At 72.9% G+C, this 54,296-nt stretch carries 31 protein-coding genes and 7 pseudogenes; 12 read left to right on the forward strand and 26 right to left on the reverse strand.

Features of this window, described 5'->3' with window-relative positions; translation table 11 throughout:
* Both B100_RS34555 and B100_RS0131855 read right to left on the reverse strand, forming a co-directional pair.
* Window positions 1–317: alcohol dehydrogenase catalytic domain-containing protein (locus B100_RS34555; RefSeq protein ID WP_037723915.1), on the reverse strand; the 317-nt coding region annotated here is incomplete at its 3' end.
* A gap of 1,047 nt (window positions 318–1,364) precedes the next feature.
* Window positions 1,365–1,958, reverse strand: coding sequence for a TetR/AcrR family transcriptional regulator (locus B100_RS0131855; RefSeq protein ID WP_024888409.1), 594 nt, complete (start codon window positions 1,956–1,958; stop codon window positions 1,365–1,367).
* Window positions 1,959–2,059: 101 nt separating this feature from the next.
* On the opposite strand from B100_RS0131855, the gene B100_RS0131860 reads away from it, so the two are divergent.
* Window positions 2,060–2,974 (forward strand): NmrA/HSCARG family protein, encoded by a 915-nt coding sequence (locus B100_RS0131860; protein WP_024888410.1) that lies wholly within the window; start codon window positions 2,060–2,062, stop codon window positions 2,972–2,974.
* 458 nt (window positions 2,975–3,432) lie between these two features.
* Here B100_RS0131860 and B100_RS34560 read toward each other — a convergent pair whose 3' ends face one another.
* From B100_RS34560 to B100_RS0131895, 6 genes are all read right to left on the reverse strand, one after another.
* Complete coding sequence (locus B100_RS34560) at window positions 3,433–3,942, reverse strand: hypothetical protein (protein WP_051490109.1); 510 nt, start codon at window positions 3,940–3,942, stop codon at window positions 3,433–3,435.
* 936 nt (window positions 3,943–4,878) lie between these two features.
* Window positions 4,879–7,179: a lantibiotic dehydratase gene (locus B100_RS0131875; RefSeq protein ID WP_024888411.1), complete on the reverse strand. Its 2,301-nt coding sequence runs from the start codon at window positions 7,177–7,179 to the stop codon at window positions 4,879–4,881.
* Window positions 7,180–7,367: 188 nt separating this feature from the next.
* Window positions 7,368–7,625 (reverse strand): acyl carrier protein, encoded by a 258-nt coding sequence (locus B100_RS0131880; protein WP_024888412.1) that lies wholly within the window; start codon window positions 7,623–7,625, stop codon window positions 7,368–7,370.
* Entirely contained in the window at window positions 7,622–8,722 is a 1,101-nt protein-coding gene (locus tag B100_RS0131885; RefSeq protein WP_024888413.1) for a pyridoxal-phosphate dependent enzyme, read from the reverse strand. The genes B100_RS0131880 and B100_RS0131885 overlap by 4 nt, the downstream gene beginning before the upstream one ends.
* Window positions 8,719–10,251, reverse strand: a complete 1,533-nt coding sequence (locus tag B100_RS0131890) for an amino acid adenylation domain-containing protein (RefSeq protein WP_486585751.1) — start codon at window positions 10,249–10,251, stop codon at window positions 8,719–8,721. Before B100_RS0131890 ends, B100_RS0131885 begins: the two co-directional genes overlap by 4 nt.
* On the reverse strand, window positions 10,248–12,569 hold the full coding sequence (locus B100_RS0131895; protein ID WP_024888415.1) for a lantibiotic dehydratase: 2,322 nt from the start codon (window positions 12,567–12,569) through the stop codon (window positions 10,248–10,250). The genes B100_RS0131890 and B100_RS0131895 overlap by 4 nt, the downstream gene beginning before the upstream one ends.
* Window positions 12,570–12,826: 257 nt before the next feature.
* On the opposite strand from B100_RS0131895, the gene B100_RS34570 reads away from it, so the two are divergent.
* The 3 genes from B100_RS34570 (at window position 12,827) to B100_RS0131910 (ending at window position 14,870) form a co-directional block, all read left to right on the forward strand.
* Entirely contained in the window at window positions 12,827–13,078 is a 252-nt protein-coding gene (locus B100_RS34570; protein WP_024888416.1) for an MbtH family protein, read from the forward strand.
* Window positions 13,079–13,262: 184 nt separating this feature from the next.
* Window positions 13,263–13,958, forward strand: a complete 696-nt coding sequence (locus tag B100_RS0131905; protein WP_158686767.1) for a 4'-phosphopantetheinyl transferase family protein — start codon at window positions 13,263–13,265, stop codon at window positions 13,956–13,958.
* 177 nt (window positions 13,959–14,135) lie between these two features.
* Window positions 14,136–14,870, forward strand: a complete 735-nt coding sequence (locus B100_RS0131910; RefSeq protein WP_024888418.1) for a Type 1 glutamine amidotransferase-like domain-containing protein — start codon at window positions 14,136–14,138, stop codon at window positions 14,868–14,870.
* Between the two features lie 157 nt (window positions 14,871–15,027).
* On the opposite strand, the gene B100_RS37880 is transcribed toward B100_RS0131910, so the two are convergent.
* Together B100_RS37880 and B100_RS0131920 are read right to left on the reverse strand one after the other, a co-directional pair.
* Window positions 15,028–15,672 (reverse strand): LuxR family transcriptional regulator, encoded by a 645-nt coding sequence (locus B100_RS37880; RefSeq protein ID WP_051490110.1) that lies wholly within the window; start codon window positions 15,670–15,672, stop codon window positions 15,028–15,030.
* Window positions 15,669–16,283, reverse strand: a complete 615-nt coding sequence (locus B100_RS0131920; RefSeq protein WP_024888420.1) for a response regulator transcription factor — start codon at window positions 16,281–16,283, stop codon at window positions 15,669–15,671. Before B100_RS0131920 ends, B100_RS37880 begins: the two co-directional genes overlap by 4 nt.
* A 439-nt stretch (window positions 16,284–16,722) precedes the next feature.
* On the opposite strand from B100_RS0131920, the gene B100_RS34575 reads away from it, so the two are divergent.
* The 3 genes from B100_RS34575 to B100_RS0131935 all read left to right on the forward strand — a co-directional run bounded on the left by B100_RS34575 (window position 16,723) and on the right by B100_RS0131935 (window position 23,313).
* Window positions 16,723–19,854 (forward strand): type 2 lanthipeptide synthetase LanM family protein, encoded by a 3,132-nt coding sequence (locus tag B100_RS34575; RefSeq protein ID WP_486585752.1) that lies wholly within the window; start codon window positions 16,723–16,725, stop codon window positions 19,852–19,854.
* 150 nt (window positions 19,855–20,004) lie between these two features.
* Window positions 20,005–20,220, forward strand: a complete 216-nt coding sequence (locus tag B100_RS0131930; RefSeq protein ID WP_024888421.1) for a hypothetical protein — start codon at window positions 20,005–20,007, stop codon at window positions 20,218–20,220.
* 177 nt (window positions 20,221–20,397) lie between these two features.
* The gene (locus B100_RS0131935) at window positions 20,398–23,313 is read left to right on the forward strand and encodes a helix-turn-helix transcriptional regulator (protein ID WP_024888422.1); all 2,916 of its coding nucleotides are present in this window, start codon (window positions 20,398–20,400) and stop codon (window positions 23,311–23,313) included.
* Window positions 23,314–23,330: 17 nt separating this feature from the next.
* On the opposite strand, the gene B100_RS0131940 is transcribed toward B100_RS0131935, so the two are convergent.
* The 4 genes from B100_RS0131940 to B100_RS0131955 all read right to left on the reverse strand — a co-directional run bounded on the left by B100_RS0131940 (window position 23,331) and on the right by B100_RS0131955 (window position 39,629).
* Entirely contained in the window at window positions 23,331–24,578 is a 1,248-nt protein-coding gene (locus tag B100_RS0131940; protein WP_024888423.1) for an MFS transporter, read from the reverse strand.
* A gap of 35 nt (window positions 24,579–24,613) precedes the next feature.
* On the reverse strand, window positions 24,614–25,843 hold the full coding sequence (locus B100_RS0131945; protein ID WP_024888424.1) for a cytochrome P450: 1,230 nt from the start codon (window positions 25,841–25,843) through the stop codon (window positions 24,614–24,616).
* Window positions 25,840–33,201, reverse strand: a complete 7,362-nt coding sequence (locus tag B100_RS0131950) for a non-ribosomal peptide synthetase (protein ID WP_024888425.1) — start codon at window positions 33,199–33,201, stop codon at window positions 25,840–25,842. The genes B100_RS0131945 and B100_RS0131950 overlap by 4 nt, the downstream gene beginning before the upstream one ends.
* A gap of 134 nt (window positions 33,202–33,335) precedes the next feature.
* Complete coding sequence (locus tag B100_RS0131955; RefSeq protein ID WP_024888426.1) at window positions 33,336–39,629, reverse strand: non-ribosomal peptide synthetase; 6,294 nt, start codon at window positions 39,627–39,629, stop codon at window positions 33,336–33,338.
* Between the two features lie 535 nt (window positions 39,630–40,164).
* Here B100_RS0131955 and B100_RS37885 point away from each other — a divergent pair.
* Window positions 40,165–40,248: pseudogene (locus tag B100_RS37885) on the forward strand (IS5/IS1182 family transposase); the annotation flags it as partial.
* Window positions 40,249–40,276: 28 nt separating this feature from the next.
* On the opposite strand, the gene B100_RS0131960 reads toward B100_RS37885, so the two are convergent.
* The 5 genes and pseudogenes from B100_RS0131960 to B100_RS0131990 all read right to left on the reverse strand — a co-directional run bounded on the left by B100_RS0131960 (window position 40,277) and on the right by B100_RS0131990 (window position 43,723).
* Window positions 40,277–41,529, reverse strand: a protein-coding gene (locus B100_RS0131960; RefSeq protein WP_231157348.1) for an IS3 family transposase whose coding sequence is annotated in 2 segments (ribosomal slippage) — window positions 40,277–41,247 and window positions 41,247–41,529 — 1,254 coding nt in all. Because the reading frame shifts where the segments join, the coding sequence is not laid out codon by codon here.
* A gap of 50 nt (window positions 41,530–41,579) precedes the next feature.
* A pseudogene (locus B100_RS0131970) lies at window positions 41,580–42,124 on the reverse strand (IS5 family transposase); the annotation flags it as partial.
* A gap of 67 nt (window positions 42,125–42,191) precedes the next feature.
* The gene (locus B100_RS0131975; RefSeq protein ID WP_024888430.1) at window positions 42,192–42,611 is read right to left on the reverse strand and encodes a hypothetical protein; all 420 of its coding nucleotides are present in this window, start codon (window positions 42,609–42,611) and stop codon (window positions 42,192–42,194) included.
* 2 nt (window positions 42,612–42,613) lie between these two features.
* Window positions 42,614–43,187: pseudogene (locus tag B100_RS34580) on the reverse strand (DUF6192 family protein); the annotation flags it as partial.
* 80 nt (window positions 43,188–43,267) lie between these two features.
* Window positions 43,268–43,723, reverse strand: coding sequence for a MarR family winged helix-turn-helix transcriptional regulator (locus B100_RS0131990; RefSeq protein WP_024888433.1), 456 nt, complete (start codon window positions 43,721–43,723; stop codon window positions 43,268–43,270).
* A 107-nt stretch (window positions 43,724–43,830) separates the two neighbouring features.
* Between B100_RS0131990 and B100_RS0131995 the strand changes: the two genes are divergently transcribed.
* Window positions 43,831–44,610 (forward strand): glucose 1-dehydrogenase, encoded by a 780-nt coding sequence (locus tag B100_RS0131995; protein ID WP_024888434.1) that lies wholly within the window; start codon window positions 43,831–43,833, stop codon window positions 44,608–44,610.
* A gap of 47 nt (window positions 44,611–44,657) precedes the next feature.
* On the forward strand, window positions 44,658–45,407 hold the full coding sequence (locus B100_RS0132000) for a glucose 1-dehydrogenase (RefSeq protein ID WP_024888435.1): 750 nt from the start codon (window positions 44,658–44,660) through the stop codon (window positions 45,405–45,407).
* Between the two features lie 102 nt (window positions 45,408–45,509).
* Here the strand turns inward: B100_RS0132000 and B100_RS34585 are convergent.
* Window positions 45,510–46,573, reverse strand: a pseudogene (locus tag B100_RS34585) (IS630 family transposase); the annotation flags it as partial.
* A gap of 100 nt (window positions 46,574–46,673) precedes the next feature.
* Window positions 46,674–46,796 carry a hypothetical protein gene (locus B100_RS37890; protein ID WP_486585753.1) on the reverse strand — a complete coding sequence of 41 codons (123 nt, stop codon included), beginning with the start codon at window positions 46,794–46,796 and terminating at the stop codon, window positions 46,674–46,676.
* 853 nt (window positions 46,797–47,649) lie between these two features.
* Between B100_RS37890 and B100_RS0132015 the strand changes: the two genes are divergently transcribed.
* Window positions 47,650–48,558, forward strand: a complete 909-nt coding sequence (locus B100_RS0132015; RefSeq protein ID WP_024888437.1) for a MerR family transcriptional regulator — start codon at window positions 47,650–47,652, stop codon at window positions 48,556–48,558.
* Window positions 48,559–49,331: 773 nt separating this feature from the next.
* Window positions 49,332–49,880: a tellurite resistance TerB family protein gene (locus B100_RS0132020; protein WP_024888438.1), complete on the forward strand. Its 549-nt coding sequence runs from the start codon at window positions 49,332–49,334 to the stop codon at window positions 49,878–49,880.
* A gap of 48 nt (window positions 49,881–49,928) precedes the next feature.
* On the opposite strand, the pseudogene B100_RS34590 reads toward B100_RS0132020, so the two are convergent.
* The 5 genes and pseudogenes from B100_RS34590 to tap form a co-directional block, all read right to left on the reverse strand.
* A pseudogene (locus B100_RS34590) lies at window positions 49,929–50,315 on the reverse strand (transposase); the annotation flags it as partial.
* Window positions 50,309–50,528 (reverse strand): annotated as a pseudogene (locus B100_RS37895) (IS256 family transposase); the annotation flags it as partial. The pseudogenes B100_RS37895 and B100_RS34590, both read right to left, overlap by 7 nt.
* Window positions 50,529–50,675: 147 nt before the next feature.
* Window positions 50,676–50,972: pseudogene (locus B100_RS36125) on the reverse strand (transposase family protein); the annotation flags it as partial.
* 127 nt (window positions 50,973–51,099) lie between these two features.
* Window positions 51,100–51,657, reverse strand: coding sequence for a telomere-protecting terminal protein Tpg (gene tpg / locus B100_RS0132035; RefSeq protein ID WP_024888439.1), 558 nt, complete (start codon window positions 51,655–51,657; stop codon window positions 51,100–51,102).
* A 12-nt stretch (window positions 51,658–51,669) separates the two neighbouring features.
* Window positions 51,670–53,910, reverse strand: coding sequence for a telomere-associated protein Tap (gene tap / locus B100_RS0132040; RefSeq protein ID WP_024888440.1), 2,241 nt, complete (start codon window positions 53,908–53,910; stop codon window positions 51,670–51,672).
* Between the last annotated feature and the right edge of the window lie 386 nt (window positions 53,911–54,296).

Consider the following 54,296-nt stretch of genomic DNA (forward strand, 5'->3'; position numbering starts at 1 on the left):
TCGCCCCTGCGGCAGGGGACGCAGTGCCAGCAGCTGCCGCCGAACCAGCCGACGGTGACCCGCTCCCCCACCTGCCAGCCCATGTCCTCGGCGCCGTCGCCGAGTTCGTCGATGCGTCCGGCGACCTCGTGCCCGGGGACGAGCGGGAACGGCGTACCGGGCATGCCGGCGGAGACGAAGAGGGCGTCGCTGTGGCAGACCCCGCAGGCCTCCACGGCGATGCGCACGTGGCGGAAGCCCGGTCGGGGCAGCTCGCGTTCGACGATCTCGAAGGATCCGTTCGCGGTGGGTACCTGCGCGACTCGGTAAGTGTTCACGGTGTGACTCCAGGGCCGGCAGCGACTGCCCCCGATGCCGTAGACGATGACTGAGGGTGCGGGCTGCACACGGGGAGTTCGGCTGCGCACCGAACGCCTTCGACCGAGGCCCTGGGCGGCGGCCGGATGCGGGGCGGGCCGGCGTCGCCCGGCGTCACCTCCTCCCGTGTCGCACACAAGAGCGTGACCATCCCACCACCGCTGTGCGACAGCGGCAACACGGAACGGACTGTCGGACGCGTGCCCGCGCGCGGCCCGTGGCCCTCGTGGGCCGCCAAGACCGGACCTTGGTGCGCCATAGAGGTCCCAATAGAAGTGGTTGATCAAGCAACCATCGACCCGTCTGCTCGCTGGCCGGGGGGTAAGGAAGCATCAGTCGCGGCCGTGAATCGTGTTGGACGAACTGGGGATCGCTCAGGCCCTGTGCGGCATCCTGCTTCGTGCTGCACCCCGGGGCCGTCGGAGTACCTGCCCCAGGAACCGGGCTTCAGCTCAGGGATGACCCGCTGACGGCACCTCCAGAGGCTACGACCACGACACGTACCGGCGACACCTGGCAGCCGAAGGGACGCGGCTCGGCGTGCCTGATGGCATCACTCGTCGTCCATCGACCGAAGATGTTCAGTGAAGGCCTCGTCATCTGCGGCACCGAGGGTGCGGATGTAGGTGCACACCAGCACTGTCCGTACCCCACCCGGCGAAGACCACGGGCCCTCACGCACGGCGGACACGACCTCGGCACCTGCCTTGTCTGCGGGCACGAGAGGTGGCGCAGGAGCGGCCACAGCCCGTCCAGGGCATCGTCCGTGAACGGCTCGACGGCGGCGATGGCGGTCATCACCGCGTCAGTGAGGACCCGGGCCTGGTAGTCGCGGTGGCTGCGCCGGTGCTGCCCGGGCAGGCTGAAGGGGCTGAAGGAGACGGCGCGGGCCCGTTCCAGCAGGTCCCGCTCCGCGCGCAGCCGGACCGGTCGGCCGGGATGCGGCGCGCCGCATCCTGCTCGGCCACGTTCTCACTGGTCATCGATGCATCCTCCGTGATCGGGAGTTACACCGAACGATTTGCAGTCCCCTCAGCGATGCCGCGCTCAGGGCTGAGCCCTTCCACAGCTAGGCGGAAGAGGCGGTCGGCCTGGGTCTCGGGGTCCTTGTGGTGCTCGGTGGCCAGGGCGATGCCGACGGCGAGGGTCAGCAGGTCGTGGAAGGTGACGTGCGGTGCAACCGCCTTCTCGCGAATGGCCCGCTGGAGCAGGGGGGTTCCGGCCGCTGCGATTGTGTCGCCACAGGAGTGCGGGGAGGGTTCCTCGACGGGGGGCTCGTAGCTGAGGGTGTTGGCGAATCCGCGGGCTGAGACGGCGTAGTGGACGAGGGCGTGGAGCCACTCCAGGAGGGCGGTGCGGCCGTCCTCGGTCGTACTCAGCCGGTGGGCGCGCTCGCACAGGTCCTTGATGCGCTCCTGGAAGACGGCTTCGAGCAGGGCGCGGCGGGTGGGGAAGTGACGGCGCACGGTCGCCGAACCGACGCCCGCGGTGCGGGCGATCTGCTCCTGGGATGCCTCGGCGCCGTGCGCGGCGACCTCGGTTTTGGCGACGGCGAGGATGCACTGGTAGTTGCGTCGGGCGTCCGAGCGCTGACCGGTCATGATCTCCTCATTGCTAAACGACGGGCCCCGCCATATCTTAGCGGCAGACAAAACGGCGGGCCCCGCCGTTTCCTTTCCCCGGTCCATGAGGAGCAGCAACCATGCCCGTCAACAGCGGTACGGTCCTGGTCACCGGAGCTACCGGCCGGCAAGGCGGGGCCACGGCCCGCGCACTCCTGGCCGCCGAGGTGCCCGTACGTGCACTCGTACGCGATCCGCGGTCGAAGTCCGCCCAAGCGATCGAGGCACTGGGCGCCGAGCTGGTGCGGGCGGATCTCTCCGACCCGGCCTCCCTCGGCCCAGCGGTCGAGGGAGTACGCGCGGTGTTCTCGGTGCAGATGCCGCCCATGACCGAGACCGGCGTGGACTTCGCGGGCGAGCTCGCCCAGGCCACCAACCTGGTGGGCGCGGCGAAGGCTGAAGGAGTACGGCAGTTCGTGCAGTCCTCGACCAGCGGAGTCGGTGAGCACACCCGGGTCGTCGGCTGGGCCGAGGGCCGCTGGGCGGCGATGGCGGACTACTTCCACACCAAGCAGGCGATCATGGAGGCGGTGCGGGGTGCGGGCTTTGCCCGCTGGATGGTGATCAAGCCCGCCTTCTTCATGGAGAACCTGCCCCTGCTGGCACCCGAGGGGCCGCGCGGCGGACTGCTGACGGTACTGAAGCCGGATACCGAACTGGCCCTGGTAGCCGTGCGGGACATCGGAACGGCTGTGGCGCACGCCCTTCGAAACCCCGACCGGTTCCATCAGGTGGAACTGGAACTGGCCGGTGACCTGCGCACGATGGAGCAGATCGCGCAGACCTTGTCCGCCGCCTGGGGCGAGCCCGTGACCGCGCCCTCCATGAGCCTGGCAGAGGCCCTCGATGCGGGTATGCCGGCGTGGGGAGCCGGACACGAGTGGAACAACGCGGTTCTCCAGCCCGCCCGGCCCGAGTTCGCCCAGGAGTTGGGCATCCCGGTCACCACCTTCGCCGAGTGGGCGGAAGAGCAGCTGACGCCCGTGTCCGGCTAGCTAGGGCGTACCCGGCGCTGTGACGCTCGGCATCGCCCGCCGGGGCGGACTGGGGCGAGGAGTTGGAGTAGCCCTGCCCCGTCATCCCCGCCGCGGTGGTTGCAGGATTCGCCGCACCCGCTGGCCAGCCTGCCGCATGCGTGCAGTGATCTGCGGGCTGACGAGCGCGTCTCCGGACCGGGCCACCCGCACCGCCTCGACCAGGGGCGTACGAAATGCTCCGGGAGAACCGAGCAGCGGAGCACGGGGGAAGCCGCGCCGACCGACGCGGCAACGCCGACCAGGGCTCCGCCGTCGGCCTCCACAGGCTGCGCGAGCAGGGTGACCAGCCGGGCGAGCCGGAGGGGGCCGAGACCAGTATGGGCCGGTGATCAGGTAGTCGGTGGTGATTCGGCTGCCCGGCCCTTGGCTGCCGGTCTCGGATGGGCTGGACACCTGGGTGTGGCCCGTCGCCGCGCTCACCCTTCCGCGCGGCTCACTCGCCCTGAGCCCGGTGCAGGCGGCGGGCGTTGGCGCGGCGGGACGGGATGGCCGGGTCGGCGACCGTGCCGGCGGTCCGGGTCCGCGCCGCGGTGGCCCGGACGGGGGCGAGTCGCGCTGCGACCCGGGGCCAGGGCACTGTCTCCGGGGCGGGCGGCGATGTGGAGGTGCGAGACCTGCACGGGGTCCAGATCACCGCCCCAGACGACCATGCCTTCGCAGTCCGCGAGGATGTCTCGCACGATCGCCTCCTGGTGCGGCCAGAGCCTCTCGCTCCCGGCGAGCGGGTAGGCCGTGGGGCGCAGGGCGATCGCCGTGCCGGAGAGGTGGTTGGACTCGAAGTCGGCGCCGACCGTGCGCCGGGTGGTGTGGCCGGTGACACCGCCGCCCTCGCCGGTGTCGAGCGCGGCGATCCCGTAGTGCAGCGCCGGCAGCGTGCAGCAGCACCGCCCCGGCGTCGCCCCGCCGCAGCCCGAGCGAGGCGTCAAACCCCCCATCCGGCCGGCCGGCCGACGTGACAGTGCCCGCAGAGCGCACCTGACCGCTATGGTGACTGACCATGTCACCGATGGCCCGCATCTTGCAGATAGCCCTGATGCTCTCCGGCTTTGCCCTACTCGCCTATGCCGCCCTGTGGGACATGGACGACGCCACAGGGTGGCAGTGCCGAGCTACTGAACTGGGACAGGAGCCGGTGCAGATCTGCGGCACCGAGGACGGCCTGCACACTCCGATCCTCCTCGGTATGGGTGGGATCGCTCTGGAGATCGCGGGCGTTTCCGTCGTGGTGGGGGCCCGCAGGGGACGCTCGGTCGAGGCTTCGCCGTCAGCCGTCCCGGCCTCGTTCGCACCAACTCCCCTTGGTGCGGCGCCCGTCGGCTCAGCGCCCTTCGGATCAGGGCAAACACCCCCTGCCCCCGCTGCTCCCCCCAACCCGTGGCCTGCCCAGGCGCCTCGACAGGCTGGGCCCGGACAGCACTGACGGAAGCCGCTACGCCGGAGGCCTGCTCGACGACCGGCGGCGGACGCCTACCCCGGCGCCCGTCCGGCGCGTCGAAGGCGGCCCGCACCTCCGGAGTGGATCGTGGAACTCGGCATCGGTGAAGGGCGCCTGCCCCTGCAGCTTCACCGGCCGCCCCGCGACCAACTTCGGCCCCGGCTCCGGCAACAACGGCTCGATCAGCGACCATAGTTCGTCCGACACGATCCACGGATGAGAGTTCCTCTTCCCCACGAACCTGCGTTCCTGCGGCCAGGGGTACGTCGAGGTTCGGTCGCCGAACAGGGAGTTCCCGGTGCTGATCCTGGCCTTCCAGCGAGCCTGGCACGACGTCGTCGGTCTCCTCACCGAATGCCTGACCCCAGCGGAATGACACCGTCGCCCACCACGCTTCCGAACCGCAAGCCAGGGCCGCCCCTCCGCCTCACTCCCCCTCCGCCTCACTCCCCCGCGTGTCGAACGCGACGAACCTCAGCTCCGAGGTGTAGCGGTGGCCCTCGTCGTCCGTGAGCCAGGTCTGTTCCGGGGTCGGGAGCATTTCCGTGAACGTCGCCGTGGCCGACGGGTCCTTGCGGGCGAGTCGGCGCAGGGCCTTGGCCAGGATGGTGACGTAGACCGGGCTGTCGAAGTCGACGTAGAACGGACGGGACTCCGTCGGGGAGACGACGAACACGAAGCGGGGCAGGCCGAGGCGGGTGCGCCAGTGGCGGGCCCGTACGAAGCGCCGGGCCTCGTCCTTGTCGTCGGCGAACGCGGCCTTAGCGGCGGGCAGTTGCCAGGCCTCGCGGGCGATGACCAGGCGGTCGACCGTGACCCGGGGTGTGTGGGCGGCCGGCCGCAGCGGCTGGAAGAGGTCCATCGACAGCGTGGTCAGGACGTGGGAGAAGACGTCGATCACGGGGAAGACCGCGCCGTCGGGCAGCCGGACCACGAGGGCGCCGTCCCGTTCCTCGACCAGCGCGTCGGCGCTGCGGACGGCGCGGGGGCGAGCCGGGTCGGCCGTGAAGTCGGTGAGGGCGACCTGGTAGTCCTCCGGGCGTACCAGCGTGTGCCGGACGCGGGCGGAGAGCCGGGCCCGGTGCTCCTTGGGGATGAGCGGCATCAGTCGGGGGCCGGGGTGGTCCTGGTCGGTCAGGGCGAACAGCTCGTCGACGTCCGGGTGTTGATGGGTGAAGAGCGAGGCGCCCAAGGTGTTGGCGGCCAGGTGGAGTTCGCCGAGGACCAGGGTGAGGTCACCGCGCGCGGCGGCCTCGGGGCCGTCGGCGGCCATCATGACGTCCGGGCTGAGACAGCGGGCCGCCGTCCAGCCCCCGCCGCCCTCGAACTCCCGCCGCACGGACTCTTCGATGTCGACGGCCCGCCGCGTGACCCTGCGCGTGTCTTCCGGGACCGCGAGGATCCGCTGCCAGCGCTCGGCGAACTCTCGCTGCAACTCGCTCGCCGCCGTACGGGCGGTGCCGTGCAGCACGGGCAGGCACGCGAACCAGAAGGAGGCCAGGTCGACCGGGTCGCCGCCGGCGGCGAGGCGGTGGTGCACCGTGCGGATCTCGGTCTCCACGACGGCGGCCAGCCGGGCGGTGAGCCAGCTCGCGCTGTCCATCAGCAGGCGCAGCGGGGACAGTGCCTCCACGACGGCCGGGCCGAGGCGCGCCGTGGCCGAGCGCCGGGTGTCGCTGTAGACGAGGGCGCGGCAGGGGGCGGTGGAGGCCGACTTCTCGCGGGTCGCGGCCGTGTCGGTGAGTGCGGTGAAGTCGCGTTCGAGGTCTTGGAGTGCGGTGAGGAGTGTGGTCTCGTCGGTGGCCGCCGCCACCTTCGCCCTGCCCCGCTCCAGGAGGTCGAGGGCGTCCAGGCCGCGTCGCCTGAGGTCCGGGTCGCCGACGGTCGACAGCCAGTCGCGCAGGGCGCGTTCGGGGTGGGTGCCGGCCGGGACCTCCAGTCGCCAGGTCACCCAGCGGCGGGCCACCAGGTCGTGCAGCGTCCGGGCCACGTCGGTGCCGGGGAGGTCGGCGGCGATGTCGCGGGCCGGACGCACGCCGTCGCAGCGGGCGAGGACTGCTGCCTCGGAGTCGGACACCGTGGTCGGACGGCGGCCGGGCACGCGTGCCTCGTTCCCGTTCAGCACGACGAACGGGACCGGTCTCGGGGCGATCCACTCGCGCAGCGCCGGGTCCGCGTCCAGCGTCCTGGCCACCGCGTCGATGCCCCAGCTCGCCCAGTAGACGGTGGAGTCGGCGATCAGTCCGGTACCCGGGTCGATGTGTGCGCCGGACGCCTCGGGGTCCCAGCGGCCCCAGCCGACGGGGCCGAAGAAGCCGATGGTGTCGTTCTTCACGCAGAGCCGCTGCCAGTAGTGCGCGACGAGCTCCTCGCGCTGGCGGGGCATGCTGCTGCGCTTGTCGGTGTCGGGGTTCCAGCGCAGGAACGGCGCGATGCCGGAGTCGAGCAGCGGGCGGTTCTGCCAGGCCAGGGCCTCGCGGAACGCCGGGGTGCGGGCGATGTTCTGGAGGACGTGCGCGGTCTGCACGGCGGCGGTGCCCAGTTCGGCTGCGAAGGCTTCCCAGTCGGGGCCGGACAACGGGGTGTCGGGGGTGAACTTGTCGGCGGCCTCGGCGAGTCCGGGCGGGGCGAGGCGGAGCACGCCGTCGGCCGGGAAGCCGGGCCCGCGCAGCGCGAACTGGTTCCACAGGCGCCATCTGCCGAGGTACGGCACGAGGTCTTCGGACATGACGGCACTCCTTTGACGCGTTACGGGACGAGGGAGGTGTGGTCGTGTAAGGGGCGTGTGTGGTGGGTCCTGAGGTGTCGGTCGGTGCCTGTGTCCGGCAGGGTTGGCGGGCGGCCCAGGTGCCTGCGCCTGTCGGGCGACGTCAGGGCGGCGCAGGCACCGCGGGGCCCGCCGCGCCGGCCCTCCTCTCAGTCGCGGCCGAAGTCCGCGTCGATTACCTCGGCGATGTCGCGCGGGGTGGGGTAGGCGAAGACCAGGGAGACCGGGATGTCGTCGCAGCCCAGGGTCTCCTGGAGGCGACCGGTGACCTGAAAGGCCGCCAGGGAGTCGCCGCCGGCCTCGTAGAAGTCGGTGTCCGCGGTGAGGCCGGGATAGCCGAGGACGTCGCGGAAGATGTCGACGAGCAGGTCGAGGGTGCTGACGGCGGTGGCGGAGTTCTGGGTCATGGCGTGTCCTTCCGGAGGGTGGTGGTTGCGGTGAGGGTGTGGAGTCGGGCGGTGGTGTTGCCGCCGGAGACGACGGCCACGGCGGTTTCGCGGCGCCGGGCGGCCCGCAGGGCTCCGGCGAGGGCGACGGCGCCGCTGGGTTCGGCTTCGACGCCGTGGCGGTGCAGCAGAGCCGCCGCGGCGAGGATCTCGGCCTCGCCGACGGCGACGAGGTCGTCGACCCGGTCGCGGATGATCGGGTAGGTGAAGTGGCCGGGCCGCTGCCCGCGCAGGCCGTCGGCGACGGTCCGGGTCGGCGGCAGCTGGAGCGGGTGTCCGGCGGCCAGGGAGCGGGCGTAGCGCGGGGTGAGCGCGGGTTCGACGCCGACGACGCGGACGGGGTGTCCGGCGGCGGCGAGGCAGACGCCGGCCAGGAGGCCGCCGCCGCCGACGGGGACGTAGACCGTGTCGGTGTCGGGGGCGTCGGTGAGGACTTCGGCGCCGACCGTGCCCTGGCCGGCGATCACCAGGGGGTGGTCGGAGGAGGGGACGAGGGCGGCGCCGGTCGTCTCGGCGATCGTCCGGGCACGTTCCTCGCGTTCGGCCACTCCCCCGCCGGCCTGGACGACCCGTGCGCCCAGGGCGCGGATGGCGGCGGCCTTGGCGGGGGCCGCGCCGGCGGCCAGGACGACGGTCAGGTCCAGGCCGAGGGTGCGGGCGATGCGGGCGAGGGCGATGCCGTGGTTGCCGGAGGAACCGGTGACGAGGCGGTCGGCGGCGAGGGCGAGGACGGCGTTGGCGGCGCCGCGTGCTTTGAAGGAGCCGCCGGTCTGGAGGTGTTCGGCCTTCAGGAGCAGGCCTGGACCGCAGACGGTGGTCGTCGGGCCGGGCAGCAGGGGCGTGCGCACGGTGTACGGGGCGATGCGGGCGGCGGCGACGGCGAGGTCGGCGGGCCCGTGGACGTCGAGCGCGGGCTGCGGGACGGCGGCCGGCGTGGCCGGACGGACCGTGGTCGTCGGGCGGACTGTGGCGGCCGGGCGGCCCGTCGTGGTCGGGCGGCCCGTCGTGGTCGGGCGGCCCGTCGTGGTCGGGCGGCCCGTCGTGGTCGGTGCGCTCATGCGGTGCTCCCTGCGACCAGGCGTCCGCGGTCCGCCTTGCCCCCACGGGTGGTGGGCAGGGCCGTGTGGCGCAGGAAGCGGCGCGGCATCAGGTGCGGGGGCAGGGTGCGGGCCAGGTGGCGGCGCAGGGCGGCGTCCGGCGTCGTGTGGTCGCCGGTGACGTGGGCGGCCAGGTACACGCGGCCCCGGTCGTCGGTGTGCGGGGTGACGACGGCTCCGCTCACGGCGGGGTGGGTGAGCAGCGCGCCCTCCACCTCGGCGGGGTCCACGCGGTAGCCGCGGATCTTGATCTGGCGGTCGCCGCGGCCTTCGTAGCACAGCCCCTGCGGGGTCCACCGGCCCAGGTCGCCGGTGCGGTACATACGGGAGCCGGGCGGACCGTAGGGGTCGGGGAGGAACGCGGCCGCCGTGCGGGCCGGGAGCCCTCCGTACCCGCGGGCCAGGCCCGTGCCGCCGATGTAGACCTCGCCCACGGTTCCGTCGGGGACGGGGGTCAGGTCGGGGCCGAGGACGCGGACGGTGGCGCCGGTCCGGGGCAGGCCGACCACGTCGTGGGCCGGGTCGGGGTCCGCCGGGACGTCGTGGCGGGTGGTCGTCATGGTGCATTCGGTCGGCCCGTACTGGTTGACCAGCCGGCCCGGGACGAGGGACCGGCCGCCCGCGGTGAGGAAAGGCCGCAGGGACTCGCCGCTGGACGCGACGAGGGTGACGCCGGCCAGCGGGTCGGGCAGGTCGCGCTGTCCGGCGAGGTGGGTGAGGAAGGAAGGGGTGACGCTGAGCAGGGCGGTGACGCCGTGCTCGCGCACCGTGCGGGCGAAATCGGCGGGGCGGAGCAGCCGCGCGCGCTCCACGAGGACGAGGCGGGCCCCGGCCAGCAGGGGTGCGAAGGTGTCACGGATCGAGGCGTCGTAGCCGAGCGGGGCGGTCTGCAGGGCGACGGTGTCCTGGCCGAGCCCGAAGGCGCGGGCGGTGTCGCGGAGGTAGGTGTCGAGGGCCTGGTGCTCGACGAACACGGGACTCGGCTCGCCGGTGCTGCCGGAGGTGTGGCTGACGTAGGCGAGGGCGTGGGGGTCGACGGCCGGGGACGCGGAGGTGTCGGCGACCGTCGGGTGCCACGCGTCGGCGGCCGTCACGTCCGGGGCATCGGGGCCCGGCGCATCCAGCTCCATCACGGGCGTGCCGAGGTCGAGGGTGGCTGCGTGGGCCGTCGTGGTCAGCAGGAGGCGGGCGCCGGCGCTGCGGACGAAGGAGGCCAGCCGGTCCCGGGGCTGGGTGACGTCCAGCGTGAGGAAGGCGGCGCCGCAGCGCAGGACGGCCGTCATGGCCGCGACGGCGTCCGGGCCGTGTTCCACGGCGACGGCGCAGACGGTCTCCGGGCGTACCCCGTGGGCGCGCAGCAGCCGGGTCACCTCCCGCGTCCGCCGGTCGAGCTGCCCGTGGGTGACGGGCCCGTCCGGGGTGTCCAGGGCGATCCGGTCCGGGTGCCGTGCGGCGTGTTCGGCGAGGTCGTCGGCGAGGGTGCGCATCATTGGTCCCCCTCGGCGGTGACAGTCTGGTCGACGGCGACGAAGCGGAGTTCGGAGGTGTAGCGCCGGCCGTCGGTGTCGGTGAGCCAGGCCTGTTCGGGGGTGGGGAGCATCTCGCTGACCTTCAGCCGGGCGTCCGGGTCGGTACGGGCGAGGCGGCGGGCGGCCTTGGCGAGGATGGTGGTGTAGACGGGGCTGTCGAAGTCGACGTAGAACGGGCGGGGTTCGGTCGGGGAGACGACGAAGACGAAGCGCGGCAGGTCGTGGCGGCGCTGCCAGTGGCGGGCGCGGACGAAGCGCGCGGCCTCGGACTTCTCGTCGGCGAAGTCGAGTTCCGCGACAGGCAGTTGCCAGGTCTCGCGGGCCAGGATCATGCGGTCGACGCTGATGCGGGGGGTGTGGTCGCCCTCGGGGCGCAGGGTGAAGCGGTCCATCACGCGCTGGGTGAGGGTGTTGGCGTAGGCGTCGAGGAGGTCGTAGCGGGTGCCGTCGGGGAGCAGGACGGTCAGCCTGCCGTCGACGTCCTCCACCGGGACGTCGGCGCCGAGCGCGGTGCGGGGGCGGTGCGGGTCTCCGGTCTGGTCGACCAGCGCCACGTAGTGGTCCTGGTCGCGGTCGAGGGAGGGGCGGCTGCGGGTGGACCACTTCAGCGGCAGTTCCTTGGCGAGCATGGGCAGCAGCCGGGGGCCGGGGAAGTCGCGGCTGGTCTCGGCGATCAGCTCGTCGCGGTCGGGGTGCTGGTGGACGAAGAGGGAGGCGCCCATGGTGTTGAGGGCGCTGTGCATCTCGCCCAGGACCAGTTCCACGTCCCCGCGGGCCAGCGCCGCCTCGTCCTCGGCGACGACGAGGACGTCGGGGCTGAAGTAGCGGGCGAGCGACCAGCCGTCGCCGGGCTCCTCGAACTCCTCACGGACGCGGGCGGCGAGTTCGGCGGTGGTCAGCCGGACGCGGCGGGCGCCGGGCGGGATATCGAGCAACCGGGCCCATTTGGCGCGCAGTTCGCCCTGGACGGCGTCGATGAGGGCGCCGGCCTCGGGGTGCGGGGAGGGCAGGGTGTGCAGCCACAGGGCGGCGAGGTCGACGGGGCCGTCGGCGGCGAGCCGGTCGTACACGGCGCGCAGCCGGGCACGGATGCCGTCGGCGAAGCGGTTGGTCATCCAGCGGGCGGCGGTCAGGCACAGCTGGAGGGGTTCCAGGTGGGCGAGCAGGCCGGGCCCGGCGGTGGCGGTGGCGGCGCGGCGGGTGTCGGAGTAGACGAGTCCGCGGCAGGGGGCGGTCCGGGCGCCCTTGGCGCGCTGGGCCTCGGCGTCGGTGAGGGTGGCGAAGTCGGCTTCCAGGGCGCCGATGGCGCAGGTCAGCGCCTCGGCGTCGTCGCCCGCGCCGGCGACGGCGTCGCGCCCGCGCTCCAGGACGGCGAGCTTGGCGAGGGCGCGGTCGCGGGCCTCCTCGTCGGGGACCCGTTCCACGATGGCGCGCAGGGCGCGGTCGGGGTGGGTGGCCGCGGGCACCTCCAGACGCCAGTGGACCCAGCGCCGGCGGACCAAGTCCCGGACCACGGCTTCGGTTTCGTCCTCGGTGAGGTCGCGGGCGGCGGCGATCTCCGGCACCGGGCGGGTTCCGTCGCAGAGCTCCAGGACGGCCGCCTCGCGGTCCGTCATCTGCTGCGCGGGCCGTCCGGGCACGCGCACGGTGGTGCCGTCGGTGCGGACGAGGGAGACGCGGCGCGGCGGGATCCAGCGCATCAGCGCGGGGTCCTCGGCGAGCACCTTGGCCAGGGCGTCGATCGCCCAGCCGGAGAAGTACACGGCGCTCGCGGCGAGGAAGGTGTCTCCGGCGCGGGTGGCGACGGCGTCGGTCGCGGCAAGGTCCCAGCGGCCCCAGCCGACGGGGCCGAAGAAGCCGATGGTGTCGTTCTTCACGCAGAACCGCTGCCAGTAGTGCGCGACGAGCTCCTCGCGCTGGCGGGGCATGCTGCTGCGCTTGTCGGTGTCGGGGTCCCAGCGCAGGAACGGCGCGATGCCGGTGCGCAGCACGGCCGGGTTCTGCCAGGCCAGGGCCGCCTGGAAGCGGGGCCGGGCGGCGACCTCCTGGAGGTGGCGGGCGGTGTCCACGGCGGCGGCGGCCAGCTCCTCGGTGAATCCGTCCCACTCGGGGCCGGTGAGCGGGGCGCCGGGTGTGAACTTGTCGGCCGCCTCGGCCAGTCCGGGAGGGGCGAGGCGCAGCACGCCGTCGGCCGGGAAGCCCGGACCGCGCAGCGCGAACTGTTCCCACAGCCGCCAGCCTCCGCCCGGCAGCAGGACAGGTGCGTGCTCGTCCGACATCGCGTGCTCCTTCCGGAAAGGGGGTGCGGGGAGGCGACCGGCCCCGGGGCGGACGGTGGTCCGCCCCGGGTTCGCCGGGTTCTCCGGCCGGACAGCACGGTCCCGCGCGGCGGGGGCGGGCCGACAGAGAAGATCCGGCAGCAACAGGTGCCGCGGGGTCGGCGTGTTCGTCCCTGACCTCGGTGTGCGGGCCCGGTGCACGCTGTCGGCGTCGGCCGTGACCTGCGGCCGGCCCCATCACCCGCGGGAGGTTCACCGTGACGCAACCCGACTTCGCGAACGGCGCGGACGCCGAGGAGGCCCGCCCGGACACCGACGAGGAGTACCTCGTGGTGCGCAACGACGAGGAGCAGTACTCGATCTGGCGGGCGGACCGTGAGCTGCCCGCGGGCTGGTACCCGGAGGGGGTGCGCGGCGGCCGGCAGGCGTGCCTGGACCACATCGGCGTGATCTGGACGGACATGCGTCCGCTGAGCCTGCGCCGGCGGCTGGCCGGGGCAGATGCCTGAGGGGCTCCCGGGCAGGCTCCCGGGACCCTCGGCCCACGACCCGCCACCAGGGGCCCTGACTCCCGGCGCCGCGACGCCAGGAGTCCAGCCGGCACGAGTCCCGGCGCCGGGCGCCGCGCCACCGGGAGCGCCGCTGTCCGGGTCCGGCGCGCCGCCGGTGCTGCCGCAGCGGCTGTGTCCGGCGGTGCTGGACCTGTCGGGACTGCGGGACGGACGCGCCGCGCGGGGCCCGCGGGCCCTGCGGGCCCCGGTGGAGCTGTATCTGGCCCGGGTCGCGGAGCAGGACGCGCAGACCCTGCGGTACGCCCGCGAGGTCCTCGACGCGGAGGAGCGGGCCCGTGCCCGCGCCTTCCGGTACGGCCGGGACCGCGACGCCTACGTGGTCGCCCACGCGGCGCTGCGGAACGTGCTGAGCGTCGTGACGGGGGTGCGGGCCGACGCGCTGGCGCTGACCCGTGAGCCCTGCGCGGGCTGCGGCGGGCCGCACGGGCGGCCGGTGCTGTCCGCGTCGGGGGTGCACTTCTCCCTGTCGCACAGCGGCGGTCTGGTGCTGGTGGCGCTCGCGCCGGCGCCGGTCGGGGTCGACGTGGAGGAGCTGGCCACCGTCAAGGTCATGCTCAGCGCGCAGTCGGCGCTGCACCGGGCGGAGGCGGACGAGCTGGCGCGACTGCCCGCCTACGGCAGGCCGGCGGCGTTCACCCGCGCCTGGGTGCGCAAAGAGGCCTACCTCAAGGGTCTGGGCACGGGCCTGGTGCGCAACCCCGCGCTCGACTACCTGGGCACGGGTCCGGCGCCCGCGGACCCGGCGCCGGGCTGGGCGGTGCGCGACGTCCTGGTGCCCTCCGGCTATGCGGCCGCGGTGGGACTGCGCACGTGCTGACCGCGCACGGCAGCGCGGCGGGGGAACGGGCAACTCCGTTCCCCCGCCGCGCTGTTGGCGTTTCGTCGGAGCCGTGCGCAAACGCCCGGGCGCTGCGCCCCGAGAGGTCCGGCCCGCGCGCCGCCTTCACGAACAACGCACGCCTTCCACCGTGGCGACCAGGATACGATCACGCCCGTGACAGCGCCCGAACCCACCATCGTCGCCACCTCAGGCGGCTTCCGCCCCGGCCGACGTACGCGGGTGCTCTTCGACGCCCTGGTGCACCACGCGGTCGACCTCTCCGGCGTGCACGGCCGACGGCCGCGTGTCCTCCACGTGGGGACGGCGGCGGGCGACGCCGAGATGGTCGCGGCACGGGTCTCCGAGGCGGCCCGGGTGGCGGGCTACGACCTCACTCCGCTCCAGCTGTTTCCCATGCCCAACGTCGAGGACGTCGAGGCCACGGTGCTCGACCACGACGTGGTGTGGGTGGGGGGCGGTTCGGTGGCCAACCTGCTCGCGGTGTGGCGGGTCCACGGCCTGGACGCGATCATGCGGCGCGCCTGGCGGTCCGGGGTGGTGCTCGCCGGGGTGAGCGCCGGCTCCATCTGCTGGTACCAGGGCGGGACCACCGACTCCTTCGGCCCCGACCTGCGCGCCGTCACCGACGGACTCGCGCTGCTCCCCTACGGCAACGGCGTGCACTACGACTCCGACGAGGGCCGCCGCCCGCTGCTCCACCGGCTGGTCGCCGACGGCACGTTCACCGAGGCCCACTGCACCGACGACGGGGTGGGCCTGGTCTACCGCGGCACCCGACTCGTCGAGGCCGTGGCGGAGTTGCCGCGCAAGGCGGCGTATGTGGTGCGGCGGGAGGACGGCCGGGCCGTGGAGGAGCGGATCGAGCCGCGTCTGCTTCCGTCGGCGTGACCCCGGCCCCGTACCGGCCACCGCCGCTCGCACGACCGCGCGGGGCGACGGGTGACCGGCCCCCGGCGCCCCCGCACCGGGTCCGCGCGGTCCCGTGCCCCGCGTCGTGAGCGCCCCCGTCCCCCGACGGGGTTCGGAGACCGGGATCGGACCGGGATCAGACCAGGCCCTGGCGTACCGCGTGGGCGACCGCGTGGGCGCGGTTGCGGGCCTGGAGCCGGGTCATCAGCTCGTAGATGACGTTCTTGACGGTGTGTTCGGAACAGCCGAGGAGCAGCGCGATGTCCGCGTTGCCGTGGCCCTCGGCCATGAGCCGCAGGACGGACGTCTGCCGTGCGGTCAGGGCCGACGGTCTCCGGCGGGTCGGACCGTCCGCACGGCCCCTGGTGCTCAGCGCTCCGGACAACTCCGGGTAGGGGATGCTCGGATGGGGGTACGCGGCCCGGTGGACGGCCCTGAGCAGGCTCTCCTCGTCCAGTTCGGCCGCGCCGATGACGACCGCTCCGGCGCGCAGGATCCGCCGCCGGTCTTCGGGGGCGACGCTGTCGCAGACGAACAGGACGGGCCCGTGCGGGCGCGGCGCGCGCAGCGCCTGGTCCGCGTCGGCGGCGACGATCACGGTGACCGTGGCGCAGGGGGCCGGCTCGTCGGCGGCGGACCGGAGTCCGGCGCGTTCGGCGAGCGCGCGGACCCGTTCCGCGCGCGGCGCCGGCACGACCCGCACCACGACGGCGGGGGTGGTCGTGACCGTGGCGCCGGAAGACGTCGGGGTGACGGGCGACGCCGTCAGGGTGGCGGTCACAGCAGGCCCGCCCGGAGCGCGTAGGCGACCGCGTGGGCGCGGTTGCGCAGCCGGAAGCGCTGGGTGATGTCGTGCACGACGGTGGTGACGGTGCGGGGCGAGTAGGCGAGCCGCTGGGCGATCTCCGCCGTCTCGTGGCCGTCGGCCACCAGGCGCAGCACCGACCGTTCCCGCTCGGACAGCAAGCCCTCGCTCCAGCCGCCGCCGGAGCCGCGCACGGGAGCTTCCGGTTGGTCCAGCAGCTCCTCCAGCAGGCCGGGTGGCAGGGTGCAGTCGTCGCGCGCGGCCGCCAGCACCGCGTGGGCGAGGCGGGAGGCGTCGGCCTCGCGGCGCAGCAGCAGGCCGCGGGCGCCGGCGGCAAGGGCATGCAGGACGTCTCCGGAGGCGAGGGCGCCCGCGACCAGGACGACGGCGGGGCGGTGGGGCTGGGTGCGGGTGGCACGCACCGTGTCCAGCTCGGCGGGGCCGAGGCGGTCGACGGTGAGGACGGCGACCCGCGCGTCGGCGGGCTCGCACACGGTCAGTTCGGGCCGGACGAGCAGGGTCGCGCGGATGCCTGCCTCCAGCACCGGGTCGAGTGCGACCACACTGACAGGTACGGGTGCTCCCATCTGCTGCTCCTTGGAGGTTCGTGCGCCCCTTCGACTGAGCGGGCGGTCTGGCGTGGGGACTGGGGAACACCGTGCCGTCCCCGTGACCGCCGGGGCATCGGTAGACGGACCCCACATTTGCGCGCCGGGCGCCCCCGGGTCGTGGGGGTGGGGCGGGCGGCCGGGCGGGGGCGACGGCCCGGTGGGGGCCCAGCAGCGGCGCCGACCGGCCCTCCGGGGCGGGCATGGGGGACCCGCGCCCCTCCGGGTACCCGTCCCGTGCCCGCACGGCCCGTCGCGTCCGCGGGCCGCGCGTCACGCGGGCCCGTAGGGGGATGCCCTCCCCTCCGCGGTCTTCTCGTGCCGTCCCCCGTGCCCCCGCCCGTGGGGAGGGGGCCGGGGAGAATATGGGGGACGGTTACCCATGTGGGGGGCGCGGGAGGTCTGGGACCTTTTTCCCGTGACCGACACCGCCAGCCTCCTGACCTCCCGGAGCACCGGACTCCCCGCCGCCTGGTGGGCCCCGGCGCTGACCCTCGCAGAGCGGCTCGCCGCCCCCGGGCTCCCCGGGCCGGCCGTCGCGACCGGCGCCGCCGGGCCGCTGCCCTGGACGGTCGGCGACGCGGAGGGCTTCGCCCTCCGGCTGGACCGGCTGGGTGTGGACGGCGCAACGGCGGCGGCCCTGGCCGCCGAGCCCGCGGAGCGTCTGGCGGAGCGGGCCGTCGAGCCCGACTGGGCGTCGTACGCGGAGGAGGTGCTGGCCGCGGCCCCCGAGGGGCTGCCGGAGGTCGAGGTCGGCGGCGAGGGTCCCGACGCGTTCGCGCCGGCCGTGCGCCCGCTGGTCGCCATGGCCGCCGCCCGCCTCGCGGACCGGACGGCCGGCGTCCCGGACGCCGAGGCCACCGTGTGGCGGGACGCGTTCACCCGCCGTCTGACCCACCAGCTGGTCCGGCTCGCCGCCCGCACGCTGGCCCAGGAGCTGCACCGGGCCCGCCGCTCCCGGCGCCTGGCGGGCGCCGGCCCGCGCGAGCGGTTCGCCTCCTTCGTCGCGGCGGCCGGCACCCGGCGCGGACTGTCGGACCTGTTCACCGCCTACCCGGTCCTGGCGCGGATGCTGAGCCGGACCGCGCTGGACGCGACGGAGGCCACGGCCGAACTCGTCGCCCGCTTCCGGTCCGACCGCGCGGACCTGGTCGCCGCTCTCCTCGACGGCCGGACGCCGGGCCGGCTGGTCCGCGTCGACCTCGGCCGCGGCGACGCCCACCAGGGCAACCGGTCGGTGGCGATCCTGCACTTCGCGGACGGCCGCCGCCTCGTCCACAAGCCCCGTCCGCTCGACCAGCACGCCCTCCTCGACGACCTGGTCTCCTGGCTCAACGCGAAGGTCCCCGGTCTGGGACTGCGCACCCCGCGCACGCTGCGCCGGAAGTCCCACGGCTGGCTGGAGTTCGTCGAACACCGCTGGTGCTCCTCGGTGACGGAGACCGACACCTTCTACCGCCGCCAAGGCGCCCTGCTGGCCCTGCTGTACGCGGTGGACGGCGCCGACATGCACTACGAGAACGTCATCGCGTACGGTGACCAGCCGGTCCTGGTGGACGCCGAGACGCTGCTGCACACCGGTCTCGGCCAGGCCCTCACGGCGGGCGCCGACCCGGCGGCGGACGCGCTGGCCGCCTCCGTCCACCGCACCTGCCTGCTCCCGCACCTGCTCATCGGGGAACACGGCGCGCTGGACATCTCCGCGCTCGGCCGGGACACCGACGGCACCTTCCCCAGCGAGGGCCTGCGCTGGGAGGACAGCGGACTGGACACGATGCGGGCGGTGCGCGGGCCGCTGGCCAGCCCCGCCGCCCAGAACCACCCGCTGCCGCACGGCACTTCCCTCTCCGTCACCGACCACACGGCGGCCCTGCTGGAGGGGTTCCGCGCCGCCTATGCGGCGATCGTCGCCCACCGCGGCGAACTGATCGGCCAGGACGGCCCGTTGACCCGCTGGGGCGACCGTCCGGCCCGGCTCATCGCCCGCGCGACCCGGCTGTACGCCACCCTGCTGGAGGAGTCCACCCACCCCGCGCTGCTGGGCAACGCTCTGGCCCGGGAAGGGGTGTTCGCGGTGCTGTGGTCGGAGTCCGCGCAGGACCCGGCGCGCGAGCGGCTCATCGAGCACGAGACGGCGGCGCTGTGGCGCGGTGACGTCCCCTTCTTCACCCACCGGCCCACCGGCACGGCCGTGACCGCCGACGACGGTGCCCGCGTGCCCGACCTTCTGCCGGTGGCCGCCGTGACCGCGGTGCGCGAGAAGATCGGCCGTATGGACGAGGTCGACTGCCTCGACCAGGAGTGGGTCATCTCGGCCACCCTCGCGGTGCGCGGGGCGAGTTCCCCGCCGGACCGCCCCCGGTCGGAGCTCGCACCGGCCCCCGTGCCGCCGGTGGCGCCGGACCCGTCCCGGCTGCTGGCCGCCGCCTGCGGGATCGCCGACGAGATCGCGGCCCGCGCGGTCCGCGGCGGCACCCGCACCAACTGGATCGGTCTGGAGCGGGTGTCGGGCGACCACTGGGCCGTCCTGCCGATGGGGGCGGGCCTGGCCCAGGGCTACTGCGGAGTCGCCCTGTTCCTCGCCCACACCGAGGCGCTCACCGGCTCGGGACGCTACGGCGCGGCGGCCCGCGAGGCGGTGCGTCCGCTGCCGGCCCTGCTCAAGGCGCTCGCCGAGGACCCCGAGCTGAGCGAGGCCGCCGGCCCCGGCGCCTACGACGGACTCGGCGGGATCGTGTACGCCCTGGTCCGGCTGGCGGGGCTCCTCGACGAGGGACTGCAGGCGTGTCTGCCGGACGCGCTCACCGCCCTGGGGCACGCGGCGGCGGCCTGCGCCGACCCCGGTCTGGCCCAGGGGCGGGCGGGAGCCCTGGCCGCCTCGGTCGCCGCGTACGAGGCCACCGGTGATCCGGCGGCGCTGCGGCTGGCGGACCAGGTCGCGGACCTGCTGCCGCAGGCGCTCGGGGAGGACCCGGTCACGCCCGCCGTGGTGGGTTCCGGCCTCCCGTCGTCCGCCGGTTTCGCCGACGGCGCCGCCGGCATCGCCTGGGCGCTGCGGCGCTACGCGGGCCACCGCCCCGAGCGCGCCGCCCGCGCCGAGCGCACGGCCGTCGCCCTGTTGGACTCCGGTGCGCACCACGGCGATCCGGCGGACCTGTCCTGGTCGCACGGGCTGGCCGGACGAGCCGTCGCCGGGCTGCCGAACCCGGTCGGACCGCCGGACGACGCAAGCCTGTTCGAAGCCTCCGTGCGGCTCGCGGACGCGCCCATCGGTCCCGACCTCAGCCTCGCCCAGGGCGTCCTCGGCCGGCTGGAGGCCCTGACCGTCCTGGCCGGGCAGGGCGACAGCACGGCCCGTTCGGCGCTGCGACGGCACACCGGTCACGTCCTCGCCCTCGTCGAGGCACAGGGCCACCGCTGCGCCACCCCCGACCACGTCCCCTCCCCCGGTCTGCTGACCGGCCTCGCCGGCATCGGCTACGGACTGCTCCGCCTGGCCCACCCCGGGACCGTCCCGTCGGTCCTGCTCCTGCACCACCCGGACCACTGACCCGCCCCGACCACCGACCCGCCCGCACCTTCCGTGCCACTCGCTCCACCCGTCACACCCGCACCACTCGCACCGCGCTCGTCAGCACCACGGCACCTCCCCGGATCCGAACCCGCGCGCCCACACGGGACACCAGAAGGGACCACCGTCATGGACCAGCACCTCGCCGCCGCCGACTCCGCCGAGTTCACCGCCGTCGAGTCCGCCGAGACCGCGCGCACCGAGCAGGACGTCGTGGGCGGCATCACCCTCTCCGGTCGCAACCGCGCCTGCGCCCGCGCCCGTGTGCTGGCCGGCATGGTCCTCACCAGCGGCATCGTCATCACGCTGAGCAGCCTTGACACCTCGGTCTCCGCCCCCAACTGACTCTGCATCAACCGCTGTTCCACGTGATGGCGCGGGCTCGCCACGGCGGGCCCGCGCCGCGGCGTTACCGGACGGCCGGCGCGCGCACCCACCCGACGCGGTCCGGCGCATCTGCGGTCGACCTCGACCCCGGCGCGACCTGCCCCCGGCCGACTCGGCCGATTATCATCAGCGTTCATGCGTTCCCATGCGCCTTCCCTGGTCGGGCGGGACCTCCACCTCACCCAGCTCGAGCGCTCCCTGGCCGACGCCAGGCAGGGCATGGGCAGCGTCGTCTTCCTGGTCGGCGAGGCCGGGGTCGGCAAGTCCCGGCTCGCGGCGGAGGCGGTGGGCCAGGCCGTGGGCTCCGGGATGCGGGTGCTGCGCGGCCGGAGCAGCACCACCGGTCCCGCCGTGCCGTTCCGGCCGCTCACCGAGGCGCTGATGTCGCTGTTCCGCGGCGGCGATCCCATGGACGACCTCGCGCTCGGCCCCTACCGTCCGGTGCTGGGGCGGCTGATCCCGGACTGGGACACCGGGGAACGTGACAGCACTTCCATGGTCATCCTCGGGGAGGCCGTGCTGCGGCTGCTCATCGCGGCCGGTCGCGGCCAGGGGCAGCTACTGCTCCTGGAGGACCTGCACGACGCCGACCCCGAGACGCTCGGCGTCCTGGAGTACCTGGTCGACAACCTGGCCTACACGCCCGTGCTCCTGGTGGCGACGGTGCGCACCGACATCAGCGACGCGCTGGACCTCGCGCAGTCGGCCCGCCGTCGCGGGGCCGCCACCGTGGTCGAACTGCCGCCGCTGTCCCGGCCGCAGGTGCACGAGATGGTCGCCGCCCAGCTCGGCGTGGACAGCCCCGGCGACGTCCCCGCCGAGGTCCTCGACCGACTGTGGGAGGACAGTGCGGGCAGCCCTTACCTCGTCGAGGAACTGCTCCAGTCCATGATCGGCTCGGGCACCCTGGTGCAGGGTCCCGGTGGCTGGCGTGCCGTCGGCGATCCGCGCCGTGACGTTCCCTCAACGCTGGCGCGCGGCATCCTGCGCCGGATCGACCGGCTCGGCGCACAGGGGCTGACGCTGATGTCGGCCGCCGCGGTCCTGGGCCGCCGTTTCCCGCTCTCGGTGCTCCAGCGTGTCACCGGGGTCGACGACCGGACCCTGCTCGGCCATCTCCACGCCGGTGTCGCCGCCCGCCTGGTGGTCCCCGACGAACCCGCGCCCGACTGGTACTCCTTCCGCCACTCCCCCACGCTGAAGGCCCTGTTCACGCACATGACGCCGGGCCGGCGCGCGGAGCTGGCCCGGCGCGGCGCCCAGGCCGTGGAAGAGCTGCACCCGGCGCTGGAGGGCGACTGGTGCGCGCTGGCGGCCGGTCTGCGCTGCGAGGCAGGCGACCGGGTCGAGGCGGGGCTGCTCTACGCCGACGCCGGTGGTCGCGCCCTGGCCGCGGGCGCCCTGAACTCGGCGGTGACCCTGCTCAGCCGGGCCGAGTCGCTGCTCGCCGAGGGGGGTGATCCGCAGGCGCGGGCCGCCGCCCTGGAGAACCTGCTCCCCGCGCTCGCCGAGGCCGGTGACTTCGCGCGCGCCTTCGACCTGGTCGACGACCTGCACGCGCTCGGCGGAGAAGGGCTGAGCCCCGTCCGGCTGGCGACGCTGCACGCCCGGCTGGCCAAGGTGGCGCACACGGCGGGGCGGTGGAGCGACGGCAACCGGCAGGTCGACCGCGCCCGCGAGGTGCTGGCGGGCACCCCCGACGAGGCCACCGCGGCTGCCGTGGACGTCACCGCCGCCTACCTCGCCCTGGACACCCCCGGCCCCGACCGGACCCAGCACGCGGAGAAGCTGGCGCGTTCCGCCGCCGACACGGCCGAGCGCCACGGGCTGCCGGTCGTCGCCTGCCAGGCCTGGGAACTGCTCGCCACGGTCGCGCGCGAGCGGGATCCGTGGGAGTCGGAGGCCATGCTCGGACAGGCGATGTCCGCGGCCGAGCGGCACCGGCTGCCGTTGCAGCGCATGTACGCGGCGACCCGCATGGGCGGCAACGCCTGGCTGGCCGAGGGCGACACCGGCGGGCTGCTGTCGGCCCGTGCGGAGGCGTTGCGGCTGGGCTCGGTGAACATCGTGCACACCGTCGACGGCATCCTCGTCCTGGACGCCGTGCTGCGCGGCCGGGACGACGTGGCGCGTTCCGCCGCCGCGGAGTGCCTGGCCGTCGTGCGCCGGCTGCGGATGGCCCCGGCCGTGCGGTACGTGGTGATGGCGCAGGCCACGCTGGAGGCCCACCGCGGTGACCGGCAGGCCATGGAGGCGACGCTGGCGGCGTTCACCGAGTGGGACGGGGCCGGTTCGCAGGAGGAGCCGCTCACCAGGGGCCTGGCCGGCGCGTTCTGCGCGCTGCTCGAGGAGAACCGGGAGCTGGCCCGCGAGGAGCTGGCGGCGGTGCAGGCCATGGAGGCGGACAACCCCTCCACCTACCATCTCGGCGGCACCCACGGACTGGGGCTCCTGCTGGACGTGCTGGAGGGTGACGCCGACCGGGCCCGGCACGCGGAGATCACGGCGACGGCGATGGCCCGCATGCGCTGGAACCGGCAGTTCGTCCACCTCGCCGAGGCCGTCCTGCTGGGCCGGGAGGGGGCCGACGCGGACGCGGCGGCCGCCGTGGAGCGGGCGCTGGCGGCGGCGGAGCCGTATCCGCTGGCCCAGCACCTGGGGCTGCGGCTGGTCGCGGACGCCGCGCACCAGGACGGCTGGGGCGATCCGGTGGGCTGGCTGCGGCGCGCCGAACACCACTTCCACGAGCGGGACATCGCGGCCGTCACCGGCGCCTGCCGGGCGGGGCTGCGCCGTCTGGGCGCCCCGGTGCACCAGCACCGCAGCGGCACCAGCGGCATTCCCGAGCAGCTGCGCACGCAAGGGGTGACGGTCCGGGAGTTCGACGTGTTCCGGCTGCTGGCGGAGCGGCTCAGCAACAAGGACATCGCGGATCGGCTGTTCATCTCGCCCCGGACGGCGGAGAAGCACATCGCCAGCCTGATCACCAAGACGGGGGCGGCCAACCGCGCGGACCTGTGCGCGCGGTCGGCCGCCCTGCGTTCGGGCTGAACGGGCCGAGGGCGGGTTCAGCGCATCTCCCGCACCGCCCGGGATCCGAGCACCGCGAGCCCGGTGACCGCGAGGACCGCGGCCACGACCCCGAACAGGGCGAGGTGTCCCGTCCCGGCCAGGGCGCCGCACAGGATCAGCGACAGGGGTGCGGCGGCGTAGCCGAGGACCATGTCGACGGAGACGACGCGGGTGAGGACGTCCTGCGGGATGTTGCGCTGGATCCAGCTCAGTCCGAACACGCCCTGGTAGCCGATGGCGAAGCCCATGGCGAGGACGGTCGCGATGACGACCGGGGTGTTCTGGGCGAGGCCGAGGACGGCCATTCCGGCGCCCAGCCAGCCGGCGAGGCCGGCGACCAGGAGGCCGACGCGGGGCCGTCCGCCGACCGCCCCGCCGACGAGGGTGCCGAGGACGGCGCCGGCGGCCAGGGCGCCGTTGAGGACGCCGAGGGTGGCCGAGCCTCCGCGCAGCACCTGGTCGGCGAGGGTGGCGAAGCCGACCGTGAAGGGGCCCGCGTAACAGAAGTTGACCGCGGTGTCGAGGGCGACGATGGTGCGCAGACGCGGGTCGCGCAGGGTGAAGGTGACGCCTTCGCGGATGCGGGCGCCGAGGGAGGGCCCCTTCTCCTCCGGGGCGGCCTTGGGCGTGTCGGGCCGGGGGCGGGTGCGGATGCGGGCGACGCACAGTCCGCACAGCGCGAAGCAGACGGCGTCGACGAGGAAGGCGACCGGCGCCTCGGTGAGGGCGATGACCGTGCCGCCGACGGCGGGGCCGAGGACGGCGGCGGTGCGCGCGCCGACGCCGAGCAGGGCGTTGGCCGGGGCGAGCAGGTCCTTGTCGACGACCGACGGCAGGATGGAGACGCGGGCGGGCTGGAAGAAGGCGTCGACGGCGCCGAACGCGGCGGCCGCCGCGCACAGCATCCACACGGTGAGCTGCCCGGTGAGTCCGGCGATGCCGACGGCGGCCATCAGGGCGCTGCGGGTCCAGCTGGAGGCCACCATGAGGGTGCGGGTGGACCAGGTGTCGCCGAGGGTGCCGCCGACCAGGGTGAGCAGGGCGCGGGGCACGGCCTGGAAAGCCAGGACGTAGCCCAGGGTGAGGGTGGAGCCGGTCAGGCTCAGGGTGATCCAGGAGAAGGCGACGACGGTGAATCCGTCGCCGAGCAGGGAGAGCGCCTGCCCCGTCCACAGCAGGCGGAAGGAACGGTGCCGGGCGGGCGCCCACAGCCGCGGGCGGTCCGCGGCGAGGGTCGTGACCATGGGGTGCCTCTCTTCGGGGGAGGTGTGCGGTCCGGTCAGTAGTGGACGGGCAGGGCGGTGAGGCTGCGGTTGAGCAGGGACGGCTGCCAGGAGAGCCGTGCGGGGTCGGCGAGGGCCAGGCCCGGCCGCTCGCACACGAGCGTGCGCACGGCGCACACGGCGACGAGGCGGGCGAGCGCGGCGCCGATGCAGAAGTGGGCGCCGAAGCCGAAGCCGAGGTGGGTCGCGCCGCCGCGGGTGACGTCGAAGCGGCCCGGGTCGGGGAAGCGGGCGGGGTCGCGGTTGGCGGCGGCGGTGACGAGGAAGATCCGGTCGCCCGCGCGCAGGGTGTGGCCGCCGAGTTCGAGGTCCTTCGCGGCGGTGCGGATGGACATCTTCGACGGCCCGTCCAGGCGCAGGGTCTCCTCCACGGCGCCCTGGGCCAGGTCCGGTTCGGCGCGGACGGCGGCGAGCTGGTCGGGGCGGGTGTGCAGGGCCAGGACGGTGTTGGCGATGAGGTTGCTGGTGGTCTCCCCGCCGGCGAACGCCATCTGGGTGAGCATGCCGACGAACTCCTGCTCGCTGACGGTGTCGCCGACGCGGCCCTCGGCGAGGACCTGGCTGATGAGGTCGTCGCCGGGCTCGGCGCGCCGCCGTTCGACGAGCGCGCCGAGGTAGTCCTCCAGGCTCACCAGGGCCTGGAGGGAGGCCCGGTACTCGCTCTCCTCCTGGGCGGTGCCGAGCACGAGGTCGGCGACGCGGGCGTTCCAGTACCAGAAGGAGGGGCCGTCGGTGGGCGGGATGCCGAGCCAGCGGGCGAAGACGAGGGCGGGCAGCGGTTTGGCGACGTCGGCCATGAGGTCGCCGCTGTGGCCGGGAGCCGCTTTGCGGGTGAGGACGGCCCGGGTGACCTTCTCGGTGAAGGCGCTGTAGCGGGCGACGGCGCGGGCGGCGAAGGCCTCCTGGAAGACCTGGCGCAGCCGGCGGTGCTGGGGCGGGTCGTTGAAGACCATCCAGCGGGACAGGATGGAGAAGGCGCGCTCGGCGTCCTCGCGGGCTCCTTGCGGCACGGCGTCCATCAGGGGGCGGACCCGGTCGGCGGAGACGGCGCGGTCGCGCAGGCAGCACATGACCTCGTCGTAGCCGGTGACGAGCCAGGCGTGGTGGAGCGGGCTCCACTGCACGGGGTCGCTCTCGCGCAGGGCGTCGAGGTGACCGTAGGGGTCGGCGACCAGGTCGGGGGCGAGGAGGTAGCGCTCGGTGGGGGCGGGGGCGAACGTGGTCATCGGGCTTCTCCGGTCTCCAGGGCGGCGAGCAGGTCGGCGATGCCTGTGACCTGGGGCTCGGCCATCATCGACATGTGGTCGCCCTCGCTGATGTGCAGGGTGAGCCCGTCGCGTGCGGTGGCCCGCCAGCGTTCGACGTAGGTGTCGAAGTCGACGTCGAGGCCGGGCATCGGGACGCCGCGGGGCAGGTTCGCGGCCTCGCTGCCGACCACGAGGTGGAGGTGGCCGGGGTAGGGGCGGACCTCGTAGGCGGCGAGTGCGGCGAGCAGGGAGTGCCAGACCTCGATGGGGGCGCCTTCGACGAGGGCGGCCTCGGCCGGGCTCATGCCGGCGCCGAGGAGGGTGGCGGTGAGTTCGGCGGTGGCGCGGTCGCGCTGCGGGGAGTCGGGCATTTCGCGCAGCCGGTCGCGCTGGCGCTGGGCCTCGCGCAGGTCGCGGGTGACGCCTTCGAGGCGGGCGCGGGCGGCGGGGTTGGGCAGGTAGGGCTCGATGAGGACGAGCGGGGCGACGGGATGGCCGGACTGGTGCAGCTGGGTGGCCATCTCCAGGGCGATGTTGGCGCCCATGGACCAGCCGAGCAGGGCGTGCGGGCCGGGCGCCGCGCGATCGGTGATCTCGGCAGCGTAGTTGGCGGCGATGCCGGTCACGGTGCTGGGGTCAACGCCGCCGAGCAGTCCGCGGGCCTGGAAGGCGTGGACGGGACGGCCGGGCGGCAGGGCGCGGGCGAGCGGCACGAACCAGGCGGCGCTGCCGCCGGTGGGGTGCACACACCACAGGGGTTCGCCGTCGCCCTCGCGCAGCCGCACCTCGGAGGTGACGGTCCGGGGCAGTCCGGCGCCGACCGCGCGGGTGGCGTGGGCGGCGAGGCGGGCGAGGGTGGGGTGTTCGATCAGGTCGCCGACGGTGACGGGCAGTCCGCGTCCCGCGGCCATCAGGGACACGCGGACGGTGGACAGGGAGCTGCCGCCGATCCGGAAGAAGTCGTCGTGGACGCCGATCCGGGACAGGCCCAGCACCTCGCGCCAGATTTCGGCGAGGATCCGCTCGGCGGGGGTGGAGGGGGCGACGTACGCGGTCTCGTCCTGGTCGAGTTCGGCGGGCGGCAGGGGCAGCGCACGCCGGTCGATCTTTCCGCTGCGGTTGACGGGCATCTCGTCGAGGAGGACGAAACGCGAGGGCACCATGTAGGCGGGCAGCCCGGTGCGCAGGGCGCCGCGCAGCTCCTCGGGGGTGTGCCGGCCGGTGTCGTCGGTGACCAGGTAGGCGACGAGGGCGGGTTCGCCCCCGGGCAGGTCGGTGCGGTGCAGGACGACGGCCTGGCGGACGCCGGGCAGTCGCCGCAGGGCGTGCTCGATCTCGCCGAGTTCGATGCGGAAGCCGCGCAGTTTCACCTGGGCGTCGCGGCGGCCGAGCCATTCGACGGTGCCGTCGGGCCGGTAGGCGCCGAGGTCGCCGGTGCGGCACAGCCGCTCGCCGGGGCCGCCGTAGGGGTCGGGGACGTAGGTGGCGGCGGTGAGGCCGGGGCGGCCGAGGTAGCCGCGGCCGACGGCCCGTCCGCCGAGGTGGATCTCGCCGGGGACGCCGACCGGGACGGGCTGGAGGTCGTCGTCGAGGACGTGGACGCGGGTGTTGCGGATCGGGGTGCCGACGGGCGGCCGGCCCTGGCCGGGGGCGAGATCGGCGGCGACGGACCACACGGTGGTCTCGGTGAGGCCGTACACGTTCTGGAAGCGGCGGCCCCGTGACCAGCGGTCGGCGAGTTCGGCGGGGCAGGCCTCGCCCGCGACCTGGAGGACGCGCAGGTCGGGGAAGGTGTCCTCGCCGAGGACGGCCAGGGCGCTGGGCGGGAGCATGCCGCCGGTGACGCGGGCCTCGCGCAGGGTGCGGGCCAGGTCGGGGCCGGGGCGCAGGTCCTCCTTGGGTGCGGTGACCAGGCGGCCGCCGTTGGCGAGGGACCAGGTCAGTTCCAGGATGGAGGCGTCGAAGCCGAAGGACGCGAACTGCAGGACGCGGTCCTCGGGGGTGGGGTCGACCAGGTCGCGCTGGCCTTCGAGCATGTTGGACAGGCCGCCGTGCGCGATGGCGACGCCCTTGGGGACGCCGGTGGAGCCGGACGTGTAGATCAGGTAGGCGAAGGTGTCGGCGTCGGGCTCGCGGCCCGGCACCGGTCCGACCGGCTCGGCGGGCGCGTCCAGGTGGAGGGTGGGGCCGTCGAAGGGGACGGCGCCGTCCAGCGCCCGCTGGGTCAGCAGCACCCGCATACCGCTGTCCTCGGCCATGAACGCGAGCCGGTCGGTGGGGTGTTGCGGGTCGAGCGGGACGAACGCGCCGCCGGAGCGCAGCACGCCGAGCGCGGCGCGGACCCAGTCCGGCCCCCGGTCGACGCAGATGCCGACGACGCTCTCGGGTCCGACGCCGAGCAACCGAAGGCGGCGGGCGATCTGTTCGGCCTGCTCGTGGAGTTCGGCGTAGGTCAGGGTCTGGCCGCGGTGCTCGACGGCGACGGCGTGCGGGGTGCGGGCGGCCCATGCGGCGACGTGCTCGTGGAACAGCAGCGGCGAGGAGGGCAGGTCCGGGCCCGCGGCCCAGCCGAGGACCGTCTCACGGGCGGCGCCGGTGGCGGCGGGCGGGCGGATCCGGGCGTGCGGGTCGGCGGTCATGGCCTCGAGCTGGGCCACGAAGACGTCGGCGACCTGTTCGGCGGTGGCCGGCGCCACGTACTCGGGGTCGGCGTCGAGGGTGAAGGCGTTGACGCTGGCGTTGACCAGCAGCGGGAACATCGTGCGGGCGATCTCCAGGGAGTCGTCCCAGGAGTCGTGCGCCAGGCGGTGGAAGTTGACGTAGTTGAAGACGGTGTCGGTCAGGTTCGGTTCGGTGGGCCGCAGTTGGGCGATGCGGACGAGCGGGACCCGACGGTGCGGCAGCATCTCCTGCTCGGCGCCGAACACGTCCCTCAGGTAGGTCAGCCAGTCGCCGCGCGGGCGGTCCACGCCGAACGGCACGGTGTTGAGGAACAGTCCGCGCATCCGGTCGGCGCCGGGCACCTCGGGGCGGCCGTTGGTGACCAGGCCGATGCTGTGGCCGCGCACGCTGTCGTCGCGGTCGGCGAACAGGCTCATGGTGTGGTGGAAGGCGGCCAGCAGCACGGTGCGGCGGGGCACGCCCGCCTCCTTGGCGAGGCGTCCGATGCGTGTCGCGAGGTGGGCGTAGGAGCGACGCACCTCGTGCACCGGCGGACCGTCCACGGCGGCCGTGTCGGTGCGCCGGCGCAGGGTGACCGGGCGCAGCGCGGCGAGCCGGTCGCGCCAGTAGGCCAGGGAGTCCTCGTCGGCGAGCGCGGCCCGCTCCAGGGCGACGTACTCGGCGAAGGCCGGGACGCTCGCAGGGCGCGGCGCGGTGCGCCGGGTGACCGCCTCGCGGTGCAGGGCCAGCAGGTCGGCGACGAGGGAGGTCAGGCTCCAGCCGTCGAGGACGACATGGCAGTCGGTGAGGACCAGGCGCAGGTCGTGGTCGGTGACGTGGTGCAGGTGGATGCGGACGAGGGGGGCGGCGGCGAGGTCGAAGCGGCGGTCGAACTCGGCGTCGACGAACCGGCGCAGCCGCTCGCGCTGCTCCTCGCGGGGCAGTCCGCGCAGGTCGGTGTAGCCGACGGGCAGGTGGGCGGTGCGGTGGACGAGCTGGAGGGGTTCGCGGTAGCCGACGAGGTCGACGGAGGTCCGCAGGATCGGGTGGGCGGCGACGACTGCGTCGACGGCGGACTGGAAGGCTGCGGCGTCGAAGCCCTCGGGGACGGTGATCTTCAGGTCGGTGACGTTGTGGTAGGCGCCGCGCCGGTGGTCGGCGAGCATCTCGTGGAGCATGCCGGCCTGGAGCATGGTGAGCGGGTAGGCGTCGGCGAGGCCGTCGGGCAGCCGGTCCCGGTCGGCGGGGGCGACGAGGGAGAAGGGGGCGACCGGTTCGGGGGTGTCGGCGGCGTCGGTGACCAGTTCGGCGAGGTCGGCGAGGGTGCGGGCGCGGAAGACGTCGGCGACGGAGAAGCCGAGCCCGGCAAGCCGGCCGACGCCGACCAGGCGCAGGGCGAGGATGGAGTCGCCGCCGAGGTCGAAGAAGTTGTCGGTGCGTCCGACCCGCTCCACGCTCAGGACCTGCCCGAACACCTCCGCCAGGGCCTGCTCGGTCGGTCCCTGCGGGGGGACGTGCGCCGAATCCTGGGCGGTGGTGGGGCGCACGGCGGTCAGGGCGGCGCGGTCGACCTTGCCGTTGGCGGTCAGCGGCAGGCGGTCGTGGCGGACGAACAGGGCGGGGACCATGTACTCGGGCAGCGTCAGCCGCAGTCCCTCGCGCAGGGCGGGCGCGTCCAGGGGGCGGCCCTCGGGGGTGACGACGTGGGCGACGAGGCGGGCGGCGCCGCCGTCGCGCCGGGCCACCACGGCGGTGTCCGCGACGCCGGGCAGTGCGCGCAGGGCGGTCTCGATCTCGCCGGGCTCGATCCGGTAGCCGCGGATCTTGATCTGGTGGTCGGCGCGGCCGACGTAGGCGAGCTGTCCGTCGGGCAGGACGCGTACGAGGTCGCCGGTGCGGTACATGCGGGAGCCGGGGGCGCCGAAGGGGTCGTCGAGGAAGCGCTCCGCGGTCAGCTCGGGCCGGTTGTGGTAGCCGCGGGCCACTCCCCCGCCGGCCACGTGGAGTTCGCCGACGGTGCCGTGCGGAACGAGGCGGCCCCAGGCGTCCAGCACGTAGCCGTGGGCGGCGGTGAGCGGGCGGCCGACGGGTGAGCGGACGTCGCCGTGGACGTCGTCCTCGGTGATGGTGCGGATCGTGACGTGGACGGTGGTCTCGGTGATGCCGTACATGTTGACCAGCTCCGGGCGGGGCCCGGGGGCGGTGAACCAGTCATGGTAGTCGCGCACGTCGAAGGCGTCGCCGCCGAAGACGACCGTCCGCAGGGCGAGGTCGGTGAAGTCGGCCCCGTTCTGGGCGAGATGGGCGCGCAGCCCCTTGAAGGCGGCCGGGGTCTGGTTGAGGACGGTGACGCCCTCCTCGCGCAGCACCCGGTGCACGGCGGCCGGGTCGCGCACCTCGTCCCCGGTGAGGACGACGACGTGTCCGCCGGTGGCGAGGGGCGCCCACAGCTCCCACACGGAGAAGTCGAAGGCGGGCGAGTGCATCAGGGTCCACACGTCGTCGGGACCGAAGTCGAAGTGCCGGTCGGCGGCGCCCAGCAGCCAGGCCAGGTTGCCGTGGGTGATCTCGACGCCCTTGGGGCGGCCGGTGGAGCCGGAGGTGTAGATGACGTAGGCGAGGTCGTCGTGGGCGGGGACGACGTCCTCCGGCGACGGCGCGGCGCCCACTCCGGTGGTGTCCCGCGCCGCGGGGCGCCGCTCGTCGACGTCCCGCTCGGTGGCGTTCAGTTCGAGCAGCCGGGCCGGCAGGCCCTCCACCGCGTCGCGGGTGGCCGCGTCGGTGACGATGAGCTCGATGCCGGAGTCGGTGACGGTGTACTCACGGCGCGCCTTGGGGTGCGTCGGGTCCAGCGGCAGATAGGCGGCTCCGGTCCGCCAGACGGCCAGGAGGGCGACGGCGAGGTCGGGGGTGCGGTCGAGGCAGACGCCGACGAGGGCGCCCGGGGTGACGCCGGCCGCGCGCAGTCGCCGCGCCAACGCCGAAGCCCGCGCGTCGAGTTCGGCGTAGGTCAGGCCCCGGCCCGAGCCGGTGACGGCGCGCGCGTGAGGGGTGCGGGCGATGTGTCCGGCGAGCCGGTCGACGGCGGTGCGCGACAAGGCGGCGGGCGTGTCGGTCCTGCGGGCGGGGCCGTCCGGGCCGAGCAGGCGGGCGCGTTCGGCGGCGGTGAGCGGGTCGACGGTGCTCAGGGGCGCGTCGGGGCGGGTGCGGAACGCCTCCAGGAAGGCCACGGTGTGCCGGGCCAGCGCGGCGACGGTCTCCTCCTCGAACAGGTCGGGGCGGTAGACGAAGGCGAGTTCGGTGCGGCCGGCGCCCTCGCGCAGGTCGAGGGTGAGGTCGAACTTCGCGGTGGTGAGCCCGATGCGGTACGGCGCGCCCTCGGCCTGCCCGAGAGCGAGGGCGCCCGCGCCGGTCTCGGTGTGCGTGTAGAGCACCTGCACCAGCGGGTTGCGGGCGAGGTCGCGTTCGGGGCTGAGGGCCTCGACGACCTTCTCGAAGGGCAGCGACTGGTGGGTGAACGCCTCCAGGACCCGGTCGCGGGTGCGGGCGAGGAGCGTGGCCGGAGTCGGGTCGTCGGAGAAGTCGCCGCGCATCACGAGGGTGTTGACGAAGAACCCGACGAGCTGTTCGGTCTCGGCCCGCTCGCGGTTGGCGACGACGGTGCCCACGGCGATGTCGTGCTGTCCGCTGTGGAAGGCGAGCGCTGCCTGGAAGGCGGCGAGCACGGTCATGTAGGGCGTGGTCCCGGCGGTGCGGCCGAGGGCGGCGAGGCCGTCGGTCAGGGCGGCCGGCAGGGTGACGGTGTGCACGGCGCCGTGACTGGAGGGCGTGTCGGGGCGCGGGTGGTCGGTGGGCAGGTCGAGCGGGGTCAGTCCGGCGAGTCGGGAGGTCCAGTGGTCCAGTGCCGGGCCCTGGTCGGCGGCGCGCTGCCAGAGGGCGTAGTCGGCGTAGTCCAGGGGCAGTTCGGGCAGGTCGGCGTCGCGGCCCTCGCGCCTGGCCCGGTACAGCTCGGCGAGGTCCCGTACGAGGACGTCGAGGGACCAGCCGTCGGAGACGATGTGGTGCATGGCGAGGACGAGGACGTGGTCGTCGTCGGCCGCGCGCACCAGGGTGGCCCGGAAGGCGGGTTCGCGGGCGAGGTCGAAGGGGCGCAGGGCAGCGGCGTGTACGGCGGCGTCCACCTGCCGGGCGGCGGCCTCGCCCACGGGGACGGCATCCGCCCCGCCGACGGATACGGCATCCGCCTCGCGGACCGCGCCGGCGTCCGCCTCTCCGCCCGCGGCCGCGTCGACGACGTCGAGCACGGCGTCGCCGGTCGGCAGGACGCGCTGGTACGGGACGCCCTCGTGCTCGGGGAAGACGACGCGCAGCTGTTCGTGCCGTACGACGAGGTCGGCGAGGGCGGCGCGCAGGGCCGGCACGTCCAGGGGGCCGCGCAGCCGCCACGCGGCGGGCAGCAGATAGGTCGCGGCGCCGGGGTCGAGGCGGTCCAGGAAGTACAGGCGCTGCTGGGCCGGGGACAGCGGGGTTCGCTCCGGGCGGGGCCGGACGCGGACGGGGCCGTCGTCGCGGACGGCCGACCGGCCGCGCAGCCGCTGCTCCAGCAGTCGCCGGGCGGCCGGGGAGAGGCCACCGCCTGCGGGCTGGGGGCCGGGGCGCACGTCGGACGTGGTCATGAGGGCACTCCGAATCTCAGGGTCTGGGGCAGAGCTGCGGGCCGGGTGGCGAACCGGACGGGCCTCGGCGGGCGGCCGTCCGGGTTCGGGGGCGGAGTCCGGTGGTCAGAGTTCCGACGATCAGAGTCCGGTGGTCAGAGTTCGGCCGTCAGGGACAGGTCGATCTCGTCGTCGCTCATCTGCGAGATCAGCTCCAGCAGACGGCGTTCCACCTCGGCGGCGAGCCGCTCCACCGTGGGGTGTTCGAACAGGTCGCGGACCTGGAAGGGGCAGTCGAAGGCGGTCCGCAGCCGGGAGGCGACCGACACCGCGCGCAGGGAGTGGCCGCCCAGCGCGAAGAAGTCGTCGTGGACGCCGACCCGGGGCAGGTCGAGGACCTCGCACCAGATCTGGGCAACCACGGTCTCGGCCGGCGTCCGCGGCGGCACCAGGGTGGGCGCCTCGCGGGGCTCCGGCTCGGGCAGCGCCTTGGCGTCCAGCTTGCCCTGGACGGTCAGCGGCAGGGCGTCGAGCAGGACGAACGCCGAGGGGACGAGGTGGTGGGGCAGCTGGGCCCGGCAGTGGGCGGCCAGGGACTCCTCCAGCAGGCCGTCCCCGGCGACGTAGCCGACCAGCGCGGGTTCGCCGTGCAGGGTGCGGACGACGACGGCCGCGCCGCGCACGCCGGGGTGGGCGCGCAGGACGGCCTCGGCCTCGCCGGGTTCGACGCGGAAGCCCCGGATCTTGACCTGGTCGTCGTTGCGGCCGAGGAACTCCAGTTCCCCGTTGGACAGTCGGCGCACCACGTCACCGGTGCGGTAGGCCCGGGCGCCGGGTCCGCCGTGCGGGTCCGGCACGAACCGCTCGGCCGTCAGGGCGGGCCTGCCGAGATAGCCGCGCGCCAACTCCGGGCCACCGACGAGGAGTTCGCCGGGCACGCCGTGGGGGGCCAGGGCGCCGCGCGCGTCGACGACGTAGGTGCGTCGGCTGCCCAGCGCCCGTCCGATGGGCACCCGGCCGTCCGGCCGGGCCCGCAGCGTGTGCGCGGTGGCGGAGATGACGGCCTCGGTGGGCCCGTAGGTGTTGACGACCGCGACGCCGGGCAGGTAGGCGAACCAGCGCTCGAGCGGGTCGGCGGGCAGCGCCTCTCCGCCGGTCACCAGCAGCCGCAGGGTGCGCAGCCGGGGCGCCAGGGTGTCCAGGCGGGCGACGACCTCGGCCCAGTACGACGGGGTGAGCTCCATGACGGTGATCCCGGCCTCGGCGACGCGTTCGGCCAGCTCCTCGGGGGCCCAGATCTCGTCGGGCCGCACCTGCACGCTCGCTCCGACGCTCAGCGCGGGCAGGATCTGTTCGAGCGAGGCGTCGAAGGAGGTCGAGGCGAAGGTGAGCACCCGGTCCCGGTCGGTCAGCGCGAACAGTGCGCGAGCGGCGGCGACATGGGCGTCCAGGGCGTGGTGTGCGACGCCGACGGCCTTGGGCCTGCCGGTGGAGCCCGAGGTGAAGATGACGTAGGCGAGGTCGTCGGGCCCGGGGGTGTGGCGCGGGCCGTCGGTGCGTGACGGCGCGTCGTCGAGGTCGACGCGGCGTGCGTCCAGGGCGTCCACGGTGGCGCGGGTGACCGCGTCGCACAGGACGTGCCGCACCCCTGCCTCCCGGAGCATGTGCTCCAGCCGCCGGGCCGGCAGCCGGGGGTCGAGCGGGACGTAGACGCCGCCTGCCCGCCAGACGGCGAGCATGGCCGTGACCGCTCCGACACCCCGGCTCACGCACACGCCGACCGGATCGGCCGGGGAGACGCCCGCGGCAACGAGCGCGGCCGCGATCCCCCCGCTGCGGGCGTCGAGCGCGCGGTAGGTGAGGGTGGTCCCCTCGCAGGCGAGGGCCGTGGCCTCCGGTCGGCCCTCCACCGCGAAGGCCGGCGCCGGCGGGGTGTCCTGGCCCGCGGCGGCGAGCAGGTCGCGGCGCTCCTCCGGCGAGAGCAGGGGCGCTTCGTCGACGCGGGTGTCCGGGGCGTCGACGAGGGTCCGCAGGAGGCGTCCGACGTGGTCGGCGAAGCGGACCGCGGTGGCCGGTTCGAACAGGTCGGCCGCGTACTCCACGTTGAGGGCGAACCCGGCGTCCCGGACCACGAAGGTCGCGGTGAGGTCGAACTTGGCCGAACTCCACGGCAGGGCGAGGTCGGTGGCGTCCAGGCCCGGCAGCGCCGGGCCGCCGCCCGCGGAGTCCTGGACGTCGACCATGACCTGGAAGAGCGGGTTGCGGGAGAGGTCGCGTTCGGGCCGCAGCCGTTCCACGACCTTCTCGAACGGCACCTCCTGGTGACCGAAGGCGCCGAGGACGACGTCCCGCACGCGGTCGACGAGACCGGCGAGGGTCGGCCGTCCGGACAGGTCGGTGCGCAGGACGACCGTGTTGACGAAGAAGCCGACCAGCGGCTCCAGCTCGAGCCGGTCGCGGCCCGCGACGGGGGTGCCGACGCAGATGTCGTCCTGTCCGGTCCAGCGGGCGAGCACGGCCTGCGCGGCGGCGAGCAGCACCATGAAGCGGCTGGCCCCGTGCTCCCGCGCCAGATCGTCGACCCGGCCGACGAGGTCGTGGGGCAGGTCGATCTCGACGGCTCCTCCCCGGCCGGTGAACGCGGCGGGGCGGGGCCGGTCGGTGGGCAGGTCGAGCACGGGAGCGCCGTCGAGCGCGGCTTCCCAGTAGGCGAGTTGGGGCTCCATGACGCCGCTGTCGGCGCGGTCGCGCTGCCAGACGGCGAAGTCGCCGTACTGCACGGGCAGCGGCGGCAGCGCGGCGTTCTCGCCCCGCAGGCGGGCGTGGTAGTGCCGGGCGAGTTCGTCGAGCAGAACGTTCTTGGACCAGCCGTCGGTCACCGCGTGGTGCAGGCTGATCAGGACGACGTGGTCGTCCTCGGCCAGTTCCCACACGCCCGAGCGCAGCAGGGGCGGCCGGGCGAGGTCGAACCGGCGGGTGGCGAAGGCCGCGGCGCGCGGGCGCAGTTCGGCCACGCGGTCGCGTCCCTCGGCGGCCTCGGGCGCCCGCTCCCAGTGCAGCGGCACGCCGACCGGCGGGCACACCTCCTGGACGGGGCGTCCCTCGCGCTCGATGAGGGCGGTGCGCAGCACCTCGTGGCGGGCGACCAGGTCGTCCAGGGCCTGCTGCCAGGCGGTGCGGTCCAGTCCGCCGCGCACCCGCCAGCAGTACCAGAGGAGATAGGACTCGCCGGTGTCGGAGGTGCGGTCCAGGAACCACAGCCGCTCCTGCGCGAAGGACAGCGGCAGGGGCCGGTCGCGGTCGACGGGTGCCACGTCGGCGGCCCCCGGGACCCGGGCGCCGGCCACGACCGGCGCGAAGCCGCGGACGGTGGGGTGTTCGAAGACGGTGCGCAGCTCCACCTCGCGGCCCAGGCGCTGGGCGATCCGGGAGACGGCCATGGTAGCGAGCAGGGAGTGTCCGCCGAGGTCGAAGAAGCTGTCGTCGAGTCCGACCCGGTCCAGGCCGAGGACGTCGGCCCACACCTCGGCGACGACCCGTTCGGTCTCGTCGCGCGGCGCGGCGTAGGCGGGCCCGGAGGCGCCGCGGGTGTGCGCGGGGTCGGGCAGCGCGGAGCGGTCGAGCTTGCCGGAGACGCCGACGGGCAGCGCGTCCAGGACGACGAAGTCCGAGGGGACGGCGTGCTGCGGGAGGTGGCGGGCGCACCAGGCGCGCAGGGCGGCGCGGTCGGGGGCCGGGCCGGCGCCCTCGGCGGGCACGACGTAGCCGATCAGGCTGCGGCCGGTGGCGCGGTCGGGGCGGGCGGCGGCCTGGGCGACCTCGGGGCAGGCCCGCAGCACCGTCTCGACTTCGCCGAGTTCGATGCGGAAGCCGCGGAGCTTGACCTGGTCGTCGCGGCGCCCGAGGAACTCCAGTGACCCGCTCGCGGTCCAGCGCACGATGTCGCCGGTGCGGTAGAGGCGTCCGCCGGGCGGGCCGAACGGGTCGGGCACGAAGCGGTCGGCGGTCAGGGCGGGCATCCCGAGGTAGCCGCGTGCCACCTCGGTGCCGCCGATGAGGAGTTCGCCTCCGACGCCGACGGGCACGGGTTCGCCGTCGCCGTCGACGACGTACACGCGCCGCTCCCCCAGCGGCCGGCCGATGGGCACGGTGTGGGCGGGCGGGTCGTCGGCGTCGTAGGTCGTGGCGGTGACGGTGGTCTCGGTCGGGCCGTAGGCGTTGCAGACGCGGACGTGGGGGACGGCGGCGCGCCACGCGGCGAGGGTGTCGGGCGGGACGCTCTCGCCGCCGAGGACCAGCAGCCGCAGACCGCGCAGCCGGGCTGCGAGCCGGCGGTCGAGGGAGAGGGTCAGCTCCGCCCAGTAGGTGGGCGGCACGTTGACGACGGTCAGGCCGTGCCGCTCGACGATCTCGGGGACCTGGGTGGGCAGCCACGGTTCGTCGGGCCGCATGACGACGCGCGCGCCGGTGGTGAGGGCGGGCAGGACCTGGTCGAGGGAGGCGTCGAAGGAGAACGAGGCGAAGGCCAGGACGCGGTCGGCGGCGGTGATGCCGAGGCGTTCGCGGGCGGCGGCCACGTGCGAGGCGAGGGCGGCGTGCTCGACGCCGACGGCCTTGGGGCGGCCGGTGGATCCGGAGGTGAAGATGACGTGGGCCAGCTCCCTCGGATGGGGCCGGTGCCGGGGGCCGTCGGCGTCGGGGGCGACGGCGCCGGTGTCGAGGAGGACGGGGGCGAGACCGTCGGCGTCGGCCGCGGTCGCCGCGTCGGTGAGGACGCAGGCGAGGCTGGCCTGTCGCGCCATGTACCGCAGTCGCTCGGCGGGAAGTTCGGGGTCGAGGGGCACATAGGCGCAGCCGGCGCGCCAGATGCCCTCGATGGCGGCGACCGACCACGGCCCCCGGCGCAGCAGCACGCCCACGGCGCCGCCGGGTTCGACCCCTGCCTCCCGCAGGGCGGCGGCCAGTCCTCCGGTCATGGCGTCGAGTTCGGCGTAGGTGACGTTCTGGTTCCCGCAGCTCAGCGCGATCGCCGTGGGAGGGCCGGAGAAGGCGAGGCCGGGCGCCGGGCCGGCGGGGCGGTCGGGGGCGCGGTGCCAGTCGGGGCGGGGCCGGGCGAGGGCGCCCGGTCGCGTGGGAAGCGCGCGGAGCAGCTCCCGCAGGGGGGTTTCGGGGGCGGCCAGCACCGCCCGTATCAGGGCGACGTAGGTCTGGGCGAAGGCGCGCACGGTGGCGGCGTCGAACAGGGCGGTGGCGTACTGGAGCAGGGCGGCGATGCTGCCGTCGGCGCGCAGGGTGAGGTCGAGGAAGACGTCCAACGGCGTCTCGGACAGCGGCGGTTCGACCAGGCCGACGTCCAGGCCGGGCATCCGCACCGGCTGGATCGGCGCGTTGAGGAGGGTGAACGAGGCCTGCGCCAGGGGGTGTCGGGACAGGTCGCGGGATCCGCCGACGGCGCCGACGACGAGGTCGAAGGGCGCCTCGGCGTGTGCGAGGTCGACGGGGACCCGGCGGCGCACCCGGTCGAGCAGTCCGGCGAAGTCCGGGGCGCCGGCGAGGGGGGTGCGCAGGACGACGGTGTTCACCAGAGGGCCGATGAGTCCGGCGGCGCCGGGCCGGGAGCGTTCGGCGAGGGTGCTGCACACGGCGACGTCGTCGCGGCCCGCCCAGTGTCCGAGCAGCACCTGGTAGGCGGTGAGCAGGAACATGTAGCGGGTGGCGCGGCGGGAGCGGGCGTAGGTGTCCACGGCGGCGACCACGTCGGCGGGCAGGTCGAACCGGACGACGTCGCCGGATCCGTCCCAGGTGCGCGGTCGCGGGCGGTCGGTCGGCAGGTCCAGCGGGGTGAGCCCGTTCAGCCGTTCACGCCAGTGCGCGAGCATCCGCTCCAGACGCGGCCCGCTCAGGCGCTCCGTCTGGGCCCGGGCGAGGTCGCTGTAGGAGACGGCGGGTGCGGCGACGGCGTCCCCCCGGTACCCGGCGGCCAGTTCCTCCAGCAGCACGCCCCAGGACCAGCCGTCCACGGCGATGTGGTGCACCTCGACGAGCAGCAGGTGCTCGTCGGGGGCGACACGGGCGAGGACGGCGCGGACCGGGTGCTGCGCGGTGAGGTCGACGGGGCGCCCGAGGAACCGGTCGTACAGCTCCTGCGGGCCGCCGACCTCGACGTGCTCCAGTGCGACGCCGGCCGGGGCGTCGACCACCTGCACGAGTTCGCCGTCGACGGCGGTGAACCGCGAGCGCAGCACCTCGTGCCGGTCCACAATCGCCGACAGCGAGTTGTGCAGCCTCTCCACGTCCAGGGCCCCGCTCAACCTCAGCACCAGCGGCAGCACCGACCCGGTGGAGGTACCGGCGAGCTGGTCCATGAACCACAGTCGACGCTGGGCGAAGGATGCGGTGCGGATGTCGAGGCCGTCCAGGGCCCTCTCCGGGGCCGGTCCTGCTGTCACTGTGAGCCTCCAAGCCGTGTTTTCCAGCAGACTGCCGTCGGCGGGGCGGGACTCCATAGGGAAGAAGACGCAGCACCGGACGCAGACCGGGTTGCCGGAGCGGGGCCTGGCGGGCGGCAGCGGGAGGCCGGAAGCCGGAGACGGGCGCGGGGATGTCCGGGTGCGCGGCCATCGGAACCCCGTGTCAACTCGCTGACTTGCCGGCCCAGCACACGCCACACGCCCGAAGGGCACCGAACACCACGAGGCTGGGCTGGGGGTGGTCCTGGTAGACGCCGAAATCGGCCTGCTGCGAGGAGATCGACTTCTCGATGAGTTGATACTTCGAGCTCGTAATACGATCTTGTTGGATGGTCCTGGTGGGCCGTGACCGGTGTGACGATTCGCCCGTTCCAGATGGTGTGACTACCCGGCCGTGGATCGTGGAAATTGACCTGTACGACGCACGCGCCCTCTCCCGGTCCTTGCGGGAACGCCCGTACCTAAAGGGTGTTGCACAAGACTGTGAACTGGACATCTCCGTTGTGCGGCAGGCGTGTTGAGGGCCGAGCGGGTGTGGGTGGAGACGTTCACGGGGTTGCGGGTCGATCAGTTCGGCCGGTTGCTGAAAGCGGTCCGGGTGAACCGTTCCCGGTTCGGTAGAGATCTCAGATGTTGGGTGTGACCTGGGGTTTCGTGGTTGCGAGGTAGTGGTTGTTCTCGTATTCGACCGGCGGGACGTGGCCTATCTCACCGTGGAGTCGTCGGTGGTTGTACCAGTCGACGTATTCGGCGGTGGCGAGCTCGACGTCGGACAGCGTCTTCCACGGCCGCCGGGGCTTGATCAGCTCGGTCTTGAGCAGCCCGATCGCGCTCTCCATCAGGGCGTTGTCGTAGGCGTCGCCGACCGAGCCGATCGAGGCGGCAATACCGGCGACGTCCAGGTGCTCGGCGAGCCGGAAACTCGTATATTGCGACCCGGCATCCGAGTGATGAATCAACTCGCCTGGCTGAACGGGATGTTGGTCACGGTCGCGCTGCCAGATCGCCATCTCCAGGGCGTCCAGCACGAAGACCGTCTCCTTCACGGTGGCCGCGGACCAGCCGACGATCCGGCGGGAGAAGGTGTCCACGACGAAGGCGACGTAGACGACACCTGCCCAGGTCTTCACGTGGGTGAAGTCCGCGACCCAGCAGCGGTTCGGGGCGCCGGCGACGAAGTCGCGGTCGACGAGGTCCGGGGCCCGCCCGGTCTGGCCGCCGGGAAGCGTGGTGATCACGTGTTTACCGCGGACCGCGCCGGTGATGCCGAGCTCGCGCATCAGGCGTTCAACGGTGCAGCGGGCCACGGCCTGGCCCTGCCGGTTCAGTTCCCGCCAGATCTTCCTCGCCCCGTAGACGCGGTAGTTGGAGTCGTAGACGTGCTGGATCAGTTCCTTCAGCTCGCCGTCGCGCACGGTCCTGGCAGACGGCGCGGTCCGGCGTTTGTGATGGGCGTAGTAGGTGGCAGGGGCGATCTTGCAGTCGTGCATCGTCAGCACGCGGCAGATCGGCTCGACGCCGCCGAAGCGGCCCTTGTGCTCGTCGATGAACGCTACGAGCGTGTGTGTGGCCGGTCGAGCTCGGCCGCGAAGAAAGACGCCGCGGCCTTGAGGATCTCGTTCGCCCGCTTGAGCTCGGCGTTCTCCTTCTTCAGCCGCTTCAGCTCGGCGGACTCCTCCGTCGTCGTCCCCGGCCGGGTGCCGGCGTCGATCTGGTCCTGCCGTACCCACTTCCGCAGGGTTTCGGTTGTGCCGATGCCCAGCTTCTGGGCGACCGCTTTCATAGCGGCCAACTCGGTGTCGTACTCCGGCCGCACCTCGGCGACCATGCGGACCGCACGACGGCGCAGCTCAAGCGGGTAGGGGGAAGGACGTGCCATGACTCGATCCTCTCAAATGATCGAGTCTCTACCGAACCCGGAACGGTTCAGGCCCAGACGAGGGTGATCTCGGGCTGCATCAGCCGCAGGCGGAAGAGGACTTCCCTGGCGGCGGCGGAGTCGTGCAGGTCAGCCGGGTGACCATCACCATCAGCGGCAGGCCGCGGGTGTCGACCACGAGATGCCGCTTGCGGCCATTGATCTTTTTGCCCGCGTCGTAGCCGCGGCTGTCCTTGCCGACGGTGGAGGCAGCCTTCACCGACTGGGAGTCGATGATCGTGGCCACGGCTCTCGGGCCTTTGCCCATCTCGCGGCGGATCCGCTGGGCCAGGGCGTCACGGATCTGGCCGATGACTCCGGCTGCCGCCCAGCGGGCCATGAAGCCCCAAACGGTCCGCCAGGGAGGGAAATCCGCAGGCAGGGCCCGCCACTTGCAGCCGGTGTCCACGACGTATCGGATCGCGTCGACGATCTCGCGCCGGGGATGCTTCTCCGGCCGCCCGCCGCGGGCGGTCTCGCAGGCCGGCGGCGGCCGCGGTTCGATCAGCGTCCACTCGTCGTCCGGCGTGTCCGAGGGATAGCGGCGGTGACGCACTTCTCCTCCCGTCACTGACCTGCGGCGGGGGCTGACCGGCTCCGCCGGTCGACCCCCGCGGGATCGGTCAGGCGCTGGCGGTGAGGTCGAGGGTGGATTCAATGGAGTTGATCTGGGCGACGATGTGTTTGACCCACTTGTCGTTCGGATGGGCCGTGGCATGCGGGGCGACGGTGCCGGTAATGAACCGGCGGAACTGGGTCAGCTCCTCCTTGACCACCGCCCGTTCGTATGCCTCCAGCGCGGCCCGTTCGGCGCCGAGCTGATAGCCGTCGGCCCGGGTCCACATCGGGGGCGGCCAGCCCTTGGACGCCGCTTCGTCCCGCAGAGCCGCAAGCCCCGATCTGACCTGGCTGTCCGACAACCCGCTGGCCCTGATCAGCTGGTGCATCAGCAGGCCGGCGGGCCTGGCCTCGAACAGGACGAACCGGATGGTGTCCGCGTGCCGCCGGGCGGCATCACCCTCGCGCCGTGAGGCGCGAGGCACAACTACTCGCCCCGCAGCATGCGGGCCAGCTCGCCGTCCATGTCGACCTTGCCGGTGTCGACGGCAGTCTGGATCCAGTCGAGCGTCGCCCGCACCTTGGCCACGTTCTCGTGCACGATCGCGCGTTCGTCCTCGCCCAAGGTGCGATCGCGCAGACCGGGGACCGCCCGGCCCGCCGCAGCCACGAACGAGTGGCAGGCAGTGACGAGATCCAGGAACTCCACCGTCCGGTCGATGTGGCGGACCGCCGGCGCGATCGGGCTGGTGTCCTCGAAATGCTCGCGGGCCTGCCGACCTCGCTCAACCTGGGCGTGATTGACCTGGTGGCGGGGCGGTGTCGTCGCTCATCGCTTTGAACGCGACCTCGGGTCGACGCAGCAGACCGGTGGTCACCTGGGTGGCGACGTGCTCGTCCCGGGTGAACTCCTCCGCCACCCTCACCTTGTCCTGGTCGGAGACCTTGGCCGCCACCGTCGGACGCTTCAGGAAGTCGCTGGTCACCGTCGCGGCGACGTCCTCGTCCCGGGCCAGATGGTGGATCGCGGTGATCTTCTCCTGCGGCGATGCCGGACGCTCGCGGCAGCTGAGTCCGATTGCGCAGGCCCTTCGCGGCCGGGGCGGTCCCAGCGACTGGCAGACCCGCCCTGGCACGGCGGTCAGTCGCCCATGCCCGGTACCTCCTGGCCGGCCATTGCCTGCCTGAGCAGGTGGTAGAGCGACTCGCGCTGATCGGCGTCGAGGGCGGCGAACACCTCTCTCTCGACATCCACGAGTACGGCCTCGGCCTCGGAAAGCCGACGAACGCCGGCGGCCGTGAGTCGGACGACATGCCGGCGCCGGTCCTGGGGCGAGCGTATGCGCTCCACCAGTTTCTCGGCCTCCAGTTCGTTGAGCAGTCCGACGACGTTGGTGCCGTCGCGCTCCAGAGCCACGGCGAGTTGCTGCTGGGGCGAGTCTCCCCGCTCACGCAGCAGCGTCAGCGCGATGAGATGGCGGACTCGCAGACGGAAGGGGGCGAGTGCCGCCTCTGAGCGCACCCGCATACGGCGCGCCAGGTGGTCGAGGAGGATCGCCGACTGGTGCACGTTCTGCTGCTCACTCCGCTGCCTCATGGGCCAACCCTAACTGCTTGACTCCATACCCAGTCAGTGTTAAGTATTGGGCAGATAGTTTGTGCATCACAAGCTATATGCACAACGCAATGCATTGGAGTCGAATCATGGGACACTTCGACAATCAGACTGTGATCATCACTGGCGCTTCCGGCGGCATGGGAGCCAGCCACGCTCGAGCCTTCCTGGAGCAGGGCGCGTCGGTGGTCATAGCGGACATCCTCGAGGACGAGGGCAAGGCGCTCGCCCGCGAGCTGGGAGACCGCACCCGATTCGTCCGCCTCGACATCACCCGTGCCGACGACTGGACAGCCGCGGTCACCGCTGCCGAGGACACCTTCGGACCGGTTTCCGTCCTGATCAACAACGCCGGCATCCTGCAGTTCGGCACGATCGAGGAGACCGAGCCGGAGGTGTGGCGCCGGGTCGTCGAGATCAACCTGACCGGGCAGTACCTCGGGATCCGGGCCGTGACCCCGTCCATGCGGCGTGCCGGCGGCGGAACCATCGTCAACATCTCGTCCGTTGCCGGCCTGACCGGCGGGGTCGCGCCCGCCCTTGCCGCCTACACCGCGAGCAAGCACGGCGTGACCGGCCTCACCAAGGTGGCTGCACTCGAACTCGGCCGGGACAACATCCGCGTCAACTCGGTCCACCCCGGCACAGTGGATACCCGCCTGGCCGCCTCCATGGCCGCGGAACTGGCTAGTGAGGAGGGCAACCTGGCGGGACCGGTCGCCATCCCGAGGCTTGCCCAGCCCGAGGAGGTCAGCCGCGTAGTGCTGTTCCTCGCCTCAAGCCATTCCTCGTTCACGACAGGTGCGGAGTACGTCGTCGACGGCGGCATGCAGTTGGGCCCCGCGCTGCAGCCCGAGCAAGCCGCGTAGGACGCTCGTCCGGAATCGACAACAAGAGGACTGAAAGGACAAGCACGGTGGAACGCGTAACAGGCAAGGTCGCCATCGTCACCGGGGCCGCCCAGGGCATGGGTGCCGCAAGCGCCGAGCTGCTCGTCAAGGAGGGCGCCAAGGTCGCCGTGGCCGACGTCAAGGAGGCCGAAGGACGAGCCCTGGCGGACAAGTTGGGGCCGAACGCGATGTTCGTCAAGCTGGACGTCACGGACCCCGCGTCCTGGGCCGAGGCCGTGGTGGGCGTCGAGACCGCCTTCGGGACCGTCGATGTCCTCGTGAACAACGCGGGCATCGCGGACGTCGGCCCCCTGACGGAGTGGGACCTGCCCCGACTGCGCCGAGTCCTGGAGGTGAACCTCATAGGTGCCTTCAACGGCATACAGGCGGTCGAACCCGCCATGCGCCGGGCCGGGCGCGGCTCGATCATCAACTTCGGGTCGCTCGGCGGGATGAAGGCTTTCCCGCTCATGTCCGGCTACGTGGCCAGCAAGTGGGCGGTCCGCGGCCTCACCAAGGTGGCCGCGCTCGAACTCGGCCGCCACGGCATACGCGTGAACACCGTCCATCCGGGGCAGGTCAACACGCCGATGACCGACGGTGTCGAGTTCAAGGTGAACAACGTCGCTCTGCAGCGTGTCGGGGAGCCCGAGGAAATCGCCGAGCTCGTCCTCTTCCTCGCCAGTGACGAATCGCGTTTCGTCACTGGCATCGATCTCCTCGGGGACGGCGGAGAGTTCACCGGAGCGGCCGACTGGGCCAGCATCCCGGACTGACCCGCGACGACAACGCGCTACCTGCCGCATTACGGCCGATCGACGCACCGTACCCGTACCCGGACAGCGCCGGCCTCCACTGCGGCTGAGACGCACAAGAGGGCACCGTCTAGTGACCTGAGTCAGAGATTCGTCGGCGGTCTTCGTCCAGACGAACGGTCTGGGGTGTTCGTTCCAGTCGGCCAGCCAGGAACGGATGTCACGTTCGAGGGCCTGGACGGAGCGGTGGACGCCGCGCTTGAGCTTCTTCTGCGTGAGCTCGGCGAACCACCGCTCCACCAGGTTCAGCCAGGACGAACTCGTCGGTGTGAAGTGCAGATGGAAGCGCGGGTGCGCCAGCAGCCACTGCTTGATGGCAGGGGTCTTGTGGGTGACGTAGTTGTCCAGGATCAGATGGACATCGAGGTCGGCGGGGACTTCCTTGTCGAGCTTCGTCAGGAACTTCTTGAACTCGACGGCCCGGTGGCGCCGATGGAGGGAGCCGATCACCTTGCCGGTAGGACCTCCAGAGCGGCGAACAGGGTGGTGGTGCCGGCCCGGACGTAGTCGTGGCTGCGGCGTTCGGGGACGCCGGGCACCATCGGCAGCACGGGCTGGGACCGGTCGAGAGTCTGGATCTGGGACTTCTCGTCCACACAGAGCACCAGGGCCTTCTCCGGCGGGTCGAGGTAGAGGCCCACGACATCGCGGACTTTGTCGATGAACAGCGGGTCCGTGGACAGCTTGAACGTCTGCGACCGGTGCGGTACCAGGGCGAACGCCCGCCAGATCCGGGAGATCGCCGACTGCGACGTGCCCGTGGCCGCCGCCATCGACCTGGTCGACCAGTGGGTGGCGTTCTTCGGCTTCTCCTCCAGTGTCTTGACGATGACCCGCTCGACGTCCGCGTCGGTGATCTTCCGCGGGACACCGGGCCGCGGCTCGTCGGACAGGCCGTCCACGCCGCGTTCGAGGAAGCGCCGCCGCCAGGTGCGGACCGTGTCCGGAGTGATGCGCAGCCGGCGCGACACCTCCAGGATCGAGTGGCCCTCGGCGCACTCCACCACGATCCGCGACCGCAAGGCCAGCGCCTGAGCCGTCATGCGGCGACGTACCCAGCCCTCCAGCACGGCCCGCTGGGCATCGGTCACCGACAACGGCGGAATCTTCGGACCCGGACGACTCATACCGAACCAACGACGAATCTCCGACTCAGGCCACTAGGGCGGAGGAGCCCAACGTGCCGTGCCGTATGCCCGCCATCGGCAGAGGGTGGTGCAACGCCCACTACCAGCAGCACAAGCGTGGCGGCGAGCTGGTGCCCTTGTTCACCTTGCGGATCAGCCAGGACGAGGCGTACTCGCTGGTGGAAGCTGGCTTGAAGCGGTGTCCCGCCTGCAGGAACGTCAAGCCATTGGCAGAGTTCAGCCGTCCGTCGGCTCAGCTCAGCGGTCGGTCAACCTACTGCGTCGTCTGTCAGCCGGACTACGTGCCCATGACGCGGTTCAAATTCTCGCCGATGGAGGCAGTCCGGGAGTTCCGAGAGTCCCGCGACCATCGATGCGACATCTGCAAACGGCAATGACAGGAGGGAGACAAGGCCTTCCACATCGCCCACGACGGCACCTGCTGCCCATCCCGCGGCCACATCACGGTTGCGGACGGCTGGGCCGGCGTGGCGCACTCCGGGGTGAAGCCCACGGCCAACCCCTCGGTGATGATCTGCAACGTTCGGGGAGGGCCCTCACGACGGCCTTCGCCATGCGACCGCCTCACTACGAAAATGGCTGTGGACCTGGGCTGACGGCGGCGACGTCCGGGATGAAGTCCTGTGACTGCTCTTACGAGCAGGCGTGATGTCGCATCGCACATCCAGCTCAATTTGAAACGGTCAGTTAGAAACGTAGCTGACGTCGCATCAAATCTCAGAAGGCACAGTCACCAGCCCTTTCAAGTCCGTGACGGACCGCCCACGGAGTCGGCGGCCCGTTTCGGGGTGTGACTGCCTGTTCTGGGGCCTTTGTGCTCTTGAGGGCCTGACGACTGTCCCGGCTCCCCGCGGATGTCGTCGACGAAGTGGTTTTCGAACTTATCGTCGGTGCCCTCGAAGACAGGCCGCTTGTCCTCTTCAGCCGCTTCCCTGCCCCTGCTGCCGTCGATACGTAGAGGTGCGGCCCGCCGACTGCCACGCTCGCGCTCGTCAAAGACGAACGGGCTGAGGCGCTTGAGTCTCCAGCCGCCGGAGGGTTGAGGATCTTTACTCATGGACGACGAACGCCCCGACGTGCTCACCATTGGCCAGCTCGCGCACCGTACCGGGCTTTCGGTGCGTACCCTGCGCTTCTGGTCGGACGAGGGGGCGGTGCCGCCTGTGGCCCGCTCTGCGGGCGGCTACCGGTTGTACAACGCCGAGTCCGTGGCCCGCGTCGAGCTGGTCCGCATCCTGCGGGAGCTGGGCCTCGGTCTCGACGACGTGTGCCGCGTCCTGAGCGGCCGCACCACGGTCGCCGAGGTCGCCGACGCGCATGTGGCCGCGCTCGACGCACAGATCCGCTCACTCAAGGTGAGCCGGGCCGTCCTGTCCACCGTGGCGAAACGGGGTTCGACCGTTGAGGAGACAGCACTGATGAACCGGTTGGCGCGGCTTTCCGCCGCCGAGCGCAAGCAGATCATCGACGAGTTCAAGGAGGAGGTGTTCGGCGGCCTCGACGACCCGCGCCTGCGCGACCGCATGCGCACCTTCAGCATCGAATTGCCCGACGATTCCGCACCTGAGCAGGTCGACGCCTGGATCGAACTGGCGGAATTGGTGCGGGACCCCGGTTTCCGCGCCCAGTTGCGCACATGGATGGAGCTCAACACGCCCGTACCGGGGCAGGACCGTCCCGCCGGGGCGTCCATCTGGTGGGCCAGGCAGATCGTGCAGACCGTCGCAGAGGTCAGAAAAGGCGGGGTCGCTCCCGAGGAGCCGGCAGCGGCCGAGGTGCTGTCCGAGCTGTTCGGTGACGCCGATCGGGCCGCCGTGCTGCACAGCTTGGAGGCCGGGATCGAGGCAGGAGCGGAACATTACCGCAGGCTCGTCGCCCGTGTGCGCGGGCAGGCTTCGTCGCCCGACGCGACCGAGGAGCTGGAATGGCTGGCGCGGGCCCTGCGCGCCGCGAGTCAGACCTGACCGCGTTGGCACACCGGCACGACCGGTGGGACTGATCGCTCCATCCTGCGCAGTCGTAGGTTGCGGGCTGTTCGAATCCTTGGTGCCTCCCGAAGTGGTGAACACTTGCTGTCCGTTCTCATGGATATAGCCAATCCCGCGCCTGCGGAGGGAATTACCCTGCGGTGTCGGAGCGGCCGATGTCCAGGTGGGTGCCTGCACCAAGCGCGCGGCGAGCGGCTGGGGGACGCGCAGCGCGGGGTCCAAGCACGCCCTTGGCGCGTAGTTCGGCCAGGTCGGGCAGGCGGACGCCGGGAAGATTTGCGAGCAGACCGGCCTGAGCGGCTCCGATGGGCGCGGGGCTGGCAGGGCCTGAGCCCAAGATGCGGCGGGCGGTCACGTGGTCGTCGTACGGGCCGAGCCTGTCCCGGCACGCAGATCGTTGGGCTTGGCCGAGGAGTGAGGTCAGCGCCATGTCCCCGCGCGCGACAGCACCAGCGCATTTCTCCCTGAGGGTCCGCTCGCGCGACGACGCGTGACGCGGCGGCACAGCGCCTGACACCAAGCGTCACCCCGCCTGACACCAAGCGTCACCCCGACTGACACCACGCGTCACCGCGACTGTCCGTACCCGATCACCGGGTGCGGGCAATCACCGTTTCGGGCGCCGGAGAAACAGGTGATGAGAGAGGTGCGCGTTTTACGGAACCTTTGCCCGAGGGTCGGGCGTTGGGTCAGTGAGCGCGCGGGAGCGGGTTCGCGAGATGACTTCCGACGATGACCGAGGTGACTCAATGGCAGTTTGGGACAAGCTCAAGGACCAGGCCAAGGCTCTCCAGCAGAATCAGGGCGGGCGTGGCGCCACCGGTGGGCAGAGCGGGGGGACGAGGTCTGGCGGTGGCAGCAAGGCCCAGCTGATCGGTGTGCTGAAGACGCAGCTCGGCTCGCTGAAGACCGAGTTGAAGAGTGGTGCCTACCGGGACGCGAGCATGGCGGTGTGCGCGCTGGTCGCGGCGGCAGACGGGCAGGTGGATCCGGCCGAGCGGCAGCAGGTCGAGTCGATGATCCTCAGCAACGACGTGCTCCAGAACTTCCCGCCGGAGCAGCTGCGGCAGCGTTTCAACAAGCATGTCGACCAGCTCACGATGAATTTCCAGCACGGCAAGGCCGAGGCCATGCAGGAGATCGCCAAGGCCGCCAAGAAGCCCACCGAGGCCCGGGCCGTGATCCAGACCGGCATGGTCATCGCCGGTGCCGACGGCCACTTCTCCCAGGCAGAGGCGACGGTCCTGCGCGAGGCCTGCGCGACGCTGGGGCTGTCCCCGGCCGAATTCCAGCTCTGAGTCCCGGCTCTGATTCGACCCCTGGTTCCGCTCTGATCAGCGATCCGGCTAGTCTTCTGAGTCAGGAATTCTATTCAGATAACTTGCCAGTCGTTCGAGGATCTCGTCCGCGGTCTTGGTCCAGACATAGGGCTTGGGGTCGGTGTTCCATGCGGCGATCCAGGTGCGGATGTCCTTCTCCAGGGCCTGGACGCTTTTGTGGACGCCTCGTCGTATCTGCTTGTTGGTCAGCTCGGCGAACCATCGTTCCACCAGGTTGAGTCAGGACGATCCGGTGGGCGTGAAGTGCAGGTGTAAGCGGGGATGAGCTACCAGCCAGGTCTTGATCGCGGGGGTCTTGTGGGTGGCGTGGTTGTCCAGCACCAGGTGCACGTCCAGGTCTGCCGGGATCTCCTGGTCGAGTTTGGTCAGGAACTTCTTGAACTCCTCGGCTCGCCAGGCTGGCGCCCCAGATGCTCAGTGAGCTCGCCCTTCAGCCGACTCCAGCACCCGCTTGGTCAGCTGCTGCAGCAGGCCGCCCTCCCCGGTGAGCTTCACCCCACCGGCCTGGGCCCGGGCAACCAACTCAGCGACCGGCCCGTCATCCACGGCGCTCGTCCCACTCACAGGGGCCTTCCCGGCCTCGGTGTCACTCGTCACGTCAGTCATCAACTGCCGCTTCCAGCCTGGGAGTTACGCCGCTCACCGGGGTCTGTTCCGTAGTCGGTGGTGACGGAGGGTGTCGTCAGCCCAGGAGGATCCGGTGGCGGAGGAGAGGGAAGCTCGCGCGGCCGTACATCTGGCGCTTGATCAGCTTGGTTTTGTCGTTGGGAAGGTCTGCCGCCTGCGACCCAGGACCGGACAGACCAGCCGTCGTATCCTCACCCGGACCACGACCTGCCGGCCGTCGACCGGCACATCCCGCACCGTCCGGCCGTGATACCCGTGGCCCCTCCCCGTCACCACCCCGCACACCGGACAGGGAACGGGACCATCCCAAGTCCGGGCCGAAACCCGGACTATCTCGCCACCGTCCGCCACATCCTCAATGACCAACGCCGACAACCCCGAAAACACCGTTCCCACAAGCGTGTTCGCATCATGCCCGCTCAATGATCACAGGCGAGCACTCACCGTCACCACCGACGGAACAGACCCGCTCACCGTACAGACCCTCGACCACTTCTGTTAGGACCGTTAAGTCACAACCGGGGCACACGGACTGTGCATGGTGCGGCTGCTACAGCTCGAACTCGAGGTGTTCGATGTCCGTGAAGCGGACTTCTTCCAGGCTGCCGGCGCGGCGGCCGCTGTCCTGGAAGTAGACCTCCTTGAGTGCTTCGGCGGCGATTTCCTGGAGCTGCTGGTCGGTGGCGCCGGTTTCCTGGGCAGTGAAGAGGCGGGCGGCGTACTGCGGGGGCAGGGCGACGGTCAGGTGCCGGATGCGGTCCTGGTCCGTCGATCCGATGGGGGCGGTGTAGCCAAGGCGGGCGCGGGTGTCGATGACGATGCCGTCGGTGGTGGCTGCCCTTTGTCGGGCCTTGGCCCGAATCTGGGGCTGCCAGCGCTTCTTCACTTCGCGTTCCAGGCGGGCGGCGAGGTCGGGGCGGGGTTTTTTGATCTGGTCTTTCACGTAGCGTTCGACGGTGCGCTGGGAGATGCGCAGCATCTGGGCGACCGCTTTGGTGCTCTTGAGTTTCTTGACCAGGTAGCGCATCTGGGCGGGTGCGCTCTTGGGTGCCGGGCGGGTGAACGTCTTCTGTACCGCGGTCTCCAGGCCGTCCCCGAACAGGCTCATGAGGGCATACTCCTATTCGCCGTTGTCGACGTCGGTGACGGTGCCGTCTTTGATGTAGCGGGCGAGGTTGAGGTCGGGCGCGTTGAACCGCTCGCGGACCTCTTCGCCCCACAGGACGGTCTGGGTGCCTTCGTGCTTGACCAGGCCGGGGTTGATGCCGAGCTTGAACCCGCCGGGCAGGGGCTTGCCGTCGCGGTAGGGCAGGAAGTCCAGCGGGCTCTCGCCGCCTGCCGCGTAGACGACGCAGTCGGACAGGATCGCGATGGGGTACTGGCCGGTGAACGCCGCGTGCTTGATGATCTTTCGATGGAGGTTGATGCGGGTGCGGGAGATGACCGCGGCCCGGATGTCCGGCCGCCACGTGGGGCGGGACAGGGCCCGCCATGGCTGCCCGGGCTTCCAGCCCTCGCCGCGCGGGCGCTCGCGCAGCTTGCCCAGGCCGCCCTTGACCGTTGCCTTGATCGCCGAGACGACGATCGCCAAGTCCGGGTCGCGGTCCTTGTAGCCGTCCATCGCGGCGAGGAAGTCGGCCGGGGTGAGATCGGCGTCGACGCCGAAGTCGGCCATCGTGGCGAGGTAGGCGTCGCGCAGCCGCTGGTACCAGCCGTCCAGGTAGCGGCCGTTGTCGTACCGCACCCACGCCGCCAGCGGGCGCACCTCGTAGCCGAGCTCCACCGCGTACGCGACGGTAGGCGTCGCGTACCAGGCCGGCCCCTCGGGGCACTCGCCCTTCGGCGTGAACGGGGACGGCAACAGCGAGGCGTCCAGCTCCACCCATTCCTTGCCGACCTTCACCTTCGACAGGTCGACGTGGGACAGGTCGACCAGCCATGAGCCGGGCAGCTTCGGATCGAACGCCGGGGCCTTGACGTGCGTCGCCTCGCCCAGGCCGACGTTCAAGCCGTTGGCGCCGGCGGCGAAGGCCATGTTGACGTCGATGCCCACCAGGTACCGCAGGGTGCACTCGGTATCCGTCATCGGCCGTGCCCAGTCGTAGGCCTCCTCGAACAGCTTCTCGCCAGGGCCGCGCACGTGGAAGCGGGGCAGGTCCTTGAGGACCGGGTGGCCGTCGGGGACCTCGCACGGCGGCCACTTCATCGGATCAACCGGGTCCTTGCCCAGCGAGCCGGGGTTGTGCTCGGAGTGCCGGCGGCCGTCGGCGTCCGGCTCGGAGGCACGCGTCGGCGGGTGCAGCGCGGTCATCAGCTCCAGGCCGGTCACGGCGGTGGAGCCGCGCGGCGTCATCACCCGGGACGCGTACACGCCCAGGACACGGGCGAGCTCCGCCGGCGGGAGCTGCCCGGCCTCGCCCCAGTGCCGGGTGTCCAGCGCCTTCCACGAAGGGATGCACAGCTGCACGCAGGCCCGCTCCGAACCGGTCGCGGGGCGGTAGATCCTGGCCCACGGGCCGAAACCGCGCTTGGTCAGTTTCCACTCCGCGCGCGCAAGCTGCTTGATGACCGTGTGGCCCTCCGGCAGGCGCCCGGCGTGCCTCTCCTCCTCCGTGAGCGTGACGGGCAGGCCGTAGCGCTCCAGCGCGGACTCGGTGAGCACGATCAGCGGGTCGGCGTCCTTGCCCGGACCGGCGAGCTTCGGCGCCCCGAGCTTCGCCTCGCGCAGCGTCCAGTCGACCAGGGCCGGGATGCTCTTGGCGGGCACGTCCAGGACCAGACCGTCGGTGCAGTACGCCCACACCTTGCCGTCCTCGACGTCGACGACCGCGAGTGGACCATTCTCGAACCGCGAGTCGGTGCCGCCCGCCGGGAGGCCGGCCGGGGCCGCCTTCCTCGCACCCGGGCGGCGCGACGTCGACGTCCTGGTGGTGCGCGCCGGGCGGGGGGCGGCCACCGGAGCAGCGGCATCGGGCGAGGGGACAGGGGCCTGGGCGTTCTTGGGTGCAGTCATGTCCGCAAGCTCGTATGCCTGGCCTGTGGACGGGGTCCCGGCTTCGGCCGGGCCGGGCGTGCCGGTGAACGTGGCGGACACCGGGACGGCCGGCTCCTCCTGCGCGGGGTAGAGCTCCGCGAGCTGCCGCAGCAGCCGTGCGTACGCCTCACGCTCCGGGCCGCGCGGCTCGGTCGGCTTCTTCACCGACTCCCAGCCGGACACCGTGGCCCGGCGCACCTTGAGCGCGCCGGCGACTTCGTCCAGCGTCAGGCCGTGCGCGACCCGCAGCCGCTTGCGCTCCTGGGCCGGTGGCAGCGGCGAGCGGGACGCGACCAACGCGTCGACCGCGTCGAACAACTCGGACATGGAACACCTCCCACCTCACCCTACCCGCGAACCGTACCAATGGCGTACGTGCACCGTACAAAGCACGTATGAATGGCGTTCGGTAAAGGGGCCTCGGGATGCTCGTTCGGTGACGCCTCGCGGCTCCGGGTGACCTCGCCGTGCGGGCAGCCCCACCGTCTGATCGTCGAGGCGATCGAGACGTACGAGTGAGGGAGGTGAGCTCCGGCAACTGCTGAAGCTCATTGACGGACGAGCGGCCGCAGCCGCCGTGAGGAACCCAGTACTGCGGCCCGTCCGTCGTGCAGGTGCTTACTGGGGCGGGTTGCCGTGCTTGCGCGACGGCAGGTCGGCGTGCTTGGTCTGCAGCATCGCCAGCGAACGGATCAGCACCTCGCGGGTCTCGG

It is taken from the genome of Streptomyces sp. CNH189 (assembly GCF_000527195.1).

Coding starts and splice junctions, on each gene's coding strand:
- B100_RS0131855 (WP_024888409.1), bottom strand. CDS start 1,958: ATGACCGGTCAGCGCTCGGACGCCCGACGCAACTACCAGTGCATCCTC.
- B100_RS0131860 (WP_024888410.1), top strand. CDS start 2,060: ATGCCCGTCAACAGCGGTACGGTCCTGGTCACCGGAGCTACCGGCCGG.
- B100_RS0131875 (WP_024888411.1), bottom strand. CDS start 7,179: ATGTCCGAAGACCTCGTGCCGTACCTCGGCAGATGGCGCCTGTGGAAC.
- B100_RS0131880 (WP_024888412.1), bottom strand. CDS start 7,625: ATGACCCAGAACTCCGCCACCGCCGTCAGCACCCTCGACCTGCTCGTC.
- B100_RS0131885 (WP_024888413.1), bottom strand. CDS start 8,722: ATGAGCGCACCGACCACGACGGGCCGCCCGACCACGACGGGCCGCCCG.
- B100_RS0131890 (WP_486585751.1), bottom strand. CDS start 10,251: ATGATGCGCACCCTCGCCGACGACCTCGCCGAACACGCCGCACGGCAC.
- B100_RS0131895 (WP_024888415.1), bottom strand. CDS start 12,569: ATGTCGGACGAGCACGCACCTGTCCTGCTGCCGGGCGGAGGCTGGCGG.
- B100_RS0131920 (WP_024888420.1), bottom strand. CDS start 16,283: ATGGGAGCACCCGTACCTGTCAGTGTGGTCGCACTCGACCCGGTGCTG.
- B100_RS0131930 (WP_024888421.1), top strand. CDS start 20,005: ATGGACCAGCACCTCGCCGCCGCCGACTCCGCCGAGTTCACCGCCGTC.
- B100_RS0131935 (WP_024888422.1), top strand. CDS start 20,398: ATGCGTTCCCATGCGCCTTCCCTGGTCGGGCGGGACCTCCACCTCACC.
- B100_RS0131940 (WP_024888423.1), bottom strand. CDS start 24,578: ATGGTCACGACCCTCGCCGCGGACCGCCCGCGGCTGTGGGCGCCCGCC.
- B100_RS0131945 (WP_024888424.1), bottom strand. CDS start 25,843: ATGACCACGTTCGCCCCCGCCCCCACCGAGCGCTACCTCCTCGCCCCC.
- B100_RS0131950 (WP_024888425.1), bottom strand. CDS start 33,201: ATGACCACGTCCGACGTGCGCCCCGGCCCCCAGCCCGCAGGCGGTGGC.
- B100_RS0131990 (WP_024888433.1), bottom strand. CDS start 43,723: ATGAGGCAGCGGAGTGAGCAGCAGAACGTGCACCAGTCGGCGATCCTC.
- B100_RS0131995 (WP_024888434.1), top strand. CDS start 43,831: ATGGGACACTTCGACAATCAGACTGTGATCATCACTGGCGCTTCCGGC.
- B100_RS0132015 (WP_024888437.1), top strand. CDS start 47,650: ATGGACGACGAACGCCCCGACGTGCTCACCATTGGCCAGCTCGCGCAC.
- B100_RS0132020 (WP_024888438.1), top strand. CDS start 49,332: ATGGCAGTTTGGGACAAGCTCAAGGACCAGGCCAAGGCTCTCCAGCAG.
- tpg (WP_024888439.1), bottom strand. CDS start 51,657: ATGAGCCTGTTCGGGGACGGCCTGGAGACCGCGGTACAGAAGACGTTC.
- tap (WP_024888440.1), bottom strand. CDS start 53,910: ATGTCCGAGTTGTTCGACGCGGTCGACGCGTTGGTCGCGTCCCGCTCG.